We start from the raw sequence: 55,035 nt of genomic DNA on the forward strand, positions 1-55,035 counted from the left end.
CGCGGCCCGAGAGCTCGCCGGCCTCGAGCTTCCGGTACGCCTCGAGCGCGTCGGACAGGGCGTAGCGCTCGACATCGGGGACGATCTGCCCCGCCCGGTACATCGCGACGACCTCGTGCAGGTCCTCGATGGTGCCCCAGTACGTGTTCGTGATGGTCGACTCGTACGGCGTCCGGAAGAAGTTCCACTCGGTGGTGCCACCGGCGATCCCGACGACGGTGAACCGGCCGCCGATGGCCATGGACGCCTGGGCGACCGAGATCGTCGGCGTCGCCCCGACGAAGTCGAACGCGGCGTCCACCCCGCGGCCGCCGGTGATCTCGCGGATCGCAGCGGCCTGGTCCGGGCCGCCCGGCACGGTGATCGCCCCGCGGGCAGCAGCGCGGTCCATGGCGTCCTGCTTCATGTCCGTCGCGATGACGGTCGCACCGGTGAGCGCCGTGAGGATCTGCACGGCGATCTGCCCGAGGCCGCCGAGTCCGACGACGAGCGCGTACTTGCCGCCGCCGGCCAGGTTCGGCAGGGAGTTCTTGATCGCGTGGTACGGCGTGAGGGCCGCGTCGCTGAGCGGTGCGGCGGCGACCGGGTCGGCGTCGCCGAGCGGCACGAGGTTGCGCGCCGGCACGGTGACGTACTCCGCCATGCCGCCGTCGCGCCCGAGGCCGATGCCCATGTACGGGTTCGTGGCGGCGTTCTCGCAGTAGGTGTCCTGCCCCTTCGAGCAGTACGAGCAGTGCCCGCAGCCGACCGGGCCGTAGACGAGGTAGGCGTCGCCCACCGTGAAGCCGGAGACGCCGTCGCCGAGCTCCTCGACCCAACCGGAGTTCTCGTGCCCGAGGACGAACGGGGGCTGCTGCGCGCCCGGCTGCCCCGCCTGGAACTCGCGGTAGACGGCGACGTCCGAATGGCACGCACCGGCACCGGCGACCTTGAGGAGCACCTCCCCCGGACCCGGGGTTGGCTTCGGGACGTCCGTGAGGGACGGGAACGTCTGGAACTGTTCGAACACGACGGCGCGCATGGTGGGTCTCCTTTGAACGCCCTCCAGATTACACCCGTCGTTCAGGGCGACACGTGTTGCGCATCCGGCCGGACCGCCGCACGACCGGCGAAGAGCCCGTGGTCGAAGCGGGCACCGCCAAGACGCGGTCGGCTGACCACACTGTCCCCCATGCGCCCGATCGTCGGGCAGACCTGCGTCTTCCCCGAGAGCCGATGCGAGAACGGTCGTTCTCTGATTGACTCGGCGTCGGCGGTCCCGATCGGGACCGATCCCCCACACGAAAGGAGCGGCCATGCCCACGCGCACCGCACGCACTGCTTGGAACGGCGGCCTCGAGGACGGCACCGGCCAGGTCGAGCTCTCCAGCTCGAAGGTCGGCACGTACGACGTCTCGTTCCCGAAGCGCGCCGCCGAGGACGCCGACGGCACCACCAGCCCCGAGGAGCTCATCGCCGCCGCGCACTCCGCGTGCTACGCCATGCAGTTCTCCGCCGTCCTCGGTGAGGCCGGCGGCACGGTCGAGGCCCTCGACGTCAAGGCCGACGTCTCGCTCGGCCCGGACAGCGCGGGCGGGTTCAAGCTCACCGGCATCGTCCTCACCGTGAACGGCGAGGTCTCCGGCATCGACGAGGCGGCCTTCCTCAAGGCCGCCGAGGACGCCAAGGCCACCTGCCCCGTCAGCAAGGCACTCACCGGCGTCGACATCACGCTGCACGCGACGTTCGAGCAGTAGGCGAGCAACGCAGGAGCCGTCACCTGATGACGGACTGGAGGCGCGGGGGCGGCGGGCACCGCGCCTCCCGTCCGTCACCACGTACGCTGGCCGACGTGATCCGACGTCTCTTCGCCACCCCGACCGGCATCGCGTTCTGGGCGGGGCTCATCGCCGTGGTCGCGGGACTCGTGGTCGCGGCCTCCGCGCCGCCGGCCGCGTTCGGGTGGTTCGCGTACGCCCCGCTGTCGGACTACGCCTTCGTCGCGGGGACCAGCTCGTGGCAGGGGGTCGTCGGGCAGCTGCTCGTCGTCGTGGGCGCCGTGGTCTCCGCGTTCGCCGCCGGTCGGCTGAGCGTCCGTCGCCCGCGCTGAGGCGTTCAGCGCGCGTCCGGACTCGGCGGAGCGCGCCTGGCACGATGGCGTGATGGCCGAGCAGTCCCTCCCCGGAGCCAGACCCGGGCGTCCACCACGGCCACGCGTCCGGAGCCTCGCGCAGCACGACATCCGCGACGCCCGGGCACGCCTCCGCGGCACCATCTACGAAGAGGTCGTCCCCGACACCCGACCGCTCGAGCAGTACTCGCCGGTGCAGATCGTGGACTTCTGCCTCGACCTCGCCGAGGTGATGCTCGCGTCCGGTGCGGACACCCGCAGCGTCGAGACGGCCGTCGTGGCGGTGTCGACGAAGTGGAACCTGGCGCCGCTCGACCTCGACTTCTCCGGCAGCTCGGTGACGATCCAGTACGCACCGGCCGACCACCCGCCGCTCGTGAAGGTCCGCACGGTGCAGTCGGACGGATCCGACCTCGACCGCCTGGCGCGGGCGAACCAGATCGTCGACGACCTCGTCCACGACGAGCGCGACATGACCTCTGCCGTGAGCGCCCTGGTCGCGGTGCTCCGGCTCCCGCCGCGCTGGCCGCGGTGGACGGCCGACGTGGGGCTGTCGATCCTCGGCATCTCGATCGCGATGCAGGCCGGCGGCGGTTGGCGTGCCGGACTCGGTGCCTTCGTGCTCATGCTCGGGATCATCGTCTCGGGCCGGTGGCTGACCGGCCGGGGCTTCCCGCAGTTCTTCGTCTCCGGTGCGCAGGGTGCGGTGGCGTCGGCGATCGGCACCCTCGCGATCTGGGCGGGTGTGCTGCACCCGGGGCAGGCGGCGACGATGGTGGCCGCGCTCGTGGTGCTCCTGCTCCCGCACCCGTCGCTCGTCACCTGGGCGCAGGACGCGATATCGGGGTTCCGGGCGATGGCAGTGGCCCGGGCGTTCTACATCGGGCTCGTCATCGCCGCGATCGTGGTCGGGGTGCCCGCGGGCATCGCCGTGACGAAGTGGCTCCGGATCGAGGTCGACCCGTCCGGCATCGTCACGCAGACGCTGCCGCTGTGGGCGTCACTGCTGCTCACGGTGGTGTCGGCCGCGGCGAACTGCTTCGTGCAGCAGGCCAGCGCGCGGGTGATCCCGGTCGCGGTGGTCTTCTCGGTCGCCGCCGGTGCCGCGCTGCGGGGCCTCCGGGAGCTCGGCATCCCGTTGCTCGGCGCGACGTTCCTCGCCGCCGTGCTGCTGGGCGTCCTCGCGACGATCGCGGCCGCGCGGATGCGGACGGCGGTGGCGGCGATCTCCGTGCCGGCGTTCTGCGGCGCCCTGCTGCCCGGTGTCGCGGTGTCGAACGCGCTGCTCAACTTCATGTCCGGATCGTCGAGTGCCGCGCTGGACTTCGTCGCGGCGGTCTCGGTCGCGCTGGCGATCGGGGCGGGGCTGGTCCTCGGCGGCCTCGTGGCGACGCCGGGGGCACGGCGGGCGCTCCGGCGGTCCCGGCGGGTGGTCGTGCACTCGGTGCACAACGACACGACGGCGATCAAGGTCATCCGCGACTCGGGCTACGACCCCGGCAACGGCTCGGTGCCGCGGGGGCCGCGCCCGCGCTGACGGGCGCCGCCGCGCTGGCCGGCCGGTCGGTCGGTCGGTCGGCGACTTCACGGGCTGAGCGACATCTCACGGGCCGCGACGCGCGTGAAGTGTCGCCCAGCCCGTGAGAACGCGCACCGCCGCGTGACGCCGAGCACCGCGGCGCGGCGTCAGAGCTCCCAGCCGCCGTCGCTCCACGTCGAGAGCCGCCGGGCCGCCTGCGGCTCGTACCGCTCCATCCAGCCCCGCTCGAGCCGCGCGACGGCCCGGTCGAACGCCGGCACGAGGTCGAGGTCCGACCGCAGCAACGCCTGCAACTGGAGTCCCTCGTACAGCGCGATGAGCTGCTCGGCCCCTCGGCGCGGGTCCATCGTGTGCGGTGCCCGACCGACCGCGATGTCGTGCTCGAGGCCGCGCTTGATCTGCGCGTAGAAGAGCTGGTAGCGCGACCGGAGGTACGACGCCATGGGGTGCGCCGGGTTGCCCGCGACCGAGAGCAGCGCCACGAGGAGCCGCATGAGCGCCGGGTCCTCGGCGTTCGACGCGACGATCCCGCGCAGGAGCTGGACGGTCGAGCCGTCCCCGACCTCGCGCGCGACCTCGTCCATGCGGCCGCCGTTCCACCGGTCGACGGCGGCGAGCACGAGTCCGTCCCACGAGGGGAAGTGCTGCCGGAGCTCCTCGACGGTGATCCCCAGTCGTTGGGCGACGAGTCCCGCATCGGCCTCGTGGAAGGGCACGTCCCGCAGCAGGTCGACGGTCGCCCCCACGATCGTGATCCGCAGGTGCAGGGTCGCGGCCGCGGCGGCTGCCGCCTGCGTGTCCGCGCTGGTGTGTTCGAGCATCGTGCCCTCCGTCGGTCCCCGGACGTCCTGTCCGCGTCGCCCCTGGGGGCAGGTCCATCCAAACGGAGATCGGGGGACACCAGAATCCCCGGTCCGGGTGTCGGCATGTCGGGGGACAAGCGACGCGGTTCGCAGCGCGTTCGCGGTCATCCGTGTGACGATGCCGTCATGACCCCGAACGACCCCACCGCGCAGGGACTGGCGACCATGGCCTCGGCCGGCTTCGAGTTCGGCGGCGACCCGGATCAGGTCGCCCACGACGTCCGGACCATGTGGGAGCAACTCGGGCGGCCGACCGGTGCGTTCGACGCCGCAGCCCGGGCGATCGCCGCGCTCCCGCAGCGCCCCGAGGTCCCGATCGCCGACCAGGCCCGGCGCCGCGCGTTCGAACGGGCCGTCGGCATCAACCCGGTCGAGGTCGAGCTGGCCGCGGCGTTGTCCGCGCGCGAACTGCTCGAGCGCCTGGCGCGCACCTGCGCCGCGCCCTGCTGACGACCGATTGACGGACTGACGGAAGGACGGGAGGGACGGTGCCAGCTGGCACCGTCCCTCCCGTCCGTCGCCGGGTCGCGACTACGGCGTCGGCATGCCCCCGTCGACGTGGAGCGTCTCACCCACGACGTACGACGACTCGCCGCTCGCCAGGAACACGTACGCCGGCGCGAGCTCGGCCGGCTGCCCCCAGCGGCCGAGGTAGGTCTGCTCACCGGCGGACGGCAGGGCCTCCGGCGGCTGACCACCGGCGGGCTGGAGCGGGGTCCAGATCGGCCCCGGTGCGACGGCGTTCACGCGGATGCCCTTCGGCGCGAGCTGCGCGGCGAGGCCCTTCGCGAGGTTGTTCACGGTCGACTTCGTCGCCGCGTAGTGCACCAGGTGCGGTGACGGCGCGTACGCCTGGATCGAGGTCGTGTTGATGATGGTCGATCCCGGCTGCAGGTGCGGCACGGCCGCCTTCGTGATCCGGAACGTCGCGTAGACGTTGGTCTTGAACGTCTCGTCGAACTCCTCGTCCGAGATGTCCTCGATCGAGGACACGTTCTGCTGCTTGCCCGCGTTGTTCACGAGGATGTCGAGCCCGCCGAGCTGCTCGACGGCGTCCGCCACGAGCTGCTCGCAGGTCGCGAGCGAGGTGATGTCACCGGGCAGGGCGACGGCCTTGCGACCGGCGGCCTCGACGAGGGCGATGATCCGGTCGGCGTCCTCCTGCTCCTCGGGGAGGTACGAGATCGCGATGTCGGCACCCTCTCGTGCGTAGGCGATCGCGACGGCGGCCCCGATGCCCGAGTCACCGCCGGTGATGAGCGCCTTGCGGCCGGTGAGTCGACCGGAGCCGCGGTAGGTGTCCTCGCCGTGGTCGGCCGGGACGTTCTCCGCCATCTCCTCGTCGGTGCCGGCACCCTCGAGGTACTGCTCGTCGGGCTTCTTGTCGGCGTACATCTTCGTCGGGTCCTGCATGCTGTACTGGTCGATCTGCTGGTCCGTCATGCCGCCGACGGTACGCACGCGGTGCCCCCGCACCGTCCAGGAGGCTGTCCCCCGTTCGGCCGACAGGCTCCCGTCGGTGGGGCCCGCCGAGGGCTCGTGACGCGTCACCGACGAATGTCACGGTCCGGTGACGACCAGGCCCCGATTCGGTAACACCCGTCGTCCAGACGGGTCGGGCGTCGTACCGTCGAGTGGTGACCTTCCGGACCGTGCTGGCGTTGAGCGCCGCCGTGCTCGCCTTCTCGGCCGGCACGGTCGCCGTCGACGGCACGGTCGGGACCGGGGTCGCAGCGACCCCGGCGAGCGCGGCCGAGCTCGGTCCGGACCCGGTGCACCACGAGCCCGTCCGGGTCACGAACGCGAAGCTCAAGCGGGTCGACTCGATCGAGCTCGACGCCGAATCGCTCGTGTTCCGGCGCGGCGACAAGACCGTGACCGAGGCGTCGATGCGCGACTCCCGCACGACGGTCAGCCTGCTGAACCGCCTGCTCGGCACCGCGTCGCGCACGCAGACGGCCGAGGGGGACGGCGGCGCGTGCTTCCCCGCCGGGACGACCTACACGTGGGGCGGGGCGGTCCGCGTGGCTGCCCTGACGTCCCCGGCCGCTGCCGGCAACGCGGTGGAGATCCGCATCCTGCGCGAGACGGTGCGGTCCCGCTTCGGCGGCGACGTCGAACTGACCGGACCCGACGGTGTCCAGGTGGGCGACGACATCCGCACGGCGATCCGGGACGCCTCGAAGTCCGACCGGATGTCGTTCGGCTCCGCGGACGCCCGTGCGTTCCAGCTCCTGCTCGAGCCCGGGTGGGCCCCGCAGCACGACGCCGCGAGCCCGCCCGACAGCCGCGGCACGGGCACCGAGACGGACACGAGCACGCCGTCCGACACGGACACGGACACGGAGTCCGCTGCCGCCGACCTCGGGACGAACGGCGTCTCCGCCCTGACCGACGACACCACGGTCACGGTGCTCGGGTCGCCGATGCCGGTGCACGCCAAGCGCACCTGCTGACCGGCCCCGGTCAGACCCGCAGCGTCGCCACCACCGGGAAGTGATCGCTCGCGAACCACGTCTCCGGGCCGTCGTGGTCGATGACGACCCGGTCGACGCCGACGATCCCCCGGGTGAACACCCAGTCGATGCGCTCCCCGGAGTCGACCGGCGGCTGCCAGTCGTTGAAGGTCGCCGTCCGGTCCGCCGGGTCGCCACCGACCAGCCAGGCGTCCTCGAACCCGGCCTCGACGAGCACCCGCGACGCAGGTCCCGCTCCGGCCGGCTCGTTGCAGTCCCCCGCCACGATGACCGGGCCGTCCGCCGTGCTGAGTCGTTCGACGATGAGCGCCGCGCTCCGTGCCCGGACGTCGTCCCCGTGCGGTCCGACCTCGTGGTCGAGGTGCGTCGTCAGGAGCGTGAACGCCTCGCCCTCGGCGTCGAGGAACCGCGCGTGGTTCGCCACTCGGGGGAACAGGCTCCCCCAGGTGTTCGACACGGGCTCGTCCGGGGTGTCCGAGAGCCAGAAGGCGCCCTCGTCGATCGGCCGGAGGCGGCTGCGACGGAAGAAGACGGCCGCGTGCTCACCGGCGGTGCCGCCCTCGCGACCCTGGCCGACGTCGCCGTGGTCGGGTAGACAGGCACGGAGGTCGTCCAGCTGGTGCGCGAAGGCCTCCTGGACGCAGACGAGGTCGGGGTCGTGCCGCCGGACCACGTCGAGCAGTACCGGCAACCGGGCGGGCCAGTCGTGGGCCGGATCCGGGTTCTTGACGTTGTAGGTCATCAGGGTGATCGGACGCGCTGCGTTGCTCACCCGTCGAACCTACCGACGGGCACGCTCAGGGCACCATGACCCGCCGCAGTGCGATGACCCCGTCGCGCGCCCGGGTCTTGGCGGTGCCGACCGGGACCCCGAGCCGCGCGGCGACCTCGGGCCCGGTCATCCCCACCAGGTGCCGGAGGACCACGGCGTCGCGCTGGCGCCCGGGGAGCGCGGCGACGGCGCGGCGGAGCTCGGCACGGTCGAGGACGCTCTCGGCCCGCTCCACGCTCGAGTGGTCCACGAGGTCGGCGTCCCTGGTGCCGATCCGCAGGTCGCGGTCGCGGTCCGCCCGGCTCTTCCGGACCCGGTCGATCGCCCGGCGCTGCGCGATCGTGCGGATCCACGCGATGGCCGAGTGCGCCGGGTCGAACCGGTCGGCGATCTGCCAGATCTCGAGGAAGACGTCCTGCACGACCTCTTCCGCCTGCCACGCATCGACGAGCTGGTGGCGGACGTACCGCTCGACGAGCGGTCGGAAGCGGTCGTGCAGCCGGGTGAAGGCGGCCCGGTCACCGGCGGCCACCGCGAGGAGGAGCATGCGTTCTTCGTCGCGCTTGGCGAGGAGTTCGTCGTTCACGACTTGAATGTCACATACTGCAAATGTACTCGCAAGTACACTCTGAGCATGCGCCCCGAACACACCCCGAAGACCCTTCGACGCACGACGTCGAAAGGACTGGCGACCCGGAGTCGGATCGTCGCCGCCGCGGCCGACCTGATGCTGACGCGCGGCATCTCGGGGACGACGCTCGACGACATCGGCGCCGCCGCCACGGTCGGACGGTCGCAGATGTACCACTACTTCGCCGACAAGCAGGAGCTCGTGCGCGACGTCGTCCGGCAGCAGACCGACGCGATCATCGCGCACCAGGGGCCGGACTACGGCGACCTCACCACGTGGGACGCCTGGCAGCGCTGGCGGGACCGGACGGTCGCCGATGCCGAGGCCGGCGGCTGCGTGGGCGGCTGTCCGCTCGGGTCCCTCGGGACCGAGGTCGCCGAGCGCGACGCCGACACCCGCGACCTCGTCGCCGCCGGCTTCGCCCGCTGGGAGCAGGGGTTCCACGACGGCATCCGCACGATGCGCGAACGCGGGCTGCTCGGACCGGACGCCGACCCCGCCGCGCTGGCGACGACCGTGATGGTGGCGCTGCAGGGCGGGCTGCTCCTGGCGCAGGTCCAGCGGGACGTCCGCCCGCTCGCGATCGGGCTCGACACCGCGATCACGACCATCCGCCGGCACGCGACCGGCTCCGGCGTCAGTTGATGCAGACGCCTGCCTTGCCGTAGCTCTTCACGTCGGTCGACGACGGCTTCGGCTCGGGCGCGGCGGGCTTCGAGGCCGCGGGCTTCGAAGCCGCAGCGCCGGATCCGGTCGAACCGGCATCGGACGATCCGGAGCCGGCAGCGGGGCTCGAGGCGGCACCACCGGCAGCGGCGACCGGGGTCACCGTCTTGCCGTCCGACCCGAGCACCAGCGTCACGCCGGTGACCGCGTTCGTCCGCACCGCGACGGCACCGGGCACGACGGCCGCGACCGCCTTCGCCTGCTTCTCCATGCCGGCCGGGTACTGCACCTGGGTCGTCTTCGTCAGGTCGGAGGACCCGGGTGCACCGACCTGGAAGCCGCGCGCGGTGAGGACGGTCCCGGCGGCGCCCGCCGCACCGGTCACGCCGCTGCCGTTCAGCACGGTGACCGAGGTGCTCGCCGGCTGGGCGCGCCCGGCCTTGCTGTACTCCGCGGGCTCACCGACCAGCCCCTGCACGAACGCGGGCAGCCCCACCTCGTCGACCTGCACGATCGAGAGCGGCGCTCCGTTCACCGTGATCGTCGGAGTGCCGAGCGTCGGGATGGTGGCGGACTGGATGTTGCCTGGTCGCAGGTTCCGCATCTGGGTCGCCAGGTTGACCAGGTCGGTGTCGGTCTGGATCGAGCCGCCGACCGCCTTGAGGATGTTGCCCATCTTGATCGGGTTGAGCAGCGTCCCCGCGGAGAGCACCTTGCGGGCCTCCTGCGAGAGGAAGTACTGCTGCCGGACGTTGCGGTCGAGGTCCCCGTTGGGCAGCCCGTGCCGCTGTCGGACGAAGGACAGCGCCTGCTTCGCGTCGAGGGTGGACTTGCCCTTCGGCAGGTTCACGCCCGAGTACGGGTCGTTGACGGCGTTGTTGAGGCAGACGTCGACCGGCCCGAGCTCCTTGACCACCTGGTAGAAGCCGAGCAGGGAGACGCGCACGTAGTGGTCGATCGTCAGGCCGCTGAGGTTCTGGATCGTCTTGATGAGCAGCTTCGCGCCCCCGGTGTCCCCGCCGCCGTTGAGGGTGCCGAAGTAGAACGCGCTGTTGAGCTTGCCCTTGCCGACTCCCGGGATGTCGACGTACGAGTCACGCGGGAACGAGATCATCGTCGCCTGCGAGCCGTCCTCGTTGATGTGCAGGACGATCATCGTGTCGGTGTTCGTCGCACCGCCGTCCGACTCGGTGCTGAGCTCCGCCATCTCCTCCGGCGTCGCGTTGTCCGGGCGGTGGTCGTCGCCGACCAGCAGGATGTTCTGCGCCTGGCCGTCGACGTCGTCCTTCGTCGCGGTGCTCCCGGTGATCGCGTTGATCTTGGTGACGCCGTTCGACAGCGATCCGTAGGCGTACGCGGCGTAGCCGCCGCCGAGCAGGAGGGCCATGGTGAGCACGCCCGCGACGGCGGGGAGGACCACCCCGCCACGTCGCTTCTGGCGGCCGTGCCGCGGTGGCGTGAAGCCGCGGCGGCCACGACCGGTCGTCTGCTCGGGCTCGTTCGTCACCCGGAAACCATAACCGGCGTGTGTGCCGACAACATCAAACCGTCCTGGCAGGTCGCCGCGATCCCGCCGTGACCCACCGGCGGACGGGAGGCGCGGTGCCAGCCGGCACCGCGCCTCCCGTCCGTGTTCGGTCACGTCTCAGGACGCGAGCTTGCCCTTGTTGGTCTCCCGCGCCCGCAGCACCGTGATCCCGGTGATCGCCGCGGCCGCCATCACGTAGAACGCCGGCGCGAACGTGTTGCCCGTCGCCGTGATCAGCCAGGTGGCGAAGTACGGCGTGATCCCGCCGAAGAGCGCGACGCTGATGTTGTACGCGATGCCCATCGACCCGTAGCGGATCGCGGTCGGGAAGAGCTCGGCCATCGCAGCGCTCACCGCACCGTCGAAGGCCGCCATGAACAGCCCGAGGAGCACCATCGCGCCGGCGGCGGCCCAGAAGTTGCCGGCGTTCATGAGCATGAGCGTCGGGTAGGTGAGCACGAGGAAGCCGCCGCAGCCGGCGAGCATCACGGGCTTCCGGCCGATCTTGTCCGAGAGCAGCCCGAAGAACGGCACGAGTCCGGCGATCACGATGAACCCGATGACGACCACGCCGTACGACACGAGCGGCGAGTAGCCGAGGTCGGCCTGCAGGTACGACGGCATGAACGTCTGCAGGATCCAGTGCCCGACGGCCTTGAGGACGACGAACCCGACGCAGAAGAGCAGTGCCTTCCACCCGGTGCGGAGCGATCGCCGGAGCGGGTTCTTCGCGAGGTCGCCCTTGGCCTTGAGCGCGCGGAACTCCGGGGTGTCCTCGAGCTTCGAGCGGAGGTAGAGCCCGACGAGCCCGAGCGGCAGCGCGATGAGGAACAGCACGCGCCAGCCCCACGACTCGAGGGCGCCGTCGCCCGCGATCGCCGTGAACAGGAAGACCAGGCCGCCACCCACGATGAACGCCGCGAAGCCGAAGACGTCGATGAAGCTCGTGACGAAGCCGCGTCGGTTCGAGGGCGCGGACTCGGCGAGGAGCGTGGTCGCCCCCGCTCCCTCACCACCGGCGGCGAAGCCCTGCACGAGCCGCACCACGACGAGGAGGATCGGCGCCAGCAGCCCGACGCTCTGGTACGTCGGCAGGATGCCCATCACCGCGGTCGCGCCGCTCGTGATGAGGATGACCGTCGCGAGGGTCGTCTTCCGCCCCACCCGGTCGCCGAGCGAACCCCAGAAGAGTCCACCGAGCGGACGCATCACGAACCCGGCACCGAACACGGCGAAGGCCGAGAGCAGCGCGACCTGCGGGTCCCCCTGCTTGAAGAAGTACAGCGAGATGACCGTCGCCAGGGTTCCGTAGAGGCCGAAGTCGAACCACTCCACGAAGTGGCCGACGCCGGCCGCCACGATCACCTTCCGCATGCTCCGGCGGCGGGCGTCGTCGCCGAACACGTCCGGGACGGGGGCGTTGGCGGCGTCGGCGCTGGTGCGCGTCTGGGTTCCGTCGCTCATGGGGAGACCTCACACTTCGTTGTCGAGAGTTGGTTGACGATAGCACTCGTCGGGCACACTTTGCCACACAGTGGGAAAGTATCGCCAGCAAGTGATACCGTCGCCGCCATGCAGTCCCGTGAACAGCACCACGACGTCGTGGTCGTCGGAGGTGGCCTCGCCGGTGTGAGCGCCGCCGTCGCCGCCGCCCGCCTCGGCTCCAGCGTCGCCCTCGTCACCAACCGCCCGGTCCTCGGCGGGAACTCCTCGAGCGAGATCCGCGTGTGGGTCGTCGGCGCCACCGCCCACGGCACGCAGCGGTTCGCCCGCGAGACCGGGATCATGGGCGAGCTGTTCCTCGAGAACCAGTACCGGAACCCGCAGGGCAACGCGATCTACTGGGACCAGGTCGTGCTCGACCTCGTGCGCGCCGAGCCGAACGTCCACCTGCACCTCAACACCGACGTGCGGACCGTGACGACGGTGGACGACGAGACGGGAGCACCGCGCATCGCGTCCGTCACCGGCTGGACGATGGGCTCCGAGATCGAGACGACGTTCACCGCCCCGGTGTTCCTCGACTGCACGGGAGACGGGCTCGTCGGCGCCCTCGCCGGGGCGTCGTACCGGATCGGGCGCGAGGGCCGCGACGAACACGGCGAGGAGTGGGCGCCCGAACGGCCGGACGACGAACTGCTCGGCAGCTCGATCTTCTTCTCCACGCACGACACCGGCCGCCCGGAGAAGTTCGTGCCGCCGTCGATCGCGAAGGACCTCAGCACGACGCCGATCCTGGCGAACCGGGCGATCAAGACCGGGGACAACGGCTGCAACTACTGGTGGATCGAGTGGGGCGGCGAGCTCGACACCGTCACCGAGAACGAACGGATCCGCGACGAGCTGTGGGGCGTCGTCTACGGCATCTGGGACCACATCAAGAACTCCGGCGCATTCGACGCCGACTCGCTCACCCTCGACTGGGTCGGCGCGATCCCGGGCAAGCGGGAGTACCGACGGTTCGTGGGCGACCACACCCTCACCCAGCAGGACCTCCTCTCGCAGCGGACCTTCCCGGACACGGTCGCGTTCGGCGGGTGGTCGATCGACCTGCACCCGGTCGAGGGCGTCTACGCCGAGACGGCCGGGGCGCAGCAGCGGTACACGGACGGCACGTACGACATCCCGTTCCGCTCCCTCTACTCGGCGGACGTCGCCAACCTGCTCTTCGCCGGCCGGAACATCTCCGCGTCGCACGTCGCGTTCGGGTCGACCCGCGTGATGGCCACCTGCGCCACCCAGGGCCAGGCCGCCGGGACCGCCGCGCACCTCGCCGCCCGCCACGGCTTCACGCCGCGCGAGCTCGGCACCGACCACGTCGCGATGCTGCAGCAGACGCTCCTCCGCGAGGACGCGCCGCTCATCGGCGTCCGGGCCCACGACGGGGCGGACCTCGCCGAGCGCGCCCGGATCAGCGCGAGCAGCGAACTCGTCCGGCTCGACACCACCCCGTGGGCGACCGCGGACACCTTCGCGCTCGACCGCGACGCGGCGCTGGTCGTGCCGGTCGACCCCGTGCTCGGTTCCGTCGCGTTCCGGACCGTCGCCGACCACGACACCGACGTCACGATCGAGCTCTGGACCACGGGCCGGCCGCAGAACTACGCCCCGATCGCGCACGTGTCGACGCACACCGCGAGCGTCCCCGCCGGGGCGGGCGAGGCGGCCGTCGACCTCGGGTTCCGGCCGGACGAGCCGTGCAACGCCGTGGTCGTGGTCCGCCGGACCCCCGGCGTGCGCCTGGTCCTCACCGACGGGCACCCGTACGGCGTCCTCGCGCTCCGCGCCCGCACGGCCGACGACGAGCAGTTCGACGACCACATCCCCGAGGAGGCCGACCAGCCGGTCACCGACTGGGAGGCGCGGGCCCTGCGCGGACGCTCCTTCGCGTTCACCGCAGCCGACGCGTCGGACGCGTGGCGCGCCTCCCGGGTCTCCGACGGCTACCAGCGCCCGTTCGGCGGACCGCACCTGTGGTCGTCGGAGCCGGACGACGGCGCGGCGACCCTCACCCTCGACTGGGCGGAGCCCGTCGACGTCCGCGAGGTCCGCATCGTCTGGAACGACGACGTCGACGCCGACCTCATCAACCTGCACCACCACCGCACGCCGTGGGACGCGGTCCCGACCCTGGCCCGCGACTACCGGATCGAGGCGTGCGTCGACGGATCGTGGCAGGGACTCGCGACCGTCACCGACAACCGGCACCGGCACCGCGTGCACGACGTCCCGCCGACGCGGACCGCCTCGCTCCGCGTCGTCGTGACCGCCACGAACGGTTCACCGTTCGCGTCGGCGAGCGCCGTGAAGGTCTACTGACCCACCGCACCACCCGCAGCACCACCACGATCAAGGGAGATCGCCATGCGCCTGCGCGCACTGACCATCGCGACGGCCGTCGCACTGTCGCTCACCACCGTCGGGGTCGTCGGGCCGCCGGCCGTCGCGTCCGGCACCGCGGTCGCCGCCGGCACCGCGAGCATCCAGGCGAACCCGGGGAACCCGACGTCGCCCACCGCCACCGCGCACACGGTGTCGGTCAACGGGGCCGCCGTGCCGGTCAAGGCCGAGTCCGTGAGCGGCACCTCGCACGACGTCGCGATGTTCGCGAAGGGGACGGGCACCGCGACGGTCAGCGTCACGATGCCCGGCCTCGCCGCGTCGGCCACCCCGGTCGTCACGCCCCGGACGCTCGGGATCGCCACGACCCGGGCCGGCGACACTGTGACCTTCACGATCCGCGACGCGCACCCGCTCGTCATCGAGACCCCGGGCGTCCGCGCACTGTTCCTCTTCGTCACGCCGTCGGAGACCGCGGTGCCGTCCGTGTCGGACCCCGACGTGCTGTACTTCGGGCCCGGCGAGCACGACGCCGGCGTGATCCGCCCGGTGTCGGGCCAGACGGTCTACCTCGCGCCGGGTGCCCTCGTGCACGGGCGCATCGACGGCGACGGCGTCACCGGCGTGCACGTGCTCGGGCGCGGGATCCTCGACGCCGGCTCGGACACGTCGCGGACCGACAAGACGATGGCGATCCGCTTCCACGACAGCTCGGACATCACGGTGTCCGGCATCGGCGTCCGCAACGCCCAGTGGTGGCAGACGCTGTACATCCGCTCCTCGGGCATCCACGTGTCCTGGCTGAACCTGATGGGCACGCTCATCAACAACGACGGCATCGACACCGACGGTGTGCAGGACATGACCGTCGAGCACAACTTCGTGATGAGCGGTGACGACGGCTTCGGCTGGCACGCCCTCGACGCGGCCACGAACGGCGAGCCGGAGACCCGTGGGCTGCACGCGACCGACACCACGTTCTGGAACGTCACCGGCGGCAACCCCGTCCGGTTCGGCTCGTCCATGGAGACCGAGGTCTTCACCGACGTCTCCATCACGCAGTCGTACGTCCTCCGCGCGAAGGAGGTCGCCCTGAAGTTCGACGTCCAGGACTGGGCGACGGTCTCCGACGTCACCGTGGACGGGTTCCACGTGGAGTCGCAGCCGGTCGGCGGGCAGGCCATCGTGCTGCAGGTGCTCAAGGGTCAGTACTCGAACGACACCGGGTACCGCGACGAGCGGGGCAGGATCACGGGCATCACGATCCGCGACTTCACCGACGTCACGGCCGACACGGTGACGCTGTCCGGGTGGGACGCGACGCACGGGGTGTCGGACGTCGCCTTCGAGGACGTCGTGCTCGGCGGCGCACCCCTCACCACGGCACAGGTGCGGACGAACCAGTTCGTCAGCGGTGTCACGGTGTCCTGATCGACTCCACGGGACAGAATGGGCGGATGGCCACCACCCCTCCGAACCAGAGCATCGAGCGCGCCGCGGCGGTCCTCGGCGCGCTCGGTGCCGCCGACGGGGCGATGCGCGCCTCCGACATCGCACGGGCGATCGGCCTCGGCACGTCGACGACCGGGCGGCTCCTCGCCACGCTCGAGTCGCTCGAGTACGTGCGACGCGACCCCGAGTCGCAGGGGTACTCCGTCGGCCGGGCCGTCCTCGAGCTCGCCAGCCAGGGGCTCAACCACAACCCCGTCCACCGCGAGAGCCGGGCCGCCGCGCAGGAGCTCGCGCACCGCATCGGCCTCACCGCGAACGTCGGGGTGCAGGACGACGCGGCGTGCATCTACCTCTGCCACTTCGAGGGCTCACTCGCCCCGAAGTCGCACACCATGATCGGCATGCGGCAGCCGCTGCACGCCTCGGCGCTCGGCAAGGCGCTCATGCTCGACCTGTCACAGGCCGAGCGGGAGGCCCTGCTCGGCGCGGACCTCGCGCGCTACACCGACCACACGATCACGTCGCACGACGCGCTGACGGCGGACCTCGAGGCCTCGGCGAAGCGCGGCTGGTGCGTCGAGAACCAAGAGGTCGCGCTCGGACGGTTCTGCATCGCGGCACCGATCCGGAACGCGTCGGGGCGCATCGTCGCGGCGCTGTCGATCTCCGGGCGGGTGACGCAGCTGCGGGACCGCGACACCGCGTCGCTCGCCGAGGACCTCATCGAGGTGGCCGACCGCATCAGCGTCGGCCTCGGCATGATCAGCGCGGTCGCGCACTGACGGACGGGAGGGACGGTGCGGGCCCGCACCGCGCCTCCTGGCCGTCAGGTGGTCGCGTCGGTCGCGCTCGTCGCGTCAGTCGCGCGACGGCAGCAGGTGGATCGCCTCCATGGCGAGCTCGGCGGCGATCGGGTCCTTCACGACCACGGCGGCCTTGAGCTTCTCGAGCTCCGGCAGCACGACCTCGGCCGGCACCAGCTCGGCCAGCTCCGGCACCCGCAGCTTGAACGCGAGCCCGTCCGTCGTCGCCTTGCAGAGCTGCTCGAGCGACGGGTTGCCGCAGTGGTCGGCCCACATCGCGTAGATGTCCGCGCCGTGCTGGGCGACCTCGCCCTGGTGCCGGGCCTCGACCTGCGCCGTGACGTCGTCGAGGGTCTTCACGACCTTCTTGCGCTGCGCGTCCGTGAAGCGCGGCGTCGCGAGGCGTGCGACACCGCCGTAGATCACGCCGAGCGTGCGGTAGGCGTCGAGGAGCTCGTCCTTGGTCGGTGCGGCGACGCGGGTGTACCGGTTCGGCGCCATCTCGATGAGTCCGGCACGGGCGAGCTCGGCGAGGGCTTCACGGATGGGGGTGCGGGAGACACCGAGCCAGGCGATGAGGTCGTCGTCGTTGAGCCGTTCGCCCGGCTCGAGGGTGCCGTCCATGATCGCGTCCCGGATCTTGTCCTGCACGGTGTCACGGAGGAGCTTCCGCTCGGCGGCGGGCTGCGTCGAAGGAACTGGCATGCGCCCAGCGTGTCACATGTGATGGGACGGACGCGACAGGCGCGACGGCCACCAGGCCCGGCGCCCGAGGTCGTACGCCAGCGCCGGGACGAGCAGCGAGCGGACCACGATCGTGTCGAGCAGCACGCCGAAGGCGACCACGAACGCGATCTGCACGAGGAACAGGATCGGGATCACGCCGAGCGCCGCGAACGTCGCCGCGAGGACGACCCCGGCCGAGGTGATCACGCCGCCCGTGACCCCGAGCCCGCGCAGGACGCCCTCGTGCGGACCGTGCTGCAGGGCCTCCTCGCGCACCCGGGTCATGAGGAAGATGTTGTAGTCCACGCCGAGCGCCACGAGGAACACGAACGAGTACAGCGGGACGCTCGGGTCGGCCCCGGGGAAGTGGAACACGTGGTCGAACACGAGGGCACCGACGCCGAGCGCCGCGGCGAAGGACACGATGACGCTGCCGATGAGCACGAGCGGCGCCACGATGCTCCGGAGCAGCAGCATCAGGATGAGCAGGATGACCGCGAGCACCACGGGGATGATCAGCGTGCGGTCCCGGATGCCGGTGTCGTTCGTGTCGACGGCGGTCGCGGTCGCGCCGCCGACGATCGCGCCGGGGTCCACCCGCTCGACCGCCGTGCGGAGGGCACGCACGGTCTGTTCGGCGGCGTCGGAGTCGGCCGGGTCGGACAGGGTGGCCTCGAGGAGGACGTCGCCGCGGGAGACGGTCGGGGTCACACCGGTGGTGCCACCCGGGTTGCCGCTCGTCGTCACGGGGACGGTGCCGGACGGTGCGTCCTTCGCGGCCGCCACGACGCTGTCCACGCCGTCCACGCCGGTGATCGCGGCGGCGAGCTCGTCGGTCCTCGACGCGGCGCCGATGACCTGTGCCGGGCTGCCGGACCCGCCCGGGAAGTGGTCCGCGAGCACGTCCTGACCGTCGCGCGCCTGCGAGCTCCCGATGACCAGGTCGCTCTGCGGGACCCCGTCCGCCTTGAGTCCGACGAGGCCGGTGCCCATCGCGAGGAGCCCGACGGTGCACACGATCCAGACCACACGGGAGCGGCGCGCCACGAGCCGACCCACCCGTGCCCAGAGCCCACGGGCATCGGGCCCGGTGAGGACGGGGTGCGCGCTGCCGTACTTCGGGCGGAGCGGCCAGAACGCCGCGCGCCGGAACGCCAGCAGGAGCGCGGGCAGCAGGGTGAGCGCGGCGAGGAGGCTGAACGCGATGCCGATGGCCGCGACGGGACCGAGTGCCTTGTTGGAGTTGAGGTCGGAGAGCAGCAGGCAGAGCACACCGACGATCACGGTCCCGCCCGAGGCGAGGATCGGCTCGAGGCTCCCCCGCAGGGCGGCCTTCGTCGCGTCCCACCCGGTGCGGTGGTCGCGCAGTGCCTCGCGGAAGCGTGCGGTGTAGAGGAGCGCGTAGTCGGTCGCGGCGCCGATGACGAGGATCGACAGGATCCCCTGCACCTGGCCGTTCACGGTCACGATGTCGGCCTTGGCGAGCCACCACACGACGAGGATCGACGCGCACAGGGCGAACGTCGCGGTACCGAGCACGAGGATCGGCAGGAGCGGTGAGCGGTAGACGATGATGAGGATCACGAAGACCGCGGCGAGCGCCACACCGAGCAGCAGCCCGTCGATGCCCGCGAAGGCCTCGGTGAGGTCGGCGGTGAAGCCCGCCGGACCCGTGACGTAGCCCTGCACCCCCGCCGGCAGCGCGTCCTCGACGTCGGCGCGGACGGCCTCGACGGCGTCACCGGTGTCCGCGCTCTGGGTCAGCGTGGCGACGATCTCGACCGCGTCGCCGTCCTCGCTCGGGATCACCGGGCTGACGCCCTGCACGTCGTCGCGGTCCCCGAGCCGCTGGGCCAGGGTGGTCGCGGCGCGCTGATCAGCAGCCGTCAGGCCGCCGTCGCGCTCGAGCACGATGATCGCCGGGGCGCCCGACGCCTGCCGGAACTCGGACGCGCGTTCCTGCACCTTGGTGGCGTCCGCCGATGCCGGCAGGAACGACGTCTGGTCGTTCGTGGAGACCTCGGAGATCTTGCCGAAGAAGGGACCGCCGACGGAGGCGATCGCGAGCCAGACCACGATGACGAGCGCGGGGAGAACGATGCGGAGGAAGCGGGACACGTCCGTGAGCGTACTCCAATCGTCAGCATGCTGATTACTAGAGAGCTCGAAGGAACGGGATCCGTAGACTCGGGTCATGGACGACACCCCCGACGCATGGCCGCTGGGGCGTCTCCTCTCCGCCGCTGCCCGGGCGATCGAACGGGACTGGGACGAGCGTCTGCGAGCAATCGGCCTCCCGCACGCGGCGCTCATCGCGATCGACATCCTCGTGCGGACCGGCCCGACGGGCGCGGACACCCTGGCCCGGACGGCACGCGTGCAGCCGCAGACGATGTCCCGCACGCTCGAGCGGATGGAGCGCGACGGCCTCGTCGAACGCTCGCCGCACCCGGACGACCGGCGACGGCGGATCGTCACCGTGACGGAGCACGGGCGCGAGGCGTGGGAGACCGCCCGGCACATCGAGCGTGACGTCCTGCCGGACGACGCCGCACTGCGGGGCGCCCTGACCCTGCTGCTCGAGAAGCACCGGCCGAACCGAACACCTAGCGGTTGATATACCACATACGGTAGACTCGCGGAGTCGGTAGCACGACCGACCCGACCCGCAGGAGACCCGATGTCCGAGCGCCGAGCAGCCCGTCAGGCCGCCGAACGAGCCGAAGCAGCCGATGCGGCCGAACTGGCAGAGGCGGCAGCGCAGGCAGCATCGATCGCCGCCGCCGACGCTGGCGCCGACGCGGGCACCGACGCGGGCACCGACGCCCCCGCACCGCGGGCACCCCGGAGCGGATCGAGCGCCCGCAGGCCCCACAGCAGCGGCTCGAGCCGGAGCGGGAGCCGGGGCAGCAACGGCCGGAAGCGGCGCCGACGCCGCCGGAAGCGCCCGTTCCTCGTCGCCGTCCTCGGCACCGCCGGCTCGCTCGTCGCCGTCGCCACGGTGCTCGCCGTCGTCGCCGGCCTCTTCATCGCCGGCCTCGTCCGCAGCTTCGACGCCGACGTCCTCGCCGACCCGTTCCCGACCGGCGCGCGCCCTGCTCCGACCGAGGGCGCGCAGAACATCCTGCTCATCGGATCGGACTCCCGCCAGGGCGCCGACCCCGACGGCGACCGCGCTGCCGGTGGTCGCTCGGACACCCTGATGCTCGCCCACGTCCCGGCCGACAAGCGGGCCGTGTACCTCATGTCGATCATGCGCGACTCGTGGGTCGAGGTCCCCGGCCACGGCACCGCGAAGATCAACGCGGCGTACTCCTGGGGCGGGGTCCCGCTGACGGTCCAGACGGTCGAACGCCTGCTCGACGTGCGCATCGACCACGTCGCCGAGATCGACTTCGCCGGCTTCTCGGGCATGACCGACGCGCTCGGCGGGGTGACGGTGCAGTCACGGACGGCGTTCTCGGCCCGCGGGCACGAGTTCACCGCCGGCGCGAACCACCTCGACGGCGACGCGGCCCTGGCGTTCGTCCGCGAGCGGTACGCCTTCGCCGACGCCGACCACACCCGCGTCCGGAACCAGCAGGCGTTCATGCGCGGGATCGTCGACGGACTCCTCTCGCGCGACACCCTCACGAACCCCGGGCGCGTGCAGGACTTCGTCCGGGCGACGAGCGAGTACCTGTCGGTGGACGCCGGCCTCACCGTCGGCACGATGGTCGACCTCGGCTGGTCCCTGCGTGACGTCCGGCCGTCGGACCTGCGGACGTTCACGATGCCGACCGCGGGCGGCGGGACCTCGGCGGACGGACAGTCCTACGTCGCGGTGAACACCATCGCCGTGCAGTCGCTGTCCCAGGCGCTCCGGTCGAACGACGTCGCCGGGTGGCTGGCCGACAACCCGCAGTAGCCGGACGCAGCACGACGCCCGGTGACCACACGGTCACCGGGCGTCCTGTCGATCGGAGGAACGATCAGGCGGGGAGCTGGAGCTCCTGGCCGGCGTAGATCAGGTTCGCGTCGTCGATGGTCGACGTGTTCGCGGCCCAGAGCTTGTTCCAGCCGCCGTCGATGTGCAGCTTCGTCGCGATGCTGTCGAGGGTCTCGCCCGACACGACCGTGTAGGTCTTGCCGCTCGTCTTGACGGCCGCGGGCTTGCTCGGGGCAGCCGGAGCCGCCTCGGTCGCGGGGGCAGGGGTCGACGGCGCGGCCTGCTGCGGGGCGGCCTGCTGCACCGGCGCCTGCTGCTGCGGGGCAGCCTGCTGGGTCGGGGCGGCGGGAGCCGGAGCCGGAGCGGCGGCCTGCGGGGCGGCGCCGGTCGTGCCGCTCAGCCCGAGCTGGGCGGAGCAGGCCGGCCATGCGCCCCAGCCCTGCGAGGCGAGGACACGCTCGGCGACGGCGATCTGGGTCGCACGGCTCGCGGAGGCCGGGTTGCCCGTGCCGCCGTTCGCCTGCCAGGTGCCGAGGTTGAACTGGAGGCCGCCGTAGTAGCCGTTGCCGGTGTTGATCGCCCAGTTGCCGCCGGACTCGCACTGCGCGAGGGCGTCCCAGGTCGAGCCGGATGCTGCGTTCGCGGGCGCCGCCGCGAGGCCGACACCCGTCGCGGCGATGCCTGCGAAGGCGAGGCCACCGACGATGGTGCGGGTACGAGAAAGCTTCTTCATGGTTGATTGCTCCACCGGGACCACGGATCGAGAGCCGATCGCCACTGCCCGTCCCGACCGATCGCGGTCGTGTCGTGGGGTGCGCCACCGGGGGCAGTGGTCTCGTGCCGGTGGCGCCTCGGTCGGCCACCATAGGAAACTCTTCACCGTTATCAAACCGAGACAAACGGTTCTACCCATTGGTGCTATGTCTCGCGATACAGAACCTGTACGCGTGGATCCCCATGGGCATGGTCATCGCGGCGGACCCGGGTACGCCACCTTGGCAATTCCCTGGCAATGACGGCCAGGAGGCACGTGGCGGCGCCGACCCGCGCCTCCCGTCCGCCGGTCGGTCACCCTCGGGACAGCAGCGTCACCGCTTCCAGGTGGCCCGTCTGCGGGAACATGTCGAGCACCCGCGCGCGCCGCAGGCGCAGCGACGGCATCCGCACGAGGTCCTTCGCCAGGGTCACCGGGTTGCAGCTCGAGTAGACGACGTGCCGGACGTCCGACTCCTCGAGCCAGGTCGACAGCGTCTCGCCGATCCCGCGCCGCGGCGGGTTGACCACGACGAGCTCGGGGACGGCGTCGGGACGGGCACGGAGCGCGTGCTCGGTCGCGTCGTCCGCGGCGAAGCGGACGCCCTCGAGGCCGGCCTCGCGCACCGACTGCGCCGCCGACCGGACGGCCTCGCGGCTGGTCTCGATGCCCGTCACCGCGCGACCGGGGCGGGCGGCGTGCAGGGCGAAGCCGCCGACGCCGCAGTAGAGGTCCCACATCGACGCCGGCGCCACCTCGTCGATCCACGCCGAGGCCTGGGCGTACAGCTCGGTGGCCACGTGCGTGTTCGTCTGGAAGAAGCTCTGCGGGCGGAGGTGCATCGTGACGTCACCGAGTCGCATCGAGAGCGTCTCCCGCTCGGTGAGCACGATCTCCCGCTCCCCCTCGGTGACGGCCTTGTGCTCCGGGAGCAGGTTCACGGTGACGACGACGGCGTTCGGCAGCACCCGGTGGAGCGCGGCAAGGTGCTGCCGGAGGCGCGCCAGCTGTCCCTCGGAGCGCAGGACGAACCGCACCATGAGCTCCCCGTCCGGCGACTCCGTCACGAGCACGAACTTCAGCTCGCCCCGACGGCTGGCGACGTCGTACGGGATGAGCCCGGCGTCCGCGATGAACCCGGCGAGGATCGGGAGCGCGTGCTGGATCCCGGGCGTGCAGATGCCACAGTGCCGCAGGTCCACCCCGCGCTGCCGGTGGTCGAGGATGCCGACCGTCGGGTGCTGGACGGTCCCGCCGACCACCATCTTCGCCTTGTTGCGGTACGCGGACTCGGGGCTGGTGATCGCGGGCAGCCACTCGACCGAACCCGGACCCCCGGCGGCCTCGACCGCGTCGTGCAGGAGTTCGCGCGTGCGGAGTTCCTTGTCGAGGACCTGCTCGGCGTACGGCTGCCCCATGAGCGTGCACGAGCGGCACACCCCGCGGTCGAAGTAGTCGCACTGCATGGCCGAGTCAGGATACGGCAGCGGCCGCCTTCCGGACGGTGACGCCGCGGGTCTGCTGCTCGAGGGCGTGCTCGTACGCGCCACAGACGCCCGACCACGTGTACGCCGAGCGGGCCCGGTCACGCACGCTGCCCCGGAGCAGCTCCTGCTCGACGGGGTCGGCGAGCAGGTCGAGGACGGCATCGGCGATCGCGCCGGGGTCGGGCTGGACGAACCGGACGCCGGTGCCGGCGAGGACCTCGCGGTTGTACACGGTGTCGCGGGCCACGGTGGGCGCCCCGCAGTGCATCGCCTGCACGAGGGCCGGGTTGGTGCCGCCGACGCTGTGCCCGTGGAAGTACGCGCCGGCGTGCTGCCAGAGTGCGAAGAGCCGGTCGTCGTCGGACACGTGGCCGAGCCAGGTCACGTCCGGGCTCCGGTCGGCGAGGTCCTGCGCGGCGGTGTCGAGCTCCCCGCCGTAGCCCGTCGACCCGACGATGACGACCGGGTGGCGCTCGGCGATGCGCTCCGCGGCGACGAGGAACTCGGCCACCGTGTTCTCCGGCACGAACCGCGCCACCACGAGGGCGAACGGTCGCCCGGCGAGGTGCGCGTCGTCGGGGTGCAGCGGCAGGACGTCGGACTCCGTGCCGCCGTAGGGGATCATCACGCCGGAGCGGCCGAACTCGCGACGCCAGTAGTCGCCGATCGCGTCGGCGTCGAAGACGAGCCGGTCGGCGAACCGTGCGGTGGCCCGGGCGCCGGTCTTGAACACCGCCTTGGCGAGTCGCCCCCACTTCGCGCGCTCCCACTCGATCCCGTCGACGTTGACCACGGTGGGGATGCCGGCGAGCCGCAGGAGCGGGAGCCAGTACCCGTTCGCGCAGTTCATCACGAGCGCGACGTCCGGCCGTCGTCGGATCGTGTCGAACACGGCGGTCAGGCCGTACGTGAGGGTCGAGAGCGACCGCGACTCGAGGCCACGGGTCGTGCGCCGGGTCACCCGGTGGTCGAGCGACGGATCGTCCACCCGTTCCTGTCCGGGACGGCCGTAGACCGTGACGTCCCAGCCGGCGTCGGCCAGGTGCGGTGCGATGTGCCGCACGGCCGTCTCGAACCCGCCGTAGTAGGACGGGTACCCGCGCGTCCCGATGATCGCCGCACGCTTGGACATACCCGCTCCCTCGTTCACCTGATGACTGCAATGATATTCTACATTGCAGTTCCAGGTGACGGAAGAGCGGATTACTCGGCGGCGGCGTCCCGGGTCGTGGTCGCGATCCGGTAGATCGACGTCGTCGCGGCGAGGAACAGCGTCGTGCCGTCGTCGCCGCCGAAGCACAGGTTCGCGGTGACCTCGGGGACCGCGATCTCGCCGAGCCGGGTGCCGTCCGGGTCGAACACGACCACGCCCCGGTGCGACGAGGACCACACGTTGCCGTGCGCGTCGACGCGGATGCCGTCCGGGGCACCCTCGCCGGGCTCCAACCGCGCGAACACGCGACCGTTCTTGAGCAGGTCGCCCCGGTCGCCGCGTCGGTCGTACGCCCGGATGACCGGGTCGTCGCCGGACGAGCTCGCGACGTAGAGCACCTGCTCGGTCGGGTCGAACGCCAACCCGTTCGGTTCGTCGAGGTCGGTGGCGACCGGCCGCAGGTCCGCACCGTCCGGGCCGCAGCGGAACACCCAGTGGTCGCCGTACTCCCGCTCGCCCGGGTGCCCCTCGCGCGGCTGGGTGATGCCGTACGCCGGGTCGGTGAACCACACGCTGCCGTCCCGCGCGACGACGACGTCGTTCGGGGAGTTCAGCCGGACGCCGTCCCACGCGTCCACGATCGGCGTGACGACCCCGTCCCGGTCGCGCTCGACCCGTCGGTTCCCGTGCGAGCACTGCACGACGCTGCCGTCGCGGTCGAGGGTGCGGCCGTTCGTGAACTCGACCCCCTCCGCGTACACCGACGTCTCGCCGGAGTCGGCGTGCCACTGCAGGATCCGGTCGCCCGGGATGTCCGACCACCGCAGGGTCCGGCTCGCGGGGATCCAGCACGGCCCCTCGGCCCAGGTGCTGCCCGTCGCGATTCGCTCGACGGCGCCGGGGTCGGGGACGAGATCGGTGAACGACATGTGCTCTCCTTCGAACACGATCCGCGGTGCGGCGCGGTCGGAGTTCGGCCGCGGATCGACCCTACCCGTCGGCCTCGGGTGCACCGGCTGCCGACGAGGTGCCCACGACGGGCTCGTGCAACCACGCGTCGGCCACAAGTCGTCCGTCACGGTCCGGGAGGGCGGCGCGGACCTCGTCACGATCGAGCGGGTTCCGCAGCGCCCGGACGAGCGCCGAAGCGAGCCGCTCCGGGAGCCCGGACGGGTCGACGTCGACGACCTCGTGCCCGTGTGCGACGAGCCAGGGCGCCAGACCGGTCTGGTCCGTCGTGACCACCGTCAGCCCGGCGGCGAGCGCCTCCTTGATCGGGAGGCCAATCTGCTCGATCCACCGACCGTCGGGCACGGACGGGGCCACCAGCACGGAACTCGACGCGAGCAGCGCGCCGGCCTCGCCGTGGGGCAACCGTCCGAGCACCGTCCGGCTGTCCGGACGGCGCGCTGCCCACGCCTCGAGCTCGGCTTGCAGCGGCCCGGGGCCGACGATCGAGAGCCGCGCGTCCGGGAGCGCCTCCTCGACGGCAGCCCACGCCATCGTCAGCCCGCGCAGCCCCTTGCGTTCCTCGAGCACCCCGAGGAACACGCACGAGAGCGGCTCGGCGGACACCGACGTGTCGTTCGCCCGCGGGAGTTCGAGCGTCGTGCGCTGGTCGACCCCCGACAGGAACGGCAGTCGTGCGTACGCGACCCGGGCGGCGTCGCTCGCGAAGCAGATGCGGTCCAGGGTGAGGCGCGCGACACCGCCGATGAGGAGTGCGACGGCCCGGACGGCCCACCCGGGGACCCGACGCCGCCCGCCGACCAGGGTCGCGAGGGCGTTGTTCTCCATCGCGTAGGTGACGACGCGGTGCCGGCGGCGCCGGAGCACGCCCGCCGCCTTGAAGCCGAGCACGAGCCCGAGGTGCTTCGGCCAGAAGCGCATCCAGTACGGCTCGGGGACCTCGAGCGTGGTGGCGGCGGTGCGCAGGAACCGCCGCAGCGCACCCGGCATCGTGACGCGTCGGATGCCCGCGACGAGCGGCGTGCCCGCGAGGTCGTAGTTCGTGTCGAGGTAGAGCAGCTCGGCAGGGGTCCCGAGTCGGTGTCGCTCGATGTGCGCGGCCCGGAGTTCCGGGACGATCCGCATGCTCGTGATCGCCGTCGTCCGTGCGCGGTTCCGGTGCTCGTTCATCCTGGCCTCTCGATCGGGTTCGAAGACATACTAATTGATATGTGATACATTGACAATGATCGAAGGGGCCGACATGAACGACGAGAACACCACGACCGACCTCGGGGCGGGCAGGGGCGAGCGGTGATCGACCTGCTCTTCTGCGACCCGATCCCGGTCGTCCAGCACCACTACGAACGCGAGCTGCAGGACGTCTTCGCGAGCGCGGGCGGTTCCGCGACCCTCGCACCCTGGTCCCGTCCGGTCGAGGGCATGCCCGGCGCGCTCGGCAAGGCCCGCATGCTCGCCAACGCGGTGCACAACATCCGACAGCAGCGGGCCGAACGCCGACCGGTCATGCAGTCCTGGCCCAGCCTCGGGCTCCTCGAAGCCCGGCTGTGGTCGTCCCCGCACGGCCCCCGCTACGTGATGCTCCACGACCCCTCGCCCCTGCGGAAGCAGTACGGCCACTCCGAACGGTCGCAGCGCTGGGCCGCGGCGGCACCGGAAGCGCACCGCCCCACGGTCCTCGTGTCCAACCCGCACGCGTTCCGGATCGCACGGCGGGCACTGCCCCACCACCGGATCGAACACGTCCTGCACCCGATCCTCGCCACCGGGCGCCGGGTCCCGAAGACCGCGCGCCCCTCGATCCTCGTCGCCGGGCAGTTCAAGCCGGTGCGCAACCTCGACCTGCTCGCGGCGCTCGGCCCCCGGCTCCGTGCCCGCGGCTGGGACACCACGATCGTCGGTCGCGGGTGGCCCGACGTCCCCGGATGGACCGTCCAGAACCGCTTCGTCGAGGAACACGAGCTCGACGACCTGCTCGGCAGCGCATGGGTGCACCTGCTGACGTACCGGCAGTACTTCCAGTCCGGGGTGACCGTCCGCGCGCTCGAGATGGGCACGCCGACGGTCGGCGAGGACACCGACTTCCTCAAGGACCTGTTCGGCGCGGACCACTCCGGGCTCGTGGCGGCCGGCGGCGACGCAGCGGCGTACGAGCGAGCGATCGACGCGGCGATCGAGGGTGAGGGTCCGAGCCTCGAGTCGCTGCAGGCCGACTACTTCGTCCGCAGCCGCGAGAGCTGGCGGGTCGTCCGCTGACCCTCAGGTGCGGTCGAGGATCGAACGCATCGCGTCGGCCGCCGCGTCCGCGTCCCCGGCCGCGATCGCCCGCACCACCGTCCCGTGCAGTGCGACGTCCGTCGCGTCCGGCCGGATGCCCGCCCGGTCGTCGAGTGCGCGCGCGACCACGCGGTGCAGCCGTCCGTACATCGCGTTCCCGGACAGCTCCAGCACCAGTCGGTGGACCTCGCGGTCTGCCTGGAGGAACGTGGCCGCGTCGTCCGGACCCGTGGCGGCGGCGAGGCGGTCGGCGGCGGCGAGCAGCGCCTCCAGGTCGGCACGGTGCGACGCGTCGGACGCGCGCCCGGCGGCGGCCGCAGCGGCCACCGGCTCGACCGCGCGGCGCAGCGCGCGCAACTCCGCGAGGACGACCCCACGCTCCGGACCGGCGAGCCGCCAGCTGATGACGCGCGGGTCGAGGACGTCCCATTCCGACGCGGGCAGGACTCGGAGCCCGACGCGACGACCGGCGCTGAGGAGGCCGAGGCCGACGAGGACGCGGACGGCCTCGCGGACGATGCTGCGGCTCGAGCCCGTGCGGGTGACGAACCCGTCGATGCTGTCTCGGTGCCCGGTCGGCAGCGATCCGTCGACGACTGCGGCGCCGAGCCCGTCGAGCACCCGGTCGAAGATCACCGCTGGGAGACCGGGCTGACCACGAGCTCGTCGACGCGCATGTGCGACGGGGCCTCGAGCACGAACGAGACCGAGCGGGCGATGTCCTCCGGCTGGAGCATGACCGCGCGTGCGGCCGCGTCCGGCACCGAGGGGCGCTGGTCGAGGAAGTCGGTGGCGACGTCACCCGGGCACAGGTGGGTCGCTCGGACGCCGTGCCCGGCCTCCTGCTGGTTGAGCGTCCGGACGACGGAGCCGAGCGCGGTCTTCGACGCCGAGTAGGCGACCCCGGCCCCGGGTTGGAACGACCAGCCCGCGTACGAGGACACGACCACGACGATCCCGCCGGACTCGCGCAGCGCGGGCAGCGCCGCGTCGACGACCGTGACGACGGCGGTGAGGTTGGTGTCGACGATGGCGCGGAAGTCCGACAGCGACTGGTCGTCCCACCGACGCTGGGGGCTGTTGAGCCCGGCGGCGAGGACCAGTCCGTCGAGCCGCCCGTACTGCGCGAGCAGGGTGTCGCGGGCAGCGGCGACGGCCTCCGGGTCGTTCGCGTCGAGGGGCAGCACGTCCACCGTCCCGCCGTCGTCGCGGATCGCGGTCGCGACCGCGGCGAGCCGGTCCGCCCGGCGTCCGCTGAGCACCACCGTCCAGCCGTCGCGGGCGGCCGCACGAGCGCTCGCCGCTCCCATGCCGCTGCCGCCGCCGGTGATCCAGAGCACGCGTGCGTCGTTCATGGGGGAATAGTATGCCTATTGCTGCGACCGGACCACGGCCGCACCGACGACGGGAGCGACGATGCACCTCGACCTGACCGACCGCGTGGTCGTCGTGACCGGAGCCGCGCGCGGCATCGGTGCCACGATCGCCGCGCGGTTCCACGCGGAGGGGTGCCGGGTCGTCGCGCTCGACCTGGCGTTCGACGAACCCGCTGCCGCGGACGCGCCCGCCGCCGGGGACAGGGCCGCCGCCGGGGACGAGGCCGCCGCCGGCGCCGCGCTGCCGGTCGACCGGGTGCGCTGCAACGTCGCCGACCCCGAGTCCGTCCGCGCCGCCGTGGACGAGGTCGTCGCCCGGCACGGCACGATCGACGTGCTCGTGAACAACGCCGGCATCAACGTCGAGGGAGTCGTCGCCGACCTGCGGTGGGACGACTGGCGCCGCTGCATGGACGTGAACCTCGGCGGGACCTTCCTGATGAGCCAGGCCGTGGCACCCGTGATGCAGGCCGCCGGGCGCGGACGGATCATCAACGCGGCGTCGTTCGCGGCGATCGTGCCGAGTGTCGGGAGCGCTGCCTACGCGGCGTCGAAGTCGGCCGTCGTGGCGTTCACCCGCGTACTCGCGTCGGAGCTCGGCCCGTGGGACATCACCGTGAACGCGTACGCCCCGGGGATGGTGCCGACGGCGATGAACGGCTTCGCGACGATGCCCGCCGAGGCCCAGGACCGCCTGCTCGACACCCTGTCGCTCCGTCGGTGGGAGACGGCCGACGACGTGGCCGACCTGCTCGTGTTCGTGGCGAGCGATGCTGCCGGGTACGTCACGGGGACGCTGCTGGACGTGTCCGGCGGCAAGTTGGCGACCCAGATCCCGGCGCGGGCGCACGGGCGCTGAGGACGCTGTCCCACGGCCCGTTCGTCCGTCAGCGCTCGCGGAACCAGGCGTCGGCCGCGCGCAGGTCGTCCGGGACCCCGATGTCGAAGAAGGTCGCACCCCCGACGACGAAGGGCGGCCGGAGTTCCGGGATCCTGACCTCCATCACGTCGCGCTCGAACGAGACGAACGGGTCGGTCGGGAACGCCTCGACGAACTGCTTGCGCATGCCGTAGACACCCGCGTTGATCCGCCCCCGCCCCGTCGATCCCTTCTCGCGGAGCGCCACGACGCGCGCGCCGTCCGTGTCGACCCCACCGAACCGTCCGACGTCGGGGACGGTGGCGAGGGTCATCGCGAAGTCGGCGCCGTCGAGCGCGGCGAGGAGCGTCGGGAGTTCGGCGGCGCCGTACGTGTCGCCGTTCATCACGACGAAGCGATCACGGAGCAGGGGGAGGGCGTCCCGGACCGCTCCGCCTGTCCCACGCGGGCTGGTCTCCGTCGAGTACCGGACGGGGACGCCGTCGAACGCGGAGCCGAAGTGGTCACGGATGACGGCCGCGTGGTGCCCGACGAGCAGGACGAACTCGGTCGCCCCCGCTCGCGCGCAGTCCTCGAGCAGCCACTCGAGGAACGGCCGACCGGCAACGGGGGCCATCGGCTTGGGCGTTCCGTCCGGGACCGCACCGCGGAGTCGGGTGCCGAGCCCACCGGCGAGGACGACGACCTGCATCACCGCACCGCCTTCGCGACCGACCACGACTCGACGCCGTGGTGGGTCACGTGGGCGCCGGTGACGATCCCGCCGCACTCGGACTCGAGCGCCCGCGTCACCTCGAGCCGCCGCTCCGGGTCGACGACGAGCATCATGAAGCCCCCGCCACCGGCGCCGGAGACCTTGCCGGCGATCATCCCGTGTCGGCCCGCGACCTCGTGCGCGCGCTCGATCGCTGCGTTGCTGATGCTCGACGCGGTGCGCTTCTTCGCCGACCATCCCTCGTGCAGGCCGATCGCGAAGTCCGGCACGTCGCCGACGAGGAGCGCGTTCTTCATCCGCTCGGCCTCGGCCCGGACGGCGTGCGTCGCGGCCAGGGCGTCCTCGCGACCCGCGACGACGTTGCGCTGCTGCTGCTCGATGACCACGGCCGAGTCACGCGACACCCCGCCGAAGTAGAGCAGCAGGGATGCCTCGAGCTCCGCCTGCACCTCGCGCCGGATGCGGAGGGGGTTCACCACCACGCGCTCGCGGTCCGACTCCATGTAGTTGAAGCCGCCGAACACCGCGCTGTACTGGTCCTGCCAGCCGCCGGCGAGCCCGAGGTCGACGCGCTCGATCTCCCACGCGGTGCGGGCGAGCTCGTACTGCCCGAGGCTCGCGCCGAGGAACTCCGCCATCGCCTGCACCATCGCGACGACGAGCGCCGAGGACGAACCGAGCCCGGACCCCGGAGGTGCATCGACCTCGGTGGCGAGCCGGAGCGCGACGTCGCGACCGCCGTTGTGGTCACGGATCATGCGTCGGTACACCGCGACGTGGAGGGCGAAGTCGGGGAGCAGCGCGTCGAGGTCCGCGTGCGCGGCACGGCCGGTGCACTGCCGATCCGGCGAGTGGAACTCGACGCCGGACGGTGCGACGGAGACCGTCGCGTAGGCGTAGCGGTCGATGGTGACGCTGAGGACGCGGCCGCCGAACTGCTCGGAGTAGGGCGAGACGTCGGTCCCGCCACCCCCGAGGCCGAGGCGGAGGGGTGCGCGACTGCGGATGGTGTGCATGGCTGATCTCCGTTCGGGCGGGTGTCGGCGATCGACGCGGCGAACGCGGCGAGAGAGGGGAAGGACTGGGCTGCGGCGGGGTCCTCGTCCCCGATGCGGACGGTCCGGCACCCACCGGTGTGGCAGGCGAGGGCTCGTCCCATCGCGATGTCGGAGTCGGAGTCCCCGACCATGACCGAGCGGCTGGGATCCACCTCGGGGTGGTCGGCGAGCCAGCCGAGCGGCATCCCGGGGAGCGGCTTGCGGCACCGGCAGGTACCGGCGAGGTGCGGGCAGACGAGGACGTCGTCGATGCGTCCACCGGCGGCGGCGACCCGAGCGGTCATCTCGGCGTGCACCTCGTCGACGGCACGGGCCGACATGATCCCGCGCCCGACGCCCTGTTGGTTCGTCACGATGACGATCCGAGGCGCCCAGGAGGCGAGGGACACGAGCGCGTCGAGCGCCCCCGGGAGGAACTCGAACTCCTCGATGCTCCGGACGTAGTCACCGACGATCCGCCGGTTGACCACGCCGTCACGGTCGAGGAAGAGCGGCCACATCGGCGGACTCGAAGGCGCAGGAGCGCTCGGCGGGGAGCTTGTACTCGTCGGCGAAGAGCACGTGCTCGACGCGCTCCGAGATCGCGTGGACGAAGACGATGTGCGACTCCTGGATCCGGCCGGTCTCGTTCGACGGGATGCGGAGCGCGATGTCGGCCAGGGCTGCGAGTGCGCCGCCACCGGCACCGGTCATGGCGACGACCGAGACCCCGTTGACCCGTGCGGCCTCGGCTGCGCGGACGATGCTCGCGGAGTCGCCCGAAGTGCTGATGGCCACCAGCAGGTCGCCCCGACGGGCGGAGCCGGTCAGCGCCCGGGCGAAGACGCTCTCGTAGTCGTAGTCGTTGGCGACCGCGGTCATGTGCGAGGCGTTGCCGTGCAGTGCCTCGGCCGCGAGGGGCGGTCGGTCGAAGATGAAGTGACCGCTCAGTTCGGCCGCGAAGTGCTGCGCGTCGGCGGCGCTGCCACCGTTGCCGCAGAAGTACACGCGACCGCCGTCGCGGTAGGTGGCGACCATCGCAGCGGCGACGTCGTCGGCGGCGGCGAGGAGCGCGTGGTCGTCGAGGACCCGCTCCTTGACCGCGATCGTGTCGCGGAAGATCCGTTCCATGGTGCGCATCGACTCACCTCTCGTTCTCGGACCCGGTCGGGCACGAGTTCCAGGGTAGCAATGCAACATTTCATATGCAAATATTTTTGATACGTGATCAGGTCAGCGCAGCATCCGCTCGAGCAACACCCGCAGCTCCTCCCGCTCCCCCACGGACAACCGGGTGGTCAAGGGCACCAGCGACTCCCGGATCGCCGCCTCGAGCGATCGGGCGACGTCGAGCCCGGCATCGGTGATGACGACGTCCACCGCCCGGGCGTCCTCGGCGTTCGGCACCCGCCCGAGCAGCCCCTTGGCCGACGCGCGCGCCACCAGCCCGGTCATCGTCGACTTCTCGAGGCCGAGGTACTGCGCCAGGTCTCCGATCCGCATCCGCCGGTCACGCAGGATCGCGAGCACCCGCAGCTGCGTGAGCGACAGCCCGGCGTCCGCCGCGATGCCGGTCAGGGCACCCATCGTCCGGAACGCGCTCTCGCCGAGGGCGTCGACGAGCCGCTCGTCCTCCGTCATCTCCTGCATACCGTCAGCCTACTTGACTCACTTCGTGTTACGAACTACTTTGTTCGTAACACGAACCTTTCAGGAGGCAGTCATGCACGCAGCCGTCGTCACCGAGTTCGGCCGGACCCCGGTCTGGCAGGAGTTCACCGACCCCGTCCCCACCGCCGACGAGGTGGTCGTCGACGTCGTCGCCGCCGGACTCCACCCACGGGTGCGGTCCCAGGCCGACGGCTCGCACTACACCAGCGAGGGGGCGCTCCCCCTCGTCCCCGGCGTCGACGCGGTCGGGCGGTTCCCCGACGGGACGCTCCGCTACTTCGCCGTCGCGAGCGACACCCGTGGCACGATGGCCGAACGGGTCGCCGTGGACCCGCGGGCGAGCGTCGTCCTGCCCGAGGGTGCCGACCCGGTCGCGGTCGCCGCCGGCGCGAACCCCGTGATGTCCTCGTGGGTCGCGCTCCGACGCCGCATCGACTTCGCGCCCGGCAGCCGTGTCCTCGTACTCGGCGCGACGGGCGCCTCCGGCTCCGCGGCGGTGCAGGTCGCGAAGCACCTCGGCGCCGAGCACGTCGTCGCGAGCGGACGGGACGTGACCCGACTCGGAGCGCTGCCGGCACTCGGCGCGGACGTCGTGGTCCCGCTCGACGACGTCGACGCCGTCGGTGCGGCAGCCGCGGACGTCGACGTCGTGATCGACTACGTGTGGGGCCAGCCCGCCGCGGACGTCATGCGCGCACTCGTCACGGCGCGACAGGAGCGCGGACGCCGGCTCGACTGGGTTGCGATCGGCTCCACGGCGGGCCAGGAGGCGCGGATCCCCTCCGCAGCGCTCCGTGCGTCCGGCCTGACCATCGTCGGGAGCGGCCAGGGTTCCGTCGGTCGGGCGGCGTTCGTCGCGGAGCTCCCGGGGATCGTGGCGGCGATCGCCGACGGGACCATCCGGGTGGACGCGACGGCGGTGCGCATGGCGGAGGTCGAGGCGGCCTGGGCCGGACAGGTCGGTGGGTCGACGGGCAGAGTGGTGCTGGAAGCCTGATCATCGATCGGCCTCCCTGTCCGCCCACTCAGGAACTCCACATCCCCTTCTCCGTAGGCTGTGAGGGCCCAGTGAGCCGGACTGCAGCCCGACCCCGAGGAGGTGCCCGATGGTCATCGTCCTCGTCGCGTTCGCGATCGTCGCCCTGATCGTCCCCGCCCTGACCCCCGTCCTCGGCCGCCGCGTCTTCTACGTGGCGGCCCTCGCACCGGCAGCAGCCGCGGTCCTGACCGTCGCGCAGACCGGTCCGGCGTTGCACGGCGCGGTCACGGAGCGGTTCGAGTGGGTGCCGCAGCTCGACCTCGCGATCGCCCTGCGGATGGACGCCCTCTCGTGGGTCCTCGCCCTCGTGGTGAGCGTGGTCGGTGCCCTCGTGCTCGTGTACTGCGCCACGTACTTCGGGCCGGACGAACCCGGACTCGGTCGGTTCGCCGGGGTCCTCACCGCCTTCGCCGGGTCGATGTACGGGCTCGTGGTCGCCGACGACGTCATCGTGCTGTTCGTCCTCTGGGAAGCGACGACGGTCTTCTCCTACCTGCTGATCGGCCACGACTCGGTGAAGCGTGCGAGTCGCGCGGCGGCGATGCAGGCGCTCGTGGTCACCACCGCCGGTGGTCTGGCGATGCTCGCCGGTCTCGTGGTGCTGTCGGTGACCGCCGGGACGACGTCGCTCTCCGGGATCGTCCAGGACCCTCCGTCGGGGACGATCGTCTCGGTGTCCGTCGTGCTCGTCCTGCTCGGCGCGCTGACGAAGTCCGCCATCGTGCCGTTCCACTTCTGGCTCCCCGCCGCGATGGCCGCCCCGACCCCGGTCAGCGCGTACCTGCACGCCGCGGCGATGGTCAAGGCCGGCATCTACCTCGTCGCCCGGCTCGCCCCCGCGTTCGCGCTCCTCGGCGGGTGGCGCGAGACCATCACCGTGCTCGGGGTGCTCGGCATGCTCATCGGTGGGTACCGTGCGCTCCGGCAGACCGACATCAAGCTCCTGCTCGCCTACGGCACGGTCGCCCAGCTCGGGTTCCTCGTGCTCGCGGCCGGGTGGGGTGCGCCCGAGGTCGCCCTCGGCGGGGTGGCGCTGCTGGTGGCCCACGCGGCGTTCAAGTCGACCCTGTTCCTCGTCGTCGGGGCGATCGACCACGTCACGGGCACCCGCGACCTCGCGCGCCTGAGCGGCCTCGGACGCCGGATGCCCTGGCTCACCGTCGTGGCCGTCCTCGCGCTGCTGTCGATGGCGGGCATCCCGCCGACGATCGGCTTCGTCGCGAAGGAGGCCGTGCTCACCGGCTTCATCGACTCGCTGCACGGCCCCGACGCCGGGTGGGCGTGGTTCGCGCTCGTCGGCGTGACGATCGGCTCGGTGCTCACCGTGGCCTACTCGCTGCGGTTCCTGTGGGGCGCCTTCGCCCGGAAGCCCGGCGTGCCCGACACCGAACCGCACGGCCTGCACGGCCTCGGCGTCGTCCCGTCGGTCCTCGCGCTCACGGGTCTCGCGCTCGGCCTCGCGACGCCCCTCGTGGCGCACGGCATCGAGCCCGCCGCGCACGCCGCCGCCCTCCCCGGCGAGGTCCCGCACCTCGCGCTCTGGCACGGTCTCGAGCCGGCGCTCGGCCTCTCCGCGGTGACGCTCGTCGGCGGTCTCGCCCTGTTCGCCCTGCGCCGCCCGGTCGAGGCGCTCCAGCACCGCCTCGCGGGTTCCCCCAGCGCGTCGAGCATCTACCGGCACCTCATGCGCGGGCTCGACCGGGTGGCCACGGGCCTCACCGCCGGGGTCCAGCGCGGTTCGCTCCCCTACTACCTGACCGTCATCCTGTCGGTGTTCGTCGCCGGGGCGCTCGTCAACCTGGTCATCGGCGGACCGTGGGCGTTCCACGTCCGGTTCGCCGACTCGTGGGGGCAGATCCCCGTCGTCCTCGTCATGTCGATCGCCGCGATCGCCGTCCTCACCGCCAAGACCCGGTTCGCCGCAGCGGTGCTGGTCGGCGTGACCGGGTACGGCATGTCCGTCCTGTTCGTGCTGCACGGGGCGGTCGACCTCGCCCTGACCCAGCTCGTGGTCGAGACGGTGACGCTCATCGCGTTCGTGCTCGTGCTGCGCCGGCTCCCCCCGCGGATCGCCACCGCGAACCCGTCCCGCTTCCGGGTCGTGCGGGCGCTCTTCGCGGGCCTCGCCGGGCTGACCCTCGCGATCGTGGTCGTCGTCGCCGCGTCGGCACGGACGGCCGAGCCGCTCTGGCCGGACCTGCCGGCGTTGACGAGCTCGTTCGGGCACGGCCTGAACGTCGTGAACGTGGCACTCGTCGACCTCCGGGGCTGGGACACCCTCGGCGAGCTGACCGTCGTGGTCGCCGCCGCGACGGGCGTCGCGAGCCTGATCTTCGTGAACTCCCGCGAGGACACGCTCCCCCGCCTCCGCGACCTGCCGGCCCGGCTGACCGCCGACCGCGACGAGCGCACGGACGGCGAGCCCCGCGCCTGGCTGCCGACGAGCGCCGCGATCCCGACCGGCCGTTCGGCGCTGCTCGACGTCGTCGTCCGCCTGCTGTTCCACGGCCTGATCGTCCTGTCGGTCTACCTGCTCTTCGCCGGGCACAACGCGGCGGGCGGCGGGTTCGCCGGTGGTCTCGTCGCGGGCATCGCCCTCGCGGCCCGGTACCTCGCGGGTGGCCCGGCCGAGCTCGGCGCCGCGGCCCCGGTCAGGGCCGGACGCCTGCTCGGGCTCGGCGTCGCCACGGCCGCGATCACCGCCCTCGTGCCGATGTTCTTCGGCAGGGAAGCCCTGTACTCCGAGTTCTTCGAGGCCACCGTCCCGGTGCTCGGCCACGTCGAGTTCGTCACCGCCACGTTCTTCGACATCGGCGTGTACCTCGTGGTCGTCGGCCTCGTGCTCGACGTCCTCCGCAGCCTCGGCGCCGAGGTCGACCGGCAGCGGCTCGAGGACGCCTCGACGCCCGTGCAGGACATGACCGAAGCCCCCACCCCGGAAGGGAGCGCCACGTGACCGTCACCCTCGTGCTCGTCATCGCGATGGCGGTGCTGTTCTCCTGCGGGGTCTACCTGCTCCTCGAACGCTCGCTGACCCGGATGCTGCTCGGCTTCCTCCTGCTCGGCAACGCCCTCAACCTGCTGCTCCTCGTGATGTCCGGTGCTGCCGGCAACCCGCCGATCGGCAAGAGCTCCGAGGGCATCACGGACCCGCTCCCCCAGGCGTTCGCCCTGACCGCGATCGTCATCACCTTCGCCGTGAGCGCGTTCCTGTTGGCCCTCATCCACCGCTCGTGGAAGCTCTCCCGCGCCGACGAGGTCGAGGTCGACGAGGCCGACGTCGCGATCGGTCGGGAACGCGACGAACCCGCGGACGAAGACCCCGAGACCACCACCGACGCAGAACAGGAGGCGACCCGATGACCTGGCTCGTCCCGCTCCTCGTCCTCGTCCCGCTGCTCGGCGCCGCGGTCGCGCTCGGACTCCTCAACCACCAGAAGCTGCAGCGCGCGATCACCGTCGTGGTGCTCGTCGTCGCCCTGGCCGTCGCCGCGACCCTCATGGTGCTCGTCGACCAGCACGGCACGATCGTGGTGCAGGTCGGCGGGTGGGACGCGCCGTACGGCATCTCGCTCGTGGTCGACCGGCTGAGCGCGCTGCTCCTCACCGTGAGCGCGAGCGTGCTCCTCGTCGTCCTGCTCTTCTCGATCGGACAGGGGCTCGCGGCCGACGACGGCGAGGCGCCGGTCACGATCTTCTACCCGACGTACCTCGTGCTCGCCGCCGGCGTGCTCGACTCCTTCATCGCCGGGGACCTCTTCAACCTGTACGTCGCGTTCGAGATGCTGCTGGTGGCGAGCTACGTGCTCATCACCCTCGGTGGCAGCGAGCAGCGCGTTCGGGCGGGCACCACGTACATCGTCACGAGCCTCATCGCGTCGGCGATCTTCCTCGCGGCGATCGGCCTCGTGTACGGCGCCACCGGCACGGTCAACATCGCCCAGATCAGCGAGCGGATGGCTGCCCTGCCCGAGCACGTGCAGCTGCTCCTCCACACGATGCTGCTCATCGGGTTCGGCATCAAGGCCGCCGTGTTCCCGCTGGCGTTCTGGCTGCCGGACTCCTACCCGACCGCGCCGGCACCGGTGACGGCGGTGTTCGCGGGCCTGCTCACGAAGGTCGGCATCTACGCGATCATCCGGCTCGAGACGATCATCTTCCCGAGACCGCAGCTCAACACCGTGCTCCTCATCGTGGCGATCCTGACGATGGTGGTGGGCGTGCTCGGCGCGGTGTCGCAGACCGACGTGAAACGACTGCTGTCCTTCACGCTCATCAGCCACATCGGGTTCATGGTCATGGGTGTCGGCCTCGGTTCGGTCGCCGGGACGGCCGCCGCGGTGTTCTACACGGTCCACCACATCGTCGTGCAGACGACGCTCTTCCTGGTCTCCGGGCTGATGGAACGCGTCGGCGGCACGACCTCGACCCGATCGCTCGGCGGGCTGCTCAAGGCCGCCCCGCTGCTCGCCGCGCTCTACCTCGTGCCGGCGTTCAACCTCGGTGGCATCCCGCCGTTCTCCGGCTTCATCGGCAAGCTCGGCCTCTTCCGTGCCGCGGCGATCGACGGCTCGCCCCTCGCCTACGCGACGATCGCCGCCGGTGTCGTGACGAGCCTCCTGACCCTGTACGCGCTCATGCGCGTCTGGGACGCCGCGTTCTGGCGTCCGAAGCCCGCGGCCGAGGCAGCTGCCCCGCACGCGAGCACCGCAGAGCCGCACGCCCACCTGCGGTCGCCGGAACCGGCGCCGCTGACCGTGTCCGAGGACACGGGCAAGGCGTTCCACCCAGGAGGCTCGGTGACGGTCACCGACGCACCCCACGCGAGTCGCGCCTCCAGTCCGGAGACCGCACCGACGGCCACGCAGGACGGCGTCGGCGAAGCCCCCACGCGCGTGAAGCTGCCGCGCATGCTCGTCGGCGTGACGACCGTGGCCGTCCTCGGGTCGGTCGCCCTGACCGTCGTGGCCGGCCCGCTGTACGGCTACGCGACCCGAGCGGCGGAGTCGCTCGAGTCCCCGGACCGCTACGTGCAGGCCGTGCTCGGGGGGACGCGATGACCGCGGACAGCACCCGGCGGATCACGAACGCGCGGCGCATCGCCGTCGCGTGGCGCTACGACGTCCCGCTCGTCGCCGGGCTGACCGTGCTCTGGGCGCTGCTCTGGGGTTCGTGGACGCCGCTGACCCTGCTGTGCGGGATCGTCGTCGCGCTGCTCGTGACGCAGTTGCTCCCGCTGCCGCCGGTGCCGCTGTCCGCCCGGTTCTCGATCCCGCACGCCGCGTGGTTCCTGGTGGTGTGGTCCGGGCTGGTCGTGCTCGCCTCGTTCCGGGTCGCCTGGGTCGCGCTCCGCCCACGCGGGGTCCGGCGGAGTTCGATCACGCTCGTCCAGCTCCACACCACCTCCGAGATGACGTTCACCCTGGCGACGCTCGCGATCTCCCTCGTGCCGGGGTCGTACGTCGCCGACGTCGACCTGCGACGCCGCCGGCTGCTCCTGCACGTCCTCGACACCGAGCGGGTCGAACAGGTCGACGCGGCCCGCCGTGAGGCCCTCGGCATCGAGACGCTCGTCATCCGGGCGCTCGGGTCGAAGCAGGACCTCTCCGAACTGTCCGAACCCCTGCCGGAGGTCACGCGATGAGCGCCGCAGTCGTCGTCATGGGCATCGCGATCGCCCTGGTGCTCGCGCTGCTCGGGGCCACCCTCGTGCTCGCCGTCCTCCGCATCGTGCGGGGCCCGACCATCCTCGACCGGATGATCGGCTCGGACATGGTGCTGACGACCGCGCTCGTGGTGATCGGCGCCGCGATGGTGATCCGGCGGGACCTGACCGCCGTGCCCGTCCTCGTGGTGATCGCCGCGACGAGCGTCTTCGCCACGATCGCCGTCGCCCGTGCGGTCACCCCGTCCTCCGATCCGTCCGACGAGGGGCTGACCGTGACCACGCCCGAGCACGCCGACGACCAGGAGCGTCCCCAGTGATCGACATCATCCAGGGGTTCATCGACGGTGCCGGGGTCCGCGCGTGGATCGCCGTCGGGCTGCTGCTCGTCGGGGCGGTGCTGTCGCTCGGCGCCGGCGTCGGGATCGTCCGGTTCCCCGACCCGCTCGTCCGGCTGCACGCGATGGCGAAGCCGCAGGTGCTCGGGCTGGCGTTCGCCCTCGCCGCGATCGTCGTCGCCGTGTGGACGTGGACGGCGCTGTGGGTCGTCCTGCCGATCATGGTGTTCCAGCTGTTCCTCGTGCCGGTGTCGACACACATGATCGCCCGCGCGGGGCTGCGGGCGGACGACTACCGCCACGAGGACCTGCTGGTCGACGACACGGAGTCGTGACCACCGCGCTCGCCCGTCGTCGGTACGCCTGACGAGTGTGAGCCGTTCAGATCGCGCATGTGACATTTGAGTCTCCACCTCACAGAGATCGGAGACCACCATGCGGATCTTGTCCGTCATCCTGGCGACCTGCGTCGCCTCCGCCATCAGCGTCGGAGCCGGCACCCTCGTCGCACCCGCCGCGTTCGCCGCGTCGACCGCAGCACCCGCCGCGGCGGTCCAGCCCGCCGCAGCGCAGCTCGTCGTGACCAGCCCCGGCGAGTACCTGCCCGGCGGCGACGTGCTGATCGCGGGCACCGCAGAGGCCGGCAGCGACATCACCTTCTCGTCGACCGGCGACTTCCTGCTCGGCGAGACCACCGCCGACGACCGCGGCGACTGGCAGTGGACGTTCGACGCGAGCGACATCGGCGGCGACTACACGCTCCGGATCAGCGACGGCCGCACCTCGGTCGACCACACCCTGCGTGACGTCAGCCCGCCCACGGCCGGCCTCGTCGTCACCAGTGGTGACACGTACGACCCCGGACCCGACACGGTCGTCGCCGGCACCGCGGAACCGGGCCGGCGGATCGTCATCGAGTCGGCGTACGGCTGGCGGCTCGGCGAGACCGAGGCCGACGACCAGGGCGACTGGCGCTGGGAGTTCGACACGTCCGGGTACAGCGGCGACATCGCCCTGCGGATCCGCGACGGGTGGAACACCGTCGAGCACACCCTCCGCGACGTCAGCGTGCCCGTCCCCGTCTCGCAGATCACCGTCACGAGCGCGGACACCTACCGCCCCGGTGACGAGCACGTGCTCGTCTCCGGGCACGCCGAACCCGGCCGGACCCTCGAGATCTCGACGGTCGGGGACTTCCTCCTCGACCGCGTCGTGGCCGACGACGAGGGAGCGTGGAGCTGGGTGTTCGACGCCAGCGACGTCGGCGGCGACTACACGCTCCGGATCGCCGACGGCTTCTCGAGCGTGGACCACACGCTGCGCGACGTGAGCTGAGTCCGTCATGACCGGGGCCGCGGCATCACCCATGCCGCGGGCCCGGTCACGCCCGCTCCCTGCCCCCACTCCCCGAAGGGAAACCCTTGCACCATCGCGTCCTCGCCCTCGCCGTCGGTTCAGCCACCGCCGTCGGCCTCGCCCTCGGCTCGGCACCAGCAATACCGGCCACCGCCGTCCCGGCAGAACCCTCGGTGACCACCACGACAGCGGCAGCCGACACGAAGGCGACCGACGAGGTCACCCCCGTCCCGCTCGAGGTCACGTCCGACCGGACCTACACGCTCGGCGAGCCCATCGCCATCACCGGTCGCGCCACCCCCGGCGCCGTCCTCGTGATCACGGACCCGGTGCGGCCGGGCACCACGATCGGCTTCCGCGTGGACGACACCGGGGTCTGGAACTGGACGTCACCCGCCGTGCACCAGCGATCGGTCACCATCCACTTCGAGCAGGTGCACGCCGACCTCGGGATCGAGGAGAGCCTCGACGTCGAGTTCGTCAACGACGAGGCCGACCGCGAGTTCGCACCGCTCGCGATCACGTCCGACACGACGTACACCTACGGCCAGCTCCTGACCGTCTCCGGCCGGGCGACGCCGAACGCCACGGTCCAGTTCACCGACCGGAACGATCCCGACAGCACCTGGTCGCTGGGACGCGCGGACAATGCGGGGAACTGGACGATCACCAGCGTGCGGCCGATCCGCAAGCCGACGCTCACCCTGACGATCACGCAGTACCACGTCGGCACGGACCGCTCCGAGACCGTCGCGGTCGACTTCGCGAACGACGACCCCGGTGCGGTGCACGACCCGATCGTCCTCGAGACGCCGCGGACCTACCGGGTGGGGACCGAGGTGACGCTGCGCGGCACCGCGATCCCCGGCTCCCTGATCGGCGTCTCCGGCGAGGGTGTGCCGACCGAACTCGTGCAGGCCGACGACCGTGGCAACTGGTCGGTCCCGGCCTTCCGCGCCACGGCCGACGAGTACACGGTGCTCGTGACCCAGACGAGTCCCGACTGCTCGTTCCGCGATCGCGAGCGGTTCACGCTGCTCGGCCACCACGCGGACCTGACCTACCAGCGGACGGTGTTCAAGCACGGCGAGCCGCTCACCGTCGCCGGCACCGGGACACCCGGCGCCACGCTCGACCTCCTCGCCGACGGCGCCGTCATCGGCACGACGACGGTGGCGGACTCCGGGCGCTGGTCGCTGACGACGTCGACGGCACTCCAGGGGCCACGGCTGCGTGCACAGGTCCGCCAGACCGCCGAGGGCATCGGTTCCGAGAGCATCGATGCCACCTTCATCGCGACCGGGATCCGCGTCCCGATCGAGGTGACGTCCGAGGTCGACTACGAGCCGGGTTCACCGCTCACGATCTCGGGGACCGCCGCGCCCAATGCCACCCTGACCTTCAACCCGGGGCCGACCCCCGGCAACGGGCTCGGGAACATGCGCGCGGACAGCACCGGGCACTGGACGCGGACGATCGACTACCACTCCATCCTCTGGGAGCTCACGATCCACCAGCAGCACTGGACCGGGAACGACGAGCTGACGGTCCAGGTGTTCGACTGGGGTCGGTGACCGGGTACGGGCCTGGAGGCGCGGTGCGGGCCCGCACCGTCCCTCCAGGCCGTCAGGCGGTCACGCGTGTGCGCGACGCGACAGCACGAGGTTCGCCACCGCGGCGAGCACGACGACCGCCGCGGACGCGGCCGGCAGCAGCATCGCGGCGTCGGCCCCGTGCTGCTGGGCGACGTCGCCCGTGATCGCCGACGCGATGGACTGCCCCACGATCACGGCGGAACCGAGGATCGTCATGGTGGTGGCCGAGCGCCCGACGGGTGAACGGTCGGAACCGAGACTGTACTGCGCGACCAGGGTCGGACCGATCCCGATCCCCATCACCGCGAGCACGACCCCCACGGCGACGACGGAACCGGCCTGCGAGAACCAGATGGCACCGCCGAGCAGCACGACGCCGAACACGAGCCACCGCCACCCGAGGGCGAACCCGCGCGGGAACGCGGCCGAGCCGAGGGCGAGCCCCGCGGAGCCGATGCCCATCAGGCCGTAGAGCAATCCCGCCTGCGAGGGCTCGCCGTGGGTCTCCATGAAGGCGGTCAGCGCGGTGAGCGTCGAGCCGAAGAACAGGCCGACGCCGAGGATCCCGAGGACCACCACGACGAGCCGCGGCCGCAGGAGCTGACGGGCCGGTGCCTGCTCGAGCTCCTCGTGGCAGCCGACGACGAGCTTGCCGGTCGGGTGCAGCGCGAACGCCGTGACGAAGACGAACGTCAGCGCGGAGGCACCGGCGACGGCGACCCACGGGGCGATCGCACTCGCGAGGATCCCGACGAGGAACGGGCCGATGATGAACACGGTCTCGTCGGCCGCGGACTCGTACGCCATCGTGCCGCTGAGGACCTTGCCACGACGTGCCGGGGCCATCCGCTGCCCGATGATCGCGACGAGCCGGGTCCGGGACATCGGGGCGACCTGGGGCGCCGAGGCCCCGATGCAGAACGCGAGCGCGAGCACGGCGACGTCCGGCGCGGTGCCGTCCACCACGAACGGGAACACCCCGAGCAGCACGGCGTTCACCAGGCCGACGGGGACGAGTACGTTCCGCTGGCCGAAGCGGTCCGCGGCGGCACCGACCAGCGGGCCGAAGACCGCGGCGCCGATGCCGACCGACGCGGAGTTGACGCCGCCGAGCGCCACGGAGTCGCGCGCGGAGACGACGAGCGTCAGCACGCCGACGACCATCATCGCGAAGGGGAGCCGGGCGACGAACGCGACGGGGAAGTACCAGCGTCCGGCGTGGGCGACGAGCGAGCGGTCGTCGGTGGTGGCGGGCGCGGGCGCCGTGGAACTGGTGTGGAGCATGGAGGTGTGCCTTCTCGGCCCGGCCGGGGATCTCCTGGGGCGGACCCATCGGGTGCCGCCGTTGTCCGTCGGGGTGCCGACGGCCGGTAGATACACACTGCGTGTTGGTGGAGCGGCCCCAGGGTACCAGCGGTAACGGTTCGTCACCCGGGGCCCGGTGCCACAGGCGTCCTCCTATCGTGGCCGCCATGGAACAGCGACGCATGGGGCGGACGGGGGCTCCCGTCAGCGCGCTGACCCTGGGGAGCCGTGCCGTGTCGACGGTCGCCGAGCGGGACGTGGACGACGCCGTCCGACTCGTCCACGAGGCGCTCGGGCGTGGGGTCACCGCGGTGGACGTGTCCGACGCCGAGGGGGCGGGCCTCGCCGAGACCGTCCTCGGTGCCGCACTCGGCGACCGCCGCGACGACGTGTTCCTGGCGGTGCGGTTCGGGGACCCGGTCGACCGGGACCCGTCGCACCACGGCAACGGACGGCGGTGGATGTTCCGCGCGGTCGAACGGAGTCTCGAACGGCTCGGCACCGACGTCATCGACCTCTACCAGCCGGCGCACCCGGACCCGGCGACCTCGCTCGACGAGACCCTCGACGCGCTCGCCGACCTCGTCACCCAGGGCAAGATCCGCGCCTTCGGGATCCCGGGCTTCCCGGCCGAGGAGCTCGTCGAGGCGCAGTGGCTCCGGTCGGGCGGGAAGAGTGCCAGCGCGACGCACGCCCCGTACTCGATCCTCACCCGGACGGCGGAGCGGACCACCTTCCCGGTCGCCCGACGGTTCGGGCTCGGTGTGCTCGCGGCCGCGCCCCTCGCGGGTGGCTGGCTCGCGGGCGCGTACCGGAACGGCACCGTGCAGCCCCGGTCGCCGCGGGTGGTGGAGCAGCCGCACGCGTACGACATCGGCGCCCCGACGAACCGCCGGAAGCTCGACGTCGCCGACCGCCTGGGCCACCTCGCGGACGAGTCCGGGCTCACCCTGCTCGAGCTCGCGGTGGGCTTCGCGCTGACCCACCCGGACGTGTCGAGCGTGGTGATCGGTCCGCGGACGCTCTCGCACGTGGACGCGTACGTGCAGGCGGCCGAGGTGGTGCTCGACGACGAGGTGCTCGACGCGATCGACCGGGTCGTACCGCCGGGGACGCACGTGCTGGAACGCGACACGGGGGTGGAGCTGCCGGGGCTCAGCCGGGAGCGGCTCCGCGGGCGCGTCCTCGCCCACTGACACGAGGTCCCCGTCAGCGGGAGGCGATCAGCGGTACGCGACCGTGCTGACCGCGGCGTGCGCGACCATGACCGGCAGCGCCAGTGCGTGCGGGAGCCGGGCGGCCGTGCGCTCGAGCCGGCCGAGCACGCCGTCGAGGGCGAGCGCCTGGCGGGCGGCACCGGTGATGCCGGTGACGCCGGTCGCGTCGGCGGTGCCGGTGGTCCGTGCGGGAGCGACCGGACGGGCGGTCGTGGTGCGGGCGGTGCGGGGCTGCAGGATCGTGGTCATGGTCGGACCTCCGGGTCGGGAGCCGCCCCTCGCGGCTCGTGGTACACAACATATTGGACATCAGTTCTCATGTCAACTGCTATGTCACGCGGTCTCGACGACTTCCGCGTCGTAGGATCTCGACCATGGTGGAGATCCCGCGTCCGAGCCCGACCGACCTCCTCACGATCGGCGAGGTCGTCGCCCGGACCGGGGTCGCGGCGTCGGCCCTGCACTTCTACGAGCGCAAGGGCCTCATCCACCCCGAGCGCACCGCCGGCGGCACCCGCCTCTACCCACGACACGTCGAGCGGCGCATCGCGATCATCCAGGTCGCCAAACGGCTCGGGATCCCGCTGAGCGAGGTCGCGGAGCAGTTCGAGACGCTGCCGTCCGACCGCATGCCCTCACTGCGGGACTGGAACCGCCTGAACGAACGGTGGCGGGCACGACTCCGCGCCCGGCAGCTCGAACTCGAGCGCCTGCAGGAGGAGATGACGCAGTGCATCGGCTGCGGCTGCGTGTCGCTGAACGCCTGCCTCGTGATGAACCCGGGCGACGAGCTCGGTGCCGAGGGGCACGGAGCCCGGCGGTTGCTGCCGATCGCGGACGAGGTGCCGGACCGGACCGTCTGACGGCCAGGAGGGACGGTGCGGGCCCGACCCGCGCCTCCAGGCCGTCGACCGGTCGCGTCGCGGTCAGCGCGTCGCGTCGCGCAGGTGGCCGTCGATGCGCGTGAGCGTCGCGAACGTCGTCGCCACACCCTCGTCGTCGCCCCCGAGCGCCTGCCGGAGCATGCCGGCCCAGTGCGCGTGCAGCCGTTCGATGCTGCCCGCGGCGAGCTCGGTCGAGTACAGCTGCACGGTCCGGGCGTCGTCCGGGTCGGGCCGGCGCTCGACCATCCCCTTCGCCACGAGCGACCCGACCGCGACGCTGAGGTTGCTGCGCTTGAGGGCCGTCGCCTCGGCCACCGCGCTCGGCGTCGACCCGGGGTTCCGGTCGACCCAGCGCATCACGAGGGCCTCGGTGCCGGTGAGCGGCACGATGTCGAGCGACCTCGCACCGTGCGGGTCGATCTCGCGCGAGATCCGGAGCACGACGTCGGCGAGCTCGGCGAGGAGGTCGTCGGACGGCGCGGATCCCATGCCGTCACCCTACCGACGTCGCGCATCAGTTATGCTTTCATAATCATGACCACGGACACCGGCTCCATCCGCGCGCGCGCCGCGACACCCACGACCCGGCAGCAGGGCATCACCACCGGCCTGCTGCTCGTGCTCGGCCTGCTGAGCGCCGTCGCGCCCTTCGCGACCGACCTCTACCTGCCGGCCTTCCCGCAGATGACCACCGAACTGCAGGCGTCGGCGACGACCGTGCAGCTCACCCTCACCGCGTTCCTCGTCGGCGTGACCGCGGGACAGCTCGTCTTCGGGCCGCTGTCCGACCGGTTCGGCCGGGTGCCGCCGCTCCTCGCCGGTGCCGCACTGTGCGTGCTCGCGAGCGCCGCGGCCGTGCTCGCGCCGAACGTCGGCGTGCTCGTCGTCGCCCGGCTGCTGCAGGGCCTCGGCGGCGCGGCCGGTATGGTGATCGGTCGCGCGGTGATCTCCGACCTCGCGACGGGCAAGCCGGCGGCGCGGGCGTTCTCGCTCATGATGATCGTCGGCGGGGTCGCCCCGGTGGTCGCGCCGCTGCTCGGAGGGCTCCTGACGGGGCCGATCGGCTGGCGCGGGCTCCTCACCATCGTGCTCGGCCTGTCGGTCCTCATGCTCGTCGCGGTGCTCGCCGTGGTCCGCGAGACGCACCTGCGTTCGCGCCGCGATGCCCTGCGTGCCGAGCGACGGGCGTCCGGCACGACGGGCTCGCCGCTGCGGGCACTCCGCTCCCGGACGTTCGTCGGGTACACCGCGGTGTTCGGCTTCGCGTTCGCCGTGATGATGGCGTACATCTCCGCGTCACCGTTCCTGTACCAGGACATGCTCGGGCTCGGCACGGTGGGCTACGGTCTCGCGTTCGGCTGCAACGCCCTCGCACTGATGGGCGTGAGCATCCTCTCGGCGAAGCTCACGGCGACCCGATCGGTCACCGGGGTGCTCGCGCTCGGCATCGTTCTCGTGCTGGCCTCGACCGTCGCGTTCGCGCTGCTCGTCGTCACGTCCGCACCGGTGTTCTGGCTCGCCGTCCCGCTGTTCACCGCCGTGGGGTCGCTCGGCCTCGTGCTCGGCAACGCGACCGCACTCGCGCTCGGGGCGGTGCCGCAGGCTGCCGGGAGCGCCTCGGCGGTGCTGGGCGCCCTGCAGTTCGGGCTCGCGGCGCTCGTGTCGCCGCTCGTGAGCATCGGCGGCGAGGGGACGGCGGCGCCGCTCGCGGTCGTGATGCTCGCGGCCGCGGTGGTCGCCGTGGTGGCGCTCCTGGCCGCGCGCGGTCGGCGCGGCGTCAGCGCGTGACCTCGCGCTGCGCCGCAGGACCCCGGGGTCGCAGGAACGGGATCTTCGGCATGAGCCAGTCGACCCACACCACCCGCACGCCCGGCGCGACGGCGAGCGCCCACAGGATCGACGCGGCGGCGTCCGTCGGGTAGTGCACGGCGTCGATCGACACCGCGAAGAACACGACGACGATCGCCACGACCCCGAGCCCCAGCGCCAGGCGGTGCCACCGGGTGTCGCGGAGCAGCCAGATGAGCGCGATGACGAACGCGGTGATGTAGACCGTGTGCCCGCTCGGGTAGCCGGGGTCCGGCTGCACCGGGAACGGGTGCGGCAGCACGGCGACGTCCGGACGTGCCCGGTGCACGATCTCCTTGACGACGGCGGACGGCACCCACGTGATCGCGATCGTGCCCCCGAACGCCAGCGCCGGGCGGAGGTCGCGGGTCCGCCACCAGATCACCGCGACGACCACGACCGTGATCCCGATCGCCGGGGCGGGACTGATGACGTGGTAGACCGCCGTCGTGACCGCCCCGAGGGCGCCGGTGTGCAGCCCGTTGAGCGCCTTCGAGAGCCCGACGTCGACCGTGCCGAGGGTGAACCCGACGATCGTGATGAGGACGACGGCGACGACGGCGATCGCCACCGACGCGAGCGGGTAGCGGCTCCGGTCGAGGATCCCGTACTCGTCGGACGCTCGTCGGCGGGGGCGGAGATCGTGGTCGGACATCCGCCCATCGTCGCAGGTGCGGCGTCCGGGCGGCCCCGAGTTCGGTGTCGGACGATCAGAGGTCGCTCAGTGAACGGCGGGGATCAGCCGCCAGGACTAGACACGAAGGCATGACAACCGTTGCCGAGAACATCGTCGCCACCCTCCGTCAGAACGACGTCGAACGGGTCTACGGTCTCCCCGGGGACTCCCTCAACGGCTTCACCGACGCGCTGCGCAAGGACGGCACGATCCGGTGGGAGCACGTGCGCCACGAGGAGGCGGCCGCGTTCGCCGCCTCCGCCGAGGCCGAGCTGACCGGGAACCTCGCCGTGTGTGCGGGCAGCTGCGGTCCCGGCAACCTGCACCTGATCAACGGCCTCTACGACGCGAACCGCTCCCGCGTGCCGGTCCTCGCGATCGCTGCGCACATCCCCACGGCGGAGATCGGTTCCGGCTACTTCCAGGAGACCCACCCGCAGGAGCTCTTCCGCGAGTGCTCGGTCTACGTCGAGTACGTCGCCGACCCGTCCCAGATGCCGCGCCTGCTCGAGATCGCGATGCGCGCCGCGGTCGAGAAGCGCGGCGTCGCCGTGCTCGTCATCCCGGGCGACGTGCTCCTCGCCGAGGCCGTCGCGCCCCGCGTCACGACCATCGAGCGCGCCGAGCCGCGGATCATCCCCGCACAGGCCGAGCTGGAGCGCACCGCGCAGCTGCTCAACGGCGCCGACAAGGTCACCATCCTCGCGGGCGCCGGCGTCGCGGGTGCCCACGACGAGGTCATCGCCCTCGCCGAACGCCTGCAGGCCCCGATCGTGCACGCCCTGCGCGGCAAGGAGCACATCGAGTGGGACAACCCCTACGACGTCGGCATGACCGGGCTCCTCGGCTTCGCCTCCGGGTACCGCGCGATGGAGGACGCCGACGTGGTCCTCATGCTCGGCACCGACTTCCCGTACCAGCAGTTCTTCCCCGCGAAGGCGAAGCACGTGCAGGTGGACATCCGCGGCGAACAGCTCGGCAAGCGGCACCCGGTCGACATCGGCCTGGTCGGCACCGTCAAGGACACGGCGCTCGCCCTCATCCCGCTGCTCACCGGGTCGCACCCCACGAAGCACCTCGAGGACGCGCGCAAGCACTACGCGAAGACCCGCGCGAAGCTCGACGACCTGGCCGTGCCGGCCGGCAAGCACAAGCCGCTGCACCCGCAGTACGTCGCGCGCGCGCTCGACCGGCTCGCCGACCAGGACGCCGTGTTCATCCCCGACGTCGGCTCCCCCGTCGTGTGGGCGTCGCGGTACCTCACCATGAACGGCGACCGGCGGCTGATCGGGTCGTTCGTGCACGGCACGATGGCGAACGCGGTCCCGCAGGCGATCGGTGCGCAGGCGGCGTTCCCCGACCGGCAGGTCATCGCCATGGCCGGTGACGGCGGTCTCGCGATGCTGCTCGGCGAGCTCATCACGATCGTGCAGAACAAGCTGCCCGTGAAGATCGTCGTGTTCGACAACTCGTCCCTGAACTTCGTCGAGCTCGAGATGAAGGCGGCCGGGTTCGTCACCTACGGCACCGAGCTGCAGAACCCCGACTTCGCGAAGGTCGCCGAGGCGATCGGCATCGCGGGCTTCCGCGTCGACGAGTCCGACCAGCTCGAGGACGCGCTCGCCGCCGCCCTCGCGCACGACGGCCCCGCGCTCGTGTCGGTCAAGGCCGACCGTCAGGAGCTCTCGATGCCGCCGGCGGTGACCCTCGAGCAGGCGAAGGGCTTCACGCTCTACGCGATCCGCACCGTGCTGTCCGGCCGCGGCGACGAGTTGCTCGACCTCGCGTCGACGAACTTCCGCCAGTTCATCTGACCGACGACGACGGCGACGCGGGTCAGGACTCCGTGCCGCCCTCGGCGACGATGTCCGGCGCCGGGTCGAGCGCGGCGCGGACCACGGCGTCGAGCGCGGTGACGATCCGGTCGAGGTCGAGCGAGGGGCCGTCCCCGGCGATGTCCGGTGTGGCCGGGACGTGCACGAAGCCGGCGCGGAAGCCCTCGCGGTCGGCGAACGACATGAGCTCGTAGAACACCTGGTTGCAGGTGAACGTCCCCGCCGTGTTGGACACCGCAGCGGGGACCCCGGCCGCTCGGACGTCCCGGACGATCCGCTTGATCGGCAGTCCGCTGAACGCTGCCGGGACGCCGAACGGGTCGATCGGCTCGTCCACCGGCTGCGCGCCCGCGTTGTCCGGGATCCGGGCGTCCATGACGTTGATCGCGACGCGCTCCGGTGTCACCGCGGCCCGTCCGGCAGCGAGCCCGGTCGCGATGACGACGGCGGGACGGTGCTTTGCGATCGCCGCCGCGAGCCGCGACCGCTCCTCGGCGAAGACCACCGGCAGCTGCTCGACGACGAGCGTCGCCGGTCCGTCCCACGTGGCCGCGAGCCGCTGCGCGGCTTCCCACGAGGGGTTCACGGCGTCGCCGCCGAACGGTTCGAAGGCGGTCAGCAGGACGGTCGGTTCGGTCGCGTCAGCCACGTCCTCATCGTAGGGACCTGCGGGCCGGGAGGCGCGGTGCGGGCCCGACCCGCGCCTCCCGTTCGTCGGATGGTCACCATCCGAGCGGCGCACCGTCCTCCAGGAAGACACCCGTCGGACCGTCGGGGCCCGCGGCGGCCGCCGCGGCGACCGTCGCCGCACTGACCTCGACCGGACGGCCGTGCGGGTTCGGCACACCCCCGAACTCGGTCGCGGTGTACCCGGGCTCGACCGCGACGAAGTGGACCTCCGGCACGGCACGGGCGTACTGCACGGTGAGCATCGACACCGCCGCCTTGCTCGCGCCGTAGACGATCGCCTGGTACTGCGACGCCGGCTTCTCCGGGTCGTGGTTGGCCGCGAACGAACCGAGCGCGCTCGAGATGTTCACGACGATCGGGGCTGCCGAGGACCGCAGCAGCGGCAGCGCCGCCTCGGTGGTCCGCACGACGCTCACGGCGTTCGTGTCGAACACCTCGAGTGCCTCCGGTCCGTCCAGCCCGAGCTTGCCGACGCCGGCGTTGTTCACCAGCACGTCGAGCCCGCCGGCAGCGCCGATGGTCGCGAACGCCGCGGCGACCGAGGCGTCGTCCGTGACGTCGAGCTGCACGGCACGGACCGCGTTCGGTCCCGTGCTGATCTCGTGGGCCACCGCGTGGCCGGTGTCCAGGTCGCGGGCGCCGATCCACACGGTGTGGCCGGCGGCGGCGAGCTGGCGGGCGGTCTCCTTGCCGAGGCCGCGTGTGGCCCCGGTGACGAATGTCGTTGTCATGGCCCCAGCGTCGCTCCGGCGAGCGCCCTCGGGGAGCCGTCCCGCTGTCGGAGGACTGCTGGACCCAGGACAGCGGGCTCGACGGGTCGCAGACTGGAGCCGTGGAACACACCGAGTTCGGCCGCACCCTCCGTCGGCTGCGCGACCACGTCGCGCCGGACACGGTCGGTGTCGTCGCGGGGAGCCGTCGGCGCGCGGCCGGCCTCCGTCGCGAGGAGCTCGCCGCCCTCGCCGGGATCTCGGCCGACTACCTCACACGGCTCGAGCAGGGGCGGGCGACCTCGCCGTCCGCGCAGGTGGTCGAGGCGCTGGCCCGCTCGCTCCGGGTCGCGGACGCGGAGCGCGAGCTGCTGTTCCGGCTCGCCGGGCACGCCGCCCCGGGCGCCGACGTCGTGCCCTCGCGCATCCCGCCGAGCGTGCAGCGGCTGCTCGACCGGCTGTCGGACACCCCGGTCGCGGTGCTCGACGCCGCCGGCACGATCCTCACCGCGAACGGGCCGTACGACGCGCTGATGGGGCCGGTCGGTGCGCTCCGTGGGCACGAGCGGAACACCGCGTGGCGCCACCTCGTCGGTCCGGGCAGCCGGGCGGTGCACTCGGACGCCGAGCAGCGGGCGTTCGAGGCCTCGGTCGTCGCCGAGCTCCGGCTCGCGGTCGCCCGGTACCCGCTCGACCGCGGGCTGCGGCAGCTCGTGCGGGACCTCCGTGCAGCGAGCGAGCGGTTCGTCGAGCTGTGGGACGCCGGCGACACCGCACCGCCGCGGAGCTCCGGCCGACGGAAGGTCGTGGAGCACCCGGCGGTGGGCCGGATCGCCCTCGACTGCGACACCCTGCGGATCGCGACCGATGACCTGACGGTGCTCGCGTACACCGCGGAGCCGGGGAGCGCCGATGCCGAACGGCTGGCGCTGGCGGTCGTGCTCGGAACGCAGTCGCTCGTCGGGTGACCGATCCGTCCGGGAGTCCCGGCGATCGGTAGGGTGGCGCCATGAAGACGACCGTCCTGGCTGCCGTCCGCCTCGCGCTCGCGGCCGCGTCCGTCGCCGGGGTCGTCACCCAGGTCGTGCTGAGCGTACGGGTGGACTTCAGCCTCGTGAGCGTCTTCAGCTACTTCACGATCCTCGGCAACCTCTACGCCAGCACCGTGTTCGTGATCGGCGCCGTCCGGCTCCTGCGGGGTGTCCCGTCGTCGCGCGGGTGGGAGGTCGCGCGCGGCGCCGCGGTCGTCTACCTGGCGTTCGTCGGCATCGTGTTCAACACGCTGCTGGCCGGTGCCGACCTCGGCGAGCTCCTGCCGTGGGTGAACGTCGTGCACCACATGATCATCCCGGCGGCCGTCGTGGTCGACTGGTTCGTGGACCGTCCCCGCCACCGTCAGCCGTTCACCATGGTCTGGGCGGCCGCGATCGTGCCCGCGGTCTACACCGCCTACACGCTGGTCCGCGGTGCGATCGTCGGGTTCTACCCCTACCCGTTCTTCAACCCGGCCCGCGTGGGCGGGTACGGCGGCGTCGCGCTGTACTGCGCGGCGCTGCTCGTCGGCTTCCTCGTGATCGCCGTGCTCGTGCGCGCATCGGGCAACGCCATGGCCCGGCGGACGGCGGTCGTCGGGTCGCGCTGATCGGCACGCCCGACGACCACCCCGACGTCAGTCCTCGACGTCGAAGACCACGACGCGTTCGCTCGCGCCCTGGATGTACGCGGCGACGGGCTGGTGCTCCTCGTGCGGCAGGTACCCGGCGAGCGCCGCGCGGTCCCGGAACCGGACGACGAGCATCCAGTCGAAACCGCCCTCCAGCCCCTCGGTGCTGATGCTCTCGCCTGACCGCACGGACTCGACGCCGTCGATCCGCGGCAGGTGCTCGCGCACGACGGCATCGGCCTGCGCCGACCGGTCGGCTGCGTCGCCGTCCCAGGCGACGAGGACCACGTGTGTCGTCCCGCTCATCGTGTCCTCCTAGAAGGCCGGGGTGCCGCCGGCGACGGTGATCGTCGACCCGGACTGGTAGCTGGACTCGGGGCTGACGAGGTGCACGTACGCGGCAGCGAGTTCGGCGGGCTGACCAGGGCGGCCGAACGGCGACTGCTCGCCGAAGTGCGCTACGGTCTCGGCGTCGTCGGACCCCGGCTGGAGGGGCGTCCACACCGGTCCCGGAGCGACCGAGTTCACGCGGATGCCCTTCGGCGCGAGCTGCTGGGCG

The 55,035-nt window shown here is 72.1% G+C and carries 56 protein-coding genes and 1 pseudogene (2 of these 57 running past the window's edge); 28 read left to right on the forward strand and 29 right to left on the reverse strand.

Features of this window, described 5'->3' with window-relative positions; all coding sequences use genetic code 11:
- Positions 1-1,021: the 5' portion of an NAD(P)-dependent alcohol dehydrogenase gene (locus tag ACIPEP_RS01800; RefSeq protein ID WP_402716306.1), read on the reverse strand. The gene continues 23 nt to the left of window position 1, outside the view; only the first 1,021 of its 1,044 coding nucleotides appear in the window; its start codon is at positions 1,019-1,021; its stop codon lies off the left edge, out of view.
- Positions 1,022-1,295: 274 nt separating this feature from the next.
- Here ACIPEP_RS01800 and ACIPEP_RS01805 point away from each other — a divergent pair, with 274 nt between their 5' ends.
- From ACIPEP_RS01805 to ACIPEP_RS01815, 3 genes are all read left to right on the forward strand, one after another.
- Entirely contained in the window at positions 1,296-1,736 is a 441-nt protein-coding gene (locus ACIPEP_RS01805; RefSeq protein WP_071303323.1) for an OsmC family peroxiredoxin, read from the forward strand.
- Between the two features lie 95 nt (positions 1,737-1,831).
- Positions 1,832-2,089, forward strand: a complete 258-nt coding sequence (locus tag ACIPEP_RS01810; protein ID WP_402716307.1) for a hypothetical protein — start codon at positions 1,832-1,834, stop codon at positions 2,087-2,089.
- Between the two features lie 52 nt (positions 2,090-2,141).
- Entirely contained in the window at positions 2,142-3,647 is a 1,506-nt protein-coding gene (locus tag ACIPEP_RS01815; RefSeq protein WP_071296545.1) for a threonine/serine exporter ThrE family protein, read from the forward strand.
- 149 nt (positions 3,648-3,796) lie between these two features.
- On the opposite strand, the gene ACIPEP_RS01820 is transcribed toward ACIPEP_RS01815, so the two are convergent.
- Positions 3,797-4,471, reverse strand: coding sequence for a TetR/AcrR family transcriptional regulator (locus ACIPEP_RS01820; RefSeq protein WP_071296544.1), 675 nt, complete (start codon positions 4,469-4,471; stop codon positions 3,797-3,799).
- A 168-nt stretch (positions 4,472-4,639) separates the two neighbouring features.
- On the opposite strand from ACIPEP_RS01820, the gene ACIPEP_RS01825 reads away from it, so the two are divergent.
- Positions 4,640-4,963, forward strand: a complete 324-nt coding sequence (locus ACIPEP_RS01825; protein ID WP_402716308.1) for a hypothetical protein — start codon at positions 4,640-4,642, stop codon at positions 4,961-4,963.
- Between the two features lie 81 nt (positions 4,964-5,044).
- Here the strand turns inward: ACIPEP_RS01825 and ACIPEP_RS01830 are convergent, their stop codons facing one another.
- The gene (locus ACIPEP_RS01830) at positions 5,045-5,956 is read right to left on the reverse strand and encodes an SDR family oxidoreductase (protein WP_402716309.1); all 912 of its coding nucleotides are present in this window, start codon (positions 5,954-5,956) and stop codon (positions 5,045-5,047) included.
- 194 nt (positions 5,957-6,150) lie between these two features.
- On the opposite strand from ACIPEP_RS01830, the gene ACIPEP_RS01835 reads away from it, so the two are divergent.
- Positions 6,151-6,969, forward strand: coding sequence for a hypothetical protein (locus ACIPEP_RS01835; protein ID WP_402716310.1), 819 nt, complete (start codon positions 6,151-6,153; stop codon positions 6,967-6,969).
- A 10-nt stretch (positions 6,970-6,979) separates the two neighbouring features.
- Here ACIPEP_RS01835 and ACIPEP_RS01840 read toward each other — a convergent pair whose 3' ends face one another.
- Both ACIPEP_RS01840 and ACIPEP_RS01845 read right to left on the reverse strand, forming a co-directional pair.
- Positions 6,980-7,762 (reverse strand): endonuclease/exonuclease/phosphatase family protein, encoded by a 783-nt coding sequence (locus ACIPEP_RS01840; RefSeq protein ID WP_402716311.1) that lies wholly within the window; start codon positions 7,760-7,762, stop codon positions 6,980-6,982.
- Between the two features lie 25 nt (positions 7,763-7,787).
- Positions 7,788-8,348 (reverse strand): sigma-70 family RNA polymerase sigma factor, encoded by a 561-nt coding sequence (locus ACIPEP_RS01845; RefSeq protein WP_092388127.1) that lies wholly within the window; start codon positions 8,346-8,348, stop codon positions 7,788-7,790.
- A gap of 48 nt (positions 8,349-8,396) precedes the next feature.
- On the opposite strand from ACIPEP_RS01845, the gene ACIPEP_RS01850 reads away from it, so the two are divergent.
- Positions 8,397-9,038: a TetR/AcrR family transcriptional regulator gene (locus ACIPEP_RS01850; RefSeq protein ID WP_402716312.1), complete on the forward strand. Its 642-nt coding sequence runs from the start codon at positions 8,397-8,399 to the stop codon at positions 9,036-9,038.
- On the opposite strand, the gene ACIPEP_RS01855 is transcribed toward ACIPEP_RS01850, so the two are convergent.
- Positions 9,031-10,566 (reverse strand): LCP family protein, encoded by a 1,536-nt coding sequence (locus tag ACIPEP_RS01855; RefSeq protein ID WP_092388121.1) that lies wholly within the window; start codon positions 10,564-10,566, stop codon positions 9,031-9,033. The genes ACIPEP_RS01850 and ACIPEP_RS01855 overlap by 8 nt on opposite strands.
- Before the next feature lie 138 nt (positions 10,567-10,704).
- Positions 10,705-12,051 carry an MFS transporter gene (locus ACIPEP_RS01860; protein WP_083295113.1) on the reverse strand — a complete coding sequence of 449 codons (1,347 nt, stop codon included), beginning with the start codon at positions 12,049-12,051 and terminating at the stop codon, positions 10,705-10,707.
- Between the two features lie 60 nt (positions 12,052-12,111).
- Between ACIPEP_RS01860 and ACIPEP_RS01865 the strand changes: the two genes are divergently transcribed.
- Genes ACIPEP_RS01865 through ACIPEP_RS01875 form a run of 3 tightly spaced genes read left to right on the forward strand, consistent with a single transcriptional unit; the run spans position 12,112 to position 16,661 of the window.
- Positions 12,112-14,406: an FAD-dependent oxidoreductase gene (locus tag ACIPEP_RS01865; RefSeq protein ID WP_402716313.1), complete on the forward strand. Its 2,295-nt coding sequence runs from the start codon at positions 12,112-12,114 to the stop codon at positions 14,404-14,406.
- Positions 14,407-14,451: 45 nt separating this feature from the next.
- On the forward strand, positions 14,452-15,858 hold the full coding sequence (locus tag ACIPEP_RS01870) for a hypothetical protein (protein WP_402716314.1): 1,407 nt from the start codon (positions 14,452-14,454) through the stop codon (positions 15,856-15,858).
- Between the two features lie 26 nt (positions 15,859-15,884).
- Positions 15,885-16,661, forward strand: a complete 777-nt coding sequence (locus tag ACIPEP_RS01875) for an IclR family transcriptional regulator (protein ID WP_070417242.1) — start codon at positions 15,885-15,887, stop codon at positions 16,659-16,661.
- Between the two features lie 75 nt (positions 16,662-16,736).
- Here ACIPEP_RS01875 and ACIPEP_RS01880 read toward each other — a convergent pair whose 3' ends face one another.
- Complete coding sequence (locus ACIPEP_RS01880; protein WP_402716315.1) at positions 16,737-17,387, reverse strand: GntR family transcriptional regulator; 651 nt, start codon at positions 17,385-17,387, stop codon at positions 16,737-16,739.
- 12 nt (positions 17,388-17,399) lie between these two features.
- Positions 17,400-19,526 carry an MMPL family transporter gene (locus tag ACIPEP_RS01885; RefSeq protein WP_402716316.1) on the reverse strand — a complete coding sequence of 709 codons (2,127 nt, stop codon included), beginning with the start codon at positions 19,524-19,526 and terminating at the stop codon, positions 17,400-17,402.
- Between the two features lie 76 nt (positions 19,527-19,602).
- Here ACIPEP_RS01885 and ACIPEP_RS01890 point away from each other — a divergent pair, with 76 nt between their 5' ends.
- Positions 19,603-20,025, forward strand: a complete 423-nt coding sequence (locus ACIPEP_RS01890; protein ID WP_070417245.1) for a MarR family winged helix-turn-helix transcriptional regulator — start codon at positions 19,603-19,605, stop codon at positions 20,023-20,025.
- 63 nt (positions 20,026-20,088) lie between these two features.
- On the forward strand, positions 20,089-21,315 hold the full coding sequence (locus ACIPEP_RS01895) for an LCP family protein (protein ID WP_402716317.1): 1,227 nt from the start codon (positions 20,089-20,091) through the stop codon (positions 21,313-21,315).
- Between the two features lie 64 nt (positions 21,316-21,379).
- Here the strand turns inward: ACIPEP_RS01895 and ACIPEP_RS01900 are convergent, their stop codons facing one another.
- From ACIPEP_RS01900 to ACIPEP_RS01920, 5 genes are all read right to left on the reverse strand, one after another.
- A complete protein-coding gene (locus tag ACIPEP_RS01900) occupies positions 21,380-22,069 on the reverse strand; it encodes a transglycosylase family protein (RefSeq protein WP_071303314.1) in 690 nt (229 codons plus the stop codon).
- Between the two features lie 335 nt (positions 22,070-22,404).
- Entirely contained in the window at positions 22,405-23,556 is a 1,152-nt protein-coding gene (gene rlmC, locus ACIPEP_RS01905) for a 23S rRNA (uracil(747)-C(5))-methyltransferase RlmC (RefSeq protein WP_402716318.1), read from the reverse strand.
- A 7-nt stretch (positions 23,557-23,563) separates the two neighbouring features.
- Entirely contained in the window at positions 23,564-24,709 is a 1,146-nt protein-coding gene (locus tag ACIPEP_RS01910) for a glycosyltransferase (RefSeq protein ID WP_402716319.1), read from the reverse strand.
- Between the two features lie 71 nt (positions 24,710-24,780).
- Positions 24,781-25,659, reverse strand: coding sequence for an SMP-30/gluconolactonase/LRE family protein (locus ACIPEP_RS01915; protein WP_402716320.1), 879 nt, complete (start codon positions 25,657-25,659; stop codon positions 24,781-24,783).
- A gap of 61 nt (positions 25,660-25,720) precedes the next feature.
- Positions 25,721-26,869: a glycosyltransferase family 4 protein gene (locus ACIPEP_RS01920; protein WP_402716321.1), complete on the reverse strand. Its 1,149-nt coding sequence runs from the start codon at positions 26,867-26,869 to the stop codon at positions 25,721-25,723.
- Between the two features lie 123 nt (positions 26,870-26,992).
- On the opposite strand from ACIPEP_RS01920, the gene ACIPEP_RS01925 reads away from it, so the two are divergent.
- Entirely contained in the window at positions 26,993-27,955 is a 963-nt protein-coding gene (locus ACIPEP_RS01925) for a glycosyltransferase (RefSeq protein WP_402716322.1), read from the forward strand.
- Positions 27,956-27,958: 3 nt separating this feature from the next.
- Here ACIPEP_RS01925 and ACIPEP_RS01930 read toward each other — a convergent pair whose 3' ends face one another.
- Both ACIPEP_RS01930 and ACIPEP_RS01935 read right to left on the reverse strand, forming a co-directional pair.
- A complete protein-coding gene (locus tag ACIPEP_RS01930) occupies positions 27,959-28,612 on the reverse strand; it encodes a FadR/GntR family transcriptional regulator (RefSeq protein WP_402716323.1) in 654 nt (217 codons plus the stop codon).
- Positions 28,609-29,331 carry an SDR family oxidoreductase gene (locus ACIPEP_RS01935; RefSeq protein ID WP_092388093.1) on the reverse strand — a complete coding sequence of 241 codons (723 nt, stop codon included), beginning with the start codon at positions 29,329-29,331 and terminating at the stop codon, positions 28,609-28,611. Before ACIPEP_RS01935 ends, ACIPEP_RS01930 begins: the two co-directional genes overlap by 4 nt.
- A 61-nt stretch (positions 29,332-29,392) precedes the next feature.
- Here ACIPEP_RS01935 and ACIPEP_RS01940 point away from each other — a divergent pair, with 61 nt between their 5' ends.
- A complete protein-coding gene (locus ACIPEP_RS01940; RefSeq protein WP_402716324.1) occupies positions 29,393-30,211 on the forward strand; it encodes an SDR family NAD(P)-dependent oxidoreductase in 819 nt (272 codons plus the stop codon).
- A 28-nt stretch (positions 30,212-30,239) separates the two neighbouring features.
- Here the strand turns inward: ACIPEP_RS01940 and ACIPEP_RS01945 are convergent, their stop codons facing one another.
- The 5 genes and pseudogenes from ACIPEP_RS01945 to ACIPEP_RS01965 all read right to left on the reverse strand — a co-directional run bounded on the left by ACIPEP_RS01945 (position 30,240) and on the right by ACIPEP_RS01965 (position 33,634).
- Entirely contained in the window at positions 30,240-30,923 is a 684-nt protein-coding gene (locus tag ACIPEP_RS01945; protein ID WP_402716325.1) for a sugar phosphate nucleotidyltransferase, read from the reverse strand.
- Positions 30,923-31,963 carry a GHMP kinase gene (locus ACIPEP_RS01950; protein ID WP_402716326.1) on the reverse strand — a complete coding sequence of 347 codons (1,041 nt, stop codon included), beginning with the start codon at positions 31,961-31,963 and terminating at the stop codon, positions 30,923-30,925. The genes ACIPEP_RS01945 and ACIPEP_RS01950 overlap by 1 nt, the downstream gene beginning before the upstream one ends.
- Positions 31,964-32,043: 80 nt before the next feature.
- A pseudogene (locus ACIPEP_RS01955) lies at positions 32,044-32,505 on the reverse strand (D-glycero-alpha-D-manno-heptose-1,7-bisphosphate 7-phosphatase); the annotation flags it as partial.
- Positions 32,480-33,124: an SIS domain-containing protein gene (locus tag ACIPEP_RS01960; RefSeq protein ID WP_402716327.1), complete on the reverse strand. Its 645-nt coding sequence runs from the start codon at positions 33,122-33,124 to the stop codon at positions 32,480-32,482. The gene ACIPEP_RS01960 and the pseudogene ACIPEP_RS01955, both read right to left, overlap by 26 nt.
- A gap of 93 nt (positions 33,125-33,217) precedes the next feature.
- The gene (locus tag ACIPEP_RS01965; RefSeq protein WP_402716328.1) at positions 33,218-33,634 is read right to left on the reverse strand and encodes a MarR family winged helix-turn-helix transcriptional regulator; all 417 of its coding nucleotides are present in this window, start codon (positions 33,632-33,634) and stop codon (positions 33,218-33,220) included.
- A 73-nt stretch (positions 33,635-33,707) separates the two neighbouring features.
- Between ACIPEP_RS01965 and ACIPEP_RS01970 the strand changes: the two genes are divergently transcribed.
- The 9 genes from ACIPEP_RS01970 to ACIPEP_RS02010 all read left to right on the forward strand — a co-directional run bounded on the left by ACIPEP_RS01970 (position 33,708) and on the right by ACIPEP_RS02010 (position 43,627).
- The gene (locus ACIPEP_RS01970) at positions 33,708-34,652 is read left to right on the forward strand and encodes a zinc-binding dehydrogenase (RefSeq protein ID WP_402716329.1); all 945 of its coding nucleotides are present in this window, start codon (positions 33,708-33,710) and stop codon (positions 34,650-34,652) included.
- Positions 34,653-34,761: 109 nt separating this feature from the next.
- Positions 34,762-37,650, forward strand: a complete 2,889-nt coding sequence (locus ACIPEP_RS01975) for a Na+/H+ antiporter subunit A (protein ID WP_402716330.1) — start codon at positions 34,762-34,764, stop codon at positions 37,648-37,650.
- Complete coding sequence (locus ACIPEP_RS01980; protein ID WP_022907807.1) at positions 37,647-38,057, forward strand: Na(+)/H(+) antiporter subunit C; 411 nt, start codon at positions 37,647-37,649, stop codon at positions 38,055-38,057. The genes ACIPEP_RS01975 and ACIPEP_RS01980 overlap by 4 nt, the downstream gene beginning before the upstream one ends.
- Positions 38,054-39,754: a Na+/H+ antiporter subunit D gene (locus tag ACIPEP_RS01985; protein WP_070417258.1), complete on the forward strand. Its 1,701-nt coding sequence runs from the start codon at positions 38,054-38,056 to the stop codon at positions 39,752-39,754. Before ACIPEP_RS01980 ends, ACIPEP_RS01985 begins: the two co-directional genes overlap by 4 nt.
- Positions 39,751-40,338, forward strand: coding sequence for a Na+/H+ antiporter subunit E (locus ACIPEP_RS01990; protein WP_070417259.1), 588 nt, complete (start codon positions 39,751-39,753; stop codon positions 40,336-40,338). Before ACIPEP_RS01985 ends, ACIPEP_RS01990 begins: the two co-directional genes overlap by 4 nt.
- Positions 40,335-40,679: a hypothetical protein gene (locus tag ACIPEP_RS01995; protein WP_070417260.1), complete on the forward strand. Its 345-nt coding sequence runs from the start codon at positions 40,335-40,337 to the stop codon at positions 40,677-40,679. The genes ACIPEP_RS01990 and ACIPEP_RS01995 overlap by 4 nt, the downstream gene beginning before the upstream one ends.
- Entirely contained in the window at positions 40,676-41,032 is a 357-nt protein-coding gene (gene mnhG, locus ACIPEP_RS02000; protein ID WP_070417261.1) for a monovalent cation/H(+) antiporter subunit G, read from the forward strand. The genes ACIPEP_RS01995 and mnhG overlap by 4 nt, the downstream gene beginning before the upstream one ends.
- Positions 41,033-41,132: 100 nt before the next feature.
- The gene (locus tag ACIPEP_RS02005; protein ID WP_402716331.1) at positions 41,133-42,032 is read left to right on the forward strand and encodes a hypothetical protein; all 900 of its coding nucleotides are present in this window, start codon (positions 41,133-41,135) and stop codon (positions 42,030-42,032) included.
- A gap of 86 nt (positions 42,033-42,118) precedes the next feature.
- Positions 42,119-43,627: a hypothetical protein gene (locus ACIPEP_RS02010; RefSeq protein WP_402716332.1), complete on the forward strand. Its 1,509-nt coding sequence runs from the start codon at positions 42,119-42,121 to the stop codon at positions 43,625-43,627.
- Between the two features lie 60 nt (positions 43,628-43,687).
- On the opposite strand, the gene ACIPEP_RS02015 is transcribed toward ACIPEP_RS02010, so the two are convergent.
- Positions 43,688-44,932 carry an MFS transporter gene (locus ACIPEP_RS02015; RefSeq protein ID WP_402716333.1) on the reverse strand — a complete coding sequence of 415 codons (1,245 nt, stop codon included), beginning with the start codon at positions 44,930-44,932 and terminating at the stop codon, positions 43,688-43,690.
- A 188-nt stretch (positions 44,933-45,120) separates the two neighbouring features.
- On the opposite strand from ACIPEP_RS02015, the gene ACIPEP_RS02020 reads away from it, so the two are divergent.
- Complete coding sequence (locus tag ACIPEP_RS02020; RefSeq protein ID WP_402716334.1) at positions 45,121-46,149, forward strand: aldo/keto reductase; 1,029 nt, start codon at positions 45,121-45,123, stop codon at positions 46,147-46,149.
- Between the two features lie 27 nt (positions 46,150-46,176).
- On the opposite strand, the gene ACIPEP_RS02025 is transcribed toward ACIPEP_RS02020, so the two are convergent.
- Positions 46,177-46,419 carry a hypothetical protein gene (locus tag ACIPEP_RS02025; RefSeq protein ID WP_336696888.1) on the reverse strand — a complete coding sequence of 81 codons (243 nt, stop codon included), beginning with the start codon at positions 46,417-46,419 and terminating at the stop codon, positions 46,177-46,179.
- A gap of 125 nt (positions 46,420-46,544) precedes the next feature.
- Here ACIPEP_RS02025 and soxR point away from each other — a divergent pair, with 125 nt between their 5' ends.
- Positions 46,545-47,033, forward strand: a complete 489-nt coding sequence (soxR, locus tag ACIPEP_RS02030) for a redox-sensitive transcriptional activator SoxR (RefSeq protein ID WP_070417265.1) — start codon at positions 46,545-46,547, stop codon at positions 47,031-47,033.
- A 63-nt stretch (positions 47,034-47,096) separates the two neighbouring features.
- Here soxR and ACIPEP_RS02035 read toward each other — a convergent pair whose 3' ends face one another.
- Entirely contained in the window at positions 47,097-47,543 is a 447-nt protein-coding gene (locus ACIPEP_RS02035; protein ID WP_402716335.1) for a MarR family winged helix-turn-helix transcriptional regulator, read from the reverse strand.
- A gap of 45 nt (positions 47,544-47,588) precedes the next feature.
- Here ACIPEP_RS02035 and ACIPEP_RS02040 point away from each other — a divergent pair, with 45 nt between their 5' ends.
- Positions 47,589-48,842, forward strand: coding sequence for a multidrug effflux MFS transporter (locus ACIPEP_RS02040; protein WP_402716336.1), 1,254 nt, complete (start codon positions 47,589-47,591; stop codon positions 48,840-48,842).
- Here ACIPEP_RS02040 and ACIPEP_RS02045 read toward each other — a convergent pair.
- The gene (locus ACIPEP_RS02045) at positions 48,832-49,557 is read right to left on the reverse strand and encodes a phosphatase PAP2 family protein (RefSeq protein WP_402716337.1); all 726 of its coding nucleotides are present in this window, start codon (positions 49,555-49,557) and stop codon (positions 48,832-48,834) included. The two genes, ACIPEP_RS02040 and ACIPEP_RS02045, sit on opposite strands and share 11 nt — an antisense overlap.
- 110 nt (positions 49,558-49,667) lie before the next feature.
- Between ACIPEP_RS02045 and poxB the strand changes: the two genes are divergently transcribed.
- Positions 49,668-51,392: a ubiquinone-dependent pyruvate dehydrogenase gene (poxB, locus tag ACIPEP_RS02050; protein ID WP_071296442.1), complete on the forward strand. Its 1,725-nt coding sequence runs from the start codon at positions 49,668-49,670 to the stop codon at positions 51,390-51,392.
- A gap of 22 nt (positions 51,393-51,414) precedes the next feature.
- On the opposite strand, the gene pcp is transcribed toward poxB, so the two are convergent.
- Positions 51,415-52,062, reverse strand: coding sequence for a pyroglutamyl-peptidase I (gene pcp, locus ACIPEP_RS02055; RefSeq protein ID WP_402716338.1), 648 nt, complete (start codon positions 52,060-52,062; stop codon positions 51,415-51,417).
- Between the two features lie 73 nt (positions 52,063-52,135).
- Positions 52,136-52,834 carry an SDR family NAD(P)-dependent oxidoreductase gene (locus tag ACIPEP_RS02060; protein ID WP_402716339.1) on the reverse strand — a complete coding sequence of 233 codons (699 nt, stop codon included), beginning with the start codon at positions 52,832-52,834 and terminating at the stop codon, positions 52,136-52,138.
- A gap of 101 nt (positions 52,835-52,935) precedes the next feature.
- Between ACIPEP_RS02060 and ACIPEP_RS02065 the strand changes: the two genes are divergently transcribed.
- Both ACIPEP_RS02065 and ACIPEP_RS02070 read left to right on the forward strand, forming a co-directional pair.
- Complete coding sequence (locus ACIPEP_RS02065) at positions 52,936-53,781, forward strand: helix-turn-helix transcriptional regulator (protein WP_402716340.1); 846 nt, start codon at positions 52,936-52,938, stop codon at positions 53,779-53,781.
- A 41-nt stretch (positions 53,782-53,822) separates the two neighbouring features.
- Positions 53,823-54,455, forward strand: coding sequence for a Pr6Pr family membrane protein (locus tag ACIPEP_RS02070; RefSeq protein WP_402716341.1), 633 nt, complete (start codon positions 53,823-53,825; stop codon positions 54,453-54,455).
- A 27-nt stretch (positions 54,456-54,482) separates the two neighbouring features.
- On the opposite strand, the gene ACIPEP_RS02075 is transcribed toward ACIPEP_RS02070, so the two are convergent.
- Both ACIPEP_RS02075 and ACIPEP_RS02080 read right to left on the reverse strand, forming a co-directional pair.
- The gene (locus ACIPEP_RS02075) at positions 54,483-54,782 is read right to left on the reverse strand and encodes a Dabb family protein (protein ID WP_092388055.1); all 300 of its coding nucleotides are present in this window, start codon (positions 54,780-54,782) and stop codon (positions 54,483-54,485) included.
- Positions 54,783-54,791: 9 nt separating this feature from the next.
- A protein-coding gene (locus ACIPEP_RS02080) for an SDR family oxidoreductase (RefSeq protein WP_402716342.1) crosses the window boundary here: on the reverse strand, positions 54,792-55,035 show its final stretch. The gene runs 644 nt beyond the window's last position; only the last 244 of its 888 coding nucleotides appear in the window; its start codon lies beyond the right edge, outside the window; it ends in the stop codon at positions 54,792-54,794.

The sequence above is a fragment of the Curtobacterium sp. NPDC087082 genome (genome assembly GCF_044745045.1).
Classification (GTDB): Bacteria; Actinomycetota; Actinomycetes; order Actinomycetales; family Microbacteriaceae; genus Curtobacterium.

Excerpts from the sequence above, each read along its gene's own strand:
- ACIPEP_RS01805 (WP_071303323.1), top strand. The coding sequence starts at position 1,296 with ATGCCCACGCGCACCGCACGCACTGCTTGGAACGGCGGCCTCGAGGAC.
- ACIPEP_RS01815 (WP_071296545.1), top strand. The coding sequence starts at position 2,142 with ATGGCCGAGCAGTCCCTCCCCGGAGCCAGACCCGGGCGTCCACCACGG.
- ACIPEP_RS01820 (WP_071296544.1), bottom strand. The coding sequence starts at position 4,471 with ATGCTCGAACACACCAGCGCGGACACGCAGGCGGCAGCCGCCGCGGCC.
- ACIPEP_RS01825 (WP_402716308.1), top strand. The coding sequence starts at position 4,640 with ATGACCCCGAACGACCCCACCGCGCAGGGACTGGCGACCATGGCCTCG.
- ACIPEP_RS01830 (WP_402716309.1), bottom strand. The coding sequence starts at position 5,956 with ATGACGGACCAGCAGATCGACCAGTACAGCATGCAGGACCCGACGAAG.
- ACIPEP_RS01850 (WP_402716312.1), top strand. The coding sequence starts at position 8,397 with ATGCGCCCCGAACACACCCCGAAGACCCTTCGACGCACGACGTCGAAA.
- ACIPEP_RS01860 (WP_083295113.1), bottom strand. The coding sequence starts at position 12,051 with ATGAGCGACGGAACCCAGACGCGCACCAGCGCCGACGCCGCCAACGCC.
- ACIPEP_RS01870 (WP_402716314.1), top strand. The coding sequence starts at position 14,452 with ATGCGCCTGCGCGCACTGACCATCGCGACGGCCGTCGCACTGTCGCTC.
- ACIPEP_RS01875 (WP_070417242.1), top strand. The coding sequence starts at position 15,885 with ATGGCCACCACCCCTCCGAACCAGAGCATCGAGCGCGCCGCGGCGGTC.
- ACIPEP_RS01880 (WP_402716315.1), bottom strand. The coding sequence starts at position 17,387 with ATGCCAGTTCCTTCGACGCAGCCCGCCGCCGAGCGGAAGCTCCTCCGT.
- ACIPEP_RS01890 (WP_070417245.1), top strand. The coding sequence starts at position 19,603 with ATGGACGACACCCCCGACGCATGGCCGCTGGGGCGTCTCCTCTCCGCC.
- ACIPEP_RS01895 (WP_402716317.1), top strand. The coding sequence starts at position 20,089 with ATGTCCGAGCGCCGAGCAGCCCGTCAGGCCGCCGAACGAGCCGAAGCA.
- ACIPEP_RS01900 (WP_071303314.1), bottom strand. The coding sequence starts at position 22,069 with ATGAAGAAGCTTTCTCGTACCCGCACCATCGTCGGTGGCCTCGCCTTC.
- rlmC (WP_402716318.1), bottom strand. The coding sequence starts at position 23,556 with ATGCAGTGCGACTACTTCGACCGCGGGGTGTGCCGCTCGTGCACGCTC.
- ACIPEP_RS01910 (WP_402716319.1), bottom strand. The coding sequence starts at position 24,709 with ATGTCCAAGCGTGCGGCGATCATCGGGACGCGCGGGTACCCGTCCTAC.
- ACIPEP_RS01915 (WP_402716320.1), bottom strand. The coding sequence starts at position 25,659 with ATGTCGTTCACCGATCTCGTCCCCGACCCCGGCGCCGTCGAGCGAATC.
- ACIPEP_RS01920 (WP_402716321.1), bottom strand. The coding sequence starts at position 26,869 with ATGAACGAGCACCGGAACCGCGCACGGACGACGGCGATCACGAGCATG.
- ACIPEP_RS01935 (WP_092388093.1), bottom strand. The coding sequence starts at position 29,331 with ATGAACGACGCACGCGTGCTCTGGATCACCGGCGGCGGCAGCGGCATG.
- ACIPEP_RS01940 (WP_402716324.1), top strand. The coding sequence starts at position 29,393 with ATGCACCTCGACCTGACCGACCGCGTGGTCGTCGTGACCGGAGCCGCG.
- ACIPEP_RS01945 (WP_402716325.1), bottom strand. The coding sequence starts at position 30,923 with ATGCAGGTCGTCGTCCTCGCCGGTGGGCTCGGCACCCGACTCCGCGGT.
- ACIPEP_RS01950 (WP_402716326.1), bottom strand. The coding sequence starts at position 31,963 with ATGCACACCATCCGCAGTCGCGCACCCCTCCGCCTCGGCCTCGGGGGT.
- ACIPEP_RS01960 (WP_402716327.1), bottom strand. The coding sequence starts at position 33,124 with ATGCGCACCATGGAACGGATCTTCCGCGACACGATCGCGGTCAAGGAG.
- ACIPEP_RS01965 (WP_402716328.1), bottom strand. The coding sequence starts at position 33,634 with ATGCAGGAGATGACGGAGGACGAGCGGCTCGTCGACGCCCTCGGCGAG.
- ACIPEP_RS01970 (WP_402716329.1), top strand. The coding sequence starts at position 33,708 with ATGCACGCAGCCGTCGTCACCGAGTTCGGCCGGACCCCGGTCTGGCAG.
- ACIPEP_RS01975 (WP_402716330.1), top strand. The coding sequence starts at position 34,762 with ATGGTCATCGTCCTCGTCGCGTTCGCGATCGTCGCCCTGATCGTCCCC.
- ACIPEP_RS01985 (WP_070417258.1), top strand. The coding sequence starts at position 38,054 with ATGACCTGGCTCGTCCCGCTCCTCGTCCTCGTCCCGCTGCTCGGCGCC.
- ACIPEP_RS01990 (WP_070417259.1), top strand. The coding sequence starts at position 39,751 with ATGACCGCGGACAGCACCCGGCGGATCACGAACGCGCGGCGCATCGCC.
- ACIPEP_RS01995 (WP_070417260.1), top strand. The coding sequence starts at position 40,335 with ATGAGCGCCGCAGTCGTCGTCATGGGCATCGCGATCGCCCTGGTGCTC.
- ACIPEP_RS02005 (WP_402716331.1), top strand. The coding sequence starts at position 41,133 with ATGCGGATCTTGTCCGTCATCCTGGCGACCTGCGTCGCCTCCGCCATC.
- ACIPEP_RS02015 (WP_402716333.1), bottom strand. The coding sequence starts at position 44,932 with ATGCTCCACACCAGTTCCACGGCGCCCGCGCCCGCCACCACCGACGAC.
- ACIPEP_RS02020 (WP_402716334.1), top strand. The coding sequence starts at position 45,121 with ATGGAACAGCGACGCATGGGGCGGACGGGGGCTCCCGTCAGCGCGCTG.
- ACIPEP_RS02025 (WP_336696888.1), bottom strand. The coding sequence starts at position 46,419 with ATGACCACGATCCTGCAGCCCCGCACCGCCCGCACCACGACCGCCCGT.
- soxR (WP_070417265.1), top strand. The coding sequence starts at position 46,545 with ATGGTGGAGATCCCGCGTCCGAGCCCGACCGACCTCCTCACGATCGGC.
- ACIPEP_RS02035 (WP_402716335.1), bottom strand. The coding sequence starts at position 47,543 with ATGGGATCCGCGCCGTCCGACGACCTCCTCGCCGAGCTCGCCGACGTC.
- ACIPEP_RS02040 (WP_402716336.1), top strand. The coding sequence starts at position 47,589 with ATGACCACGGACACCGGCTCCATCCGCGCGCGCGCCGCGACACCCACG.
- ACIPEP_RS02045 (WP_402716337.1), bottom strand. The coding sequence starts at position 49,557 with ATGTCCGACCACGATCTCCGCCCCCGCCGACGAGCGTCCGACGAGTAC.
- poxB (WP_071296442.1), top strand. The coding sequence starts at position 49,668 with ATGACAACCGTTGCCGAGAACATCGTCGCCACCCTCCGTCAGAACGAC.
- ACIPEP_RS02060 (WP_402716339.1), bottom strand. The coding sequence starts at position 52,834 with ATGACAACGACATTCGTCACCGGGGCCACACGCGGCCTCGGCAAGGAG.
- ACIPEP_RS02070 (WP_402716341.1), top strand. The coding sequence starts at position 53,823 with ATGAAGACGACCGTCCTGGCTGCCGTCCGCCTCGCGCTCGCGGCCGCG.
- ACIPEP_RS02075 (WP_092388055.1), bottom strand. The coding sequence starts at position 54,782 with ATGAGCGGGACGACACACGTGGTCCTCGTCGCCTGGGACGGCGACGCA.